Here is a 57,421-nt window from a genome sequence, read left to right as displayed (position 1 = left end):
AGCCAAACCCCTACTGGAACTTGCAAACTGTCTATCAGTTAATACTGTCCCTGAAAATATCCCAGGCATTTATTATCGCACAACGCTGTCTACGGTCACAGGTACCCCTCCCGACTGGTCTGCCCATGAACTCTTATCCCACGATGCTATTCCGTACCATCTCATTCCAGACTACTCTCCGTATGGACAACTTGACAACAAGCAAAGAATATTTTCTATATATAGCTCCATCGGTTGCCCTTATCATTGTGCTTTTTGTAGTTCTCCAGCTCTTTACAACAGAATTTCGGGTCGCAAATGGCTTCCCATTCCTGCCGGTGAAGTTGTCGACCATATTGAATATTTAATTCAAAAGTACCAAGCAGAGTATATCTACTTCATTGATGATGACTCATTCGTAGACTTAAAGCACGTTGACAAAATCATTGATCTCATTAACCAAAGGAATATACGCATTCGACTCGGATTCCGCGGTGCTCGCATCAACGAAATCAAAAAAATGTCTCACGATTTCCTCGACAAACTTGCTGCCGCTGGAACTGACATCTTACATATCGGAGCCGAAACTGGCAGCGACCGCCTTTTGAAACTGATTCGGAAAGATTGCACAGTAAACGATATCATTCAATGCAACATCAAGCTCTCAAAACACAAGCAAATATTCTCCTTTTACAATTTTATTTTAGGCATTCCAACTGAATCAATATCTGACTTGAACGCTACATCCAAGTTGATGCTTCGCCTTGTTGACGACAATCCTCAGTGCATTATAAGTACCCCCAATGTATTCCGCCCCCTTCCTGGAACTGAACTTTACAAAATCGCACGAGAAACCTATAACTACTCTACTCCTAACAGCCTAGATGAGCTTGCCAAACTTGAAGTTGAAACAAACTTCAATCTTCCATGGATATCGCGCACCCACCAAAACTACATGCGCATGATGCTACTTTCGAGCTATTTTGTCGACAACAAGATTGAAAAAATGAACACTGGCAGTACCGCCCTTATTTCAATACTGAAAACCCTAAACACTATATACAAGCCCCTGGCAAGACTTCGCCTAAAGTACGGACTCCACCAATTTCTCCTTGAAGACATGTTTTATCGCTTGGCTCAAAAAATATTAACCAAACCATCTTTGTAGTTCACCTCTTTCTTTGAGGCCCAAGATGCATATTTTATTCATTGAACACAGTCTAAGCTTGGAAGGTGAGCCCCTTGGCATTATGCAGCTATCTGCATTAGCTAAAAACCATGGGCACAACACATCCCTCACATTTTTAACCGAAAACTACCTCAATGTTATAAAACAAACTTCACCTGACGTTATCGCCATAAGCATAATGTCTTGCCATTACTCTGCCTTCAAGTCTGCCATACACACCATCAAACGTTCTTTTCCTTCGACACCAATCATAGCTGGCGGCCCTCATCCAACATTTTCTCCAAACTGCATATATGATATAGAAGTTGACGCCATCTGTATTGGCGAGGGCGATTTTTCATTCATTGAATTCCTCAACTCTATTGAGCACCATGACACCTTTGAAAATATATCAAACATCCGCACCCGCACTTCTTCTACTTCATTGCGTCCCCTAATCGCAAATCTTGACGACCTCCCCTTCATTGATCGTGAAATCACGTACGATGCGTACCCTGCAGCTAACGCATTCAGTCTTCGCTCTTTCTACACTACCCGGGGATGCCCTTTTTCATGCACTTACTGCTTCAACCATGCTTACAATAAACTTTACTCCGGACTCGGTAAAATAGTTCGCCGCAGATCTGTAAATAACGTCATTCAAGAAATGAAACTCGTCACCCATAAATACAAAACTTCTTTCATTAAAATTAGCGACGACTCTTTTGTTTTATCTGCTGACAACTGGCTAAGAGATTTTTCTGAAAGATACTCCTCTGAGATATCCATCCCCTTCTACTGTCTTCTACGAGCCGACATTGTCACTGAAGAAATTGTGTACCTTCTAAAAAAGGCCGGATGCGCATCATTATGCATGTCAATCGAAACCAGCAACGACCAACTTCGCAAAAACACTTTAAAACGCAACACTACGTCTGACACCATCCTCAAAGCTTTCGACCTTGTAAATTCTTACGGTATCAAAATCTACACAAACAGCATGCTTGGATTGCCTGGCGCCACTTTCGCTGATGACCTCAACACCCTTGACTTCACTATCAAATGCAAACCGGCATACGGACACTTCACTATTCTCACACCTTACCTTGGAACTGACATATACGAACAATGCAAAAAACTAGACATCTTGGACCCAGCTTCTTCACTTTCTGATTCCGCACCATCTACAAATGACCTTTCTGTTTTGACTTCGTTCACTGATGCCGAAAAAAATATGCAGCGCAATATCCACTTCTTAGGACCTACCATTGTCATGTTCCCCTTTCTTAAACCTTTTTTCATACGGCACCTAATAAATTTACCTTCAAACTTCATATACTTTCTCATTTATTTTGCTACGAAATCGTATTCATTTAATAAGCACATCATCAAACTCAAACACACACCTCGTAATTTTTTAATTCTTTTTACAGCTTTCTTTAAAGCTCTTCTGCGAAGCACCAAGCTTTAGCAAAATGCTACTTTCTATTATTCCCGCTCTACTCCTTCTCATCGAGCACTAAACACCCAACCGTCATCTTCTTACATAAGTAAGGATATTATGGACATAATCCCTGTCGCCAACGTGGTCACCACCGAGGAAGACGCCCGCGCCGTCTACGAGGTTGTCAAATCCGGCTGGATCAGCAAGGGCAAGAAAGTGGACGCCTTCGAGGCCGACTTCGCCCGCGTGGTGGGCGCGCGCCACGCCATCGCCGTGTCCAACGGCACCGCCGCCCTGCACGTTATCCTGGCCGCCCTGGGCATCGGGCCCGGCGACGAGGTGGTGCTGCCCTCGCTCACCTTCATCTCCACCGCCAACGCCGTGCTCTACCTGGGCGCAACCCCTGTGCTCGTGGAGTGCGCCCCCGACACCTACAACGTCACCCCGGAGATTCTCGAAGCTGCCGTGACGCCGCGCACCAAGGCCCTGGTCCCCGTGGACATGAATGGCATGCCCGTGGACTACAACGCCGTGCTCGCCCTGGGCGAGCGCCTGGGCATCCCCGTGGTCTCGGACTCGGCTGAGAGCCTGGGGGCCTCCTACAAGGGACGGCGCATCGGCGGCGTGTCGCCCATCGGGTTCTTCAGCTTCTTCCCCAACAAGACCGTCACCACCGGAGAGGGCGGCATGATCACCTGCTCCGACGACGCCTTCGCCGAGCGTTGCCGGGTGCTGCTCAACCAGGGCCAGGAGGGCCGCTACAACCACGTGGCCCTGGGCTTCAACTACCGCATGACCGACATCGCCGCCGCCCTGGGCATCGTGCAGCTCTCGCGCCTGGACTCCATCGTGGCTGAGAAGAACAACATCGTGGCCGCCTACCGCGAATTCCTGGCCGACGCCCCCGGCGTGAGCCTTCCCGTGGAGCCCGCCTACGTCACCCAGCACTCCTGGTACATGTTCGCCGTGCAGGTGGACGAGGCCATCCGCGATGCCGTGGTGGCCCACCTTAAGGACAAGGGCGTGGACACCCGCCTTTCCTTCCCGCCCATCCACAACCAGCCCTACTACCGCGAGCGCTTTGGCTCCAAGGCCGAGGACCTGCCCGTCACTTGGCGCACCTGGCGCAGGCTCATCAACCTGCCCATCTGGCCGGGCCTGACGCGCGAGCAGATCGCCTACGTGGCCGCAACGCTCAAGGAGGCCGTGGCCGCCTGCTCCTGAGCGGCCAGATAACCATGCACGCCCCCTTCCTCTACGACTTCTACGCTCTCAAGGGCGCGGACATCCCGGCGTGGCACGCCTCCTTCTCTTGGCCCGTGGCCCGGGAGACCACCACGAAGCTCATGATCGACTTCGTGGCCGCCTACACCGCCCTCGTGGACGAACTGAGCCACACCCCCGAGGGCGACGTGGCCCTGGCGGGCATTCTGGTGCCAGGGCTCTTCGTGCAGGCCGTGAACCACTACCTGGCCGTGGAGACCCTGCGCCGCCAGGGCCGGACCATCGTGCACAGCGACCGCCTCGTCCTGGTGCCCCAGTTCCTGCGGCCCCACGAGCCCATGCGTTTCGCCCCCGCCCGCCTGCCCGAGGCCCCCGCCGGGGGCATGGCCAAGCGCCGCCTGAAACACTGGGTCTATTCGCTGCACTACAACCGTCAGCGGCTCGCCAAGGCCCTGGACCACTTCGACCTCTCGCGCTCCGTCGTGGCCTTCGATTCCGGCGCGGTGCTGGAACGCCCCTTCACGCGCAGCCTGCCCGGCTGGGCCAGGGTGTTTTCGCCCTCGGAATGGCACGGCGCACGCGGTCAGGCCGCTCCGGGCACGCTCGCGGCCCTGCGCGGAGTGGCTGCCGACTACACCCGTTTCGCAGCCGCATATTCCCGCGACGAACTGGGCGTGGAGCTGCCGCCCACGCTCACCCTGGCGTTGGAAACCTACGCGCGCGAAACCCTGGAAGATCTGGCCTCGGGCTATCAAGGGCTCCTGGATATCTTCGCCAGGATCAAGCCCGCCCACCTGCTCACCCCCACAGCGGGCAACCCCTTCACCCGCACGGCCAGCCTCGCCGCGCGTCGACGCGGGGCGCGCGTCACGGGCTTTCCGCACGGCTACTACATCAGCCACTATTCGAGCCCGCGCCCGGCTTTCCACGAACTGGCCACCGTGGACGAGTTCGTGGCCTACACGCCGGGCAGCGTCCCCCTCCTGGAGCGCAACCTGGCCCTGAATCCCACGCCCCGGGGCAACCCGGTCCGCTTCGTCAACGAGAACTACCCCCATCTGCGCGAAACCTTCGACACCTGGCGCGACAGGCCAATTCCGGAGCGCATCCGCACCGTGATGGTCTTCGAACTGAGCCTGCTCCCCGAATGGGCCGGCTACCACTGCGCCGACGTGATGACCAACTACCATTTCTACTATTCGCTCTGCAGCCAGCTCACCCGGGCGGGCTACCGGGTGGTCTTCAAGAAGCGCCCCAAGGGCCCCATGTGGGACGGCGTGAACATTTTCAAGGACATCCCCGGCCTGAAAGTGGAGACAAGGCCCCTGGAGACTCCGGGAGTGATCGACCAGGTGGACGCCGTGGTCATCCAGTACGCCATGTCCTCCACGTTGCACTGGTCCATGTGCACCAACAAAACCGTGGTTTACGTGGATTCCGGCTGGGAGCCCTGGTTCCCCGACGTGCGCGCGGACATGGAACGCCGCTGCCGCGTGCTGCCCTGCGCCTACGACGCCGCCAACAGGCCCTGCTACCACGAGCAGGACGCACTGGACGTGCTCCAGCGGGCTCCCGAGCAGCCCGACCCCCTCTACGTGGAAAAGTACCTCTCCCCCGCATGAACCCGGCGCTCTCTTGACGCGCCACGGCGAGCGCGTATTGTCGCCCGGACCAACAGCCCCGGAAAGACCATGCCACGCACCGACCTTGCGCTGATCGTCCCCTACCAGGAGATTTCCGCCTTCGGCCCTCGGGTCATCGACGCTGCCCTGCGCGCCAAGGGTTTCGACTCGCGCCTGATCTTCTTCAAGTCGCGCAGCCAGGAGGAATGCTGGCCCAGCGACGCAGAGATCGCGCTGCTCACGGACCTTGTGCGCGAGCTCGAACCGCGCCTGGTGGGCTTCTCGCTCATGTCCCCCTTCTTCGCCCTGGGCAAGGCCCTGGCCCAGGCTGTACGCCAGGCCTGGGACGCCCCCGTGGCCTTCGGCGGCGTGCACCCCACCATCAGCCCCGAGGAATGCATCGAGGCGGCCGACATCTGCTGCGTGGGCGAAGGGGAGATACCCCTGGAGCGCATCCTCGCCTCCCTGCGGGAGACCGGGCGCGTCCCCGGCGACGTGCCCAACTGCTGGGTGCGCCTGGAGGACGGCGTCGTCGTCAAAAACCCCGTCACCTGCCTGCGCGAGAACTTGGACGAGCTGCCCTTCGACCCCCTCACCGACGAGGGCCGCTATTTCATCGAAAACGGCCGCCTGGAACGCAAAGACCCCTACCTGGACTATATCCGCTCCCGGGGGAAGTATTCCTTCAAGGCCTTCAGGGGCTGCCCCTTCTTCTGCACCTACTGCGGCAACAAGGCCCTCATGGACGCCCAGTCCGGGGCAGGCAGGTTCCACCGCCACCGCGGCGTGGAGAACGTCGTCGCCGAACTGGAGGACGTGCTGCGCCGCTTCCCCATGGTGCGCACCATCCACAGCTACGACGAGGTGTTCATCCACCGGCCGGAATACGTCCGCGACTTCGCCAGGGAATACAAGCGCCGCATCGGCCTTCCCTTCACCTGCGACGCGCACCTGAACCTGCTCTCCGACGAGACCGTGGGCCTCATGGCCCAGGCCGGGCTCGTGCAGGCCACCGTGGGCATCGAGGCCTTCTCCGACGACGTGCGCCAGAACCTCTACAAACGCAAAGGCATGGGCACGGAACACATCGTGGAAAAGGCCCGCATCCTCCACCGGCACGGCGTGCTGGCCCACTACGACTTCATTTGGGACAACCCCCTGGAATCGGCCGAGGACATCCGCCGCTGCTTCTTCGAGCTGGTGCTCCGGCTGCCGCGTCCCCTGGCCTTCAACAACTACTCCCTCACCTTCCTGCCCGGTAGCGAGCTCACGGAACACTTCCTGGCCCGGGGGCTCATCCGCCCCGAACACGTGGCCGGGCGATCGGACAAGGGCCTGGTGCAGTGGAAGCTCACCATGTCCTACCCCAGGCCCCCGGAAGTCACCTTCTGGTTCGTGATGTTCTCGCTCTACGCCTTCAGCTTCCGCGCCCTGGGCCGCGAAATGGTGCTGCCGAAGCTCCTGGTGTCCCTGACGGCTCGAACGGGGAGCCTTTTCCTGGCCAGGAACGTCCTGCGCGCGGCCACGCTGGTCAAGCTGGCCTGCGAGGGCGGCCTCGTCGCCGAACTGCGGCGCAAGCTCCTGCCCCGGAGGGCCGCGGCGTGACGCCGCGCCCCGTCCGCGCGGCCCCGGGCCGCTCCGGAGCCTGACCATGTGCGGCATCCTGGGCCTTGTGCGCCGGGGCGTCCACGCCCCCTCCCTCTCCCTCATGCCGCCCATGGCCGGGCTCATGCGCCACCGCGGCCCCGACGGCGACGGCTACGCGGCCTTCGATCCCGACTCCGGCGAGGTTCAGGTGCTGGCCGGGCCGGACACACCCCGGTCGGTGCTCGAAAGCTCCCTGCCTTACGCCCCCAAGCAGCAGGCGGGCGCGCTGCCCGAGCGCTTCCGTGTGGGCCTGGGACACCGCCGCCTGGCCATCATCGACCTCTCCGCCGCCGGCCATCAGCCCCTGTGCGACCCCACCGGCCGCTACTGGATCGCCTTCAACGGCGAAATCTACAACTTCCGCGACGTGCGCCGCGAGATCGAGGCCCAGGGACACCGCTTCCAGGGCGCGTCCGACACCGAGGTGGCCCTGGCCGCCTACGCCCTCTGGGGCGACGCCTGCCAGGAACGCTTCAACGGCATGTGGACCATGCTCGTCTGGGACCGGCGCGAACGCACCCTCTGGATTTCCCGCGACCGCTTCGGCGTGAAGCCGCTCTTCTACGTGGACCGGCCCGACTGCTTCGCCGTGGCCTCCGAGATCAAGTGCCTCCTGCCCCTGGGACCCCTGGAGCCCGATCGCCGCGAGGCCCTGGCCTACCTGGCCGACGGCCCCAGCGAAGCCCACACCGAGACCATGTTCCAGGGCGTGCGCCGCTTCCCCCCAGGCGCCTGCGCCCTGCTGCGCCCAGACGATCCACCCGGGTCCCTGACCCCCAGGCGCTGGTTCCATATGCCGCCGCCCTGCCTTGAGCACTCCTTCTCCGCCTCCCGCCTGGACTCCCTTGCCGAGGAATACCGGGAGCTGCTCAAGGACGCCGTGCGCCTGCGCCTCTTCGCCGACGTGAAGGTCTCCTGCGCCCTCTCGGGCGGCCTGGACAGCTCCTCCATCGCGCTCCTGGCCTCCGAGGTGCGCCGCGAGCAGGGCGACTCTCACCTTTTGGCCACGGTCTCCAACGTCTACACCGATCCCCGCGACGCCGCCGTGGACGAGTCGCGCTGGGTGGACTTCATGGCCCGCCTGCTCCCCGTGGAGAGCCTGCGCGTGGAGCCCGGCCCCGAAGACCTGCTCGCCAACAACGACCTGGGCCTCTGGCACTACGAGAACGTCCACGAGGACATGCCCCAGGCCTTCCTGGCCACCTTCGGCCTGTGCCGCGCCTCGGGCATCACCGTGAATCTCGACGGACAGGGCGCGGACGAAAACCTCGCGGGCTACCTGCGCTACGTCCGGGACTTCCTGGCCCGCCCCGCCGCGCGCGGCATCGATTACTGGCGCACCTTCCTGAAGGCCCCCCTGCCTTTCCGGGAGAAGCTCTTCGCCGTCCTGCGCCTCAAGACCCGCCCAGGCGGATCGCCCCTGGAACATCTCGCCGCCGCCCGGCTCGATCCGGACTACCGCGCCGCGCGCCGCGTCTCCACCGCCTTCGCCGACCAGCCCCTCAACGTCACCCTGCACGGCAACCTGGGCGGGTCGCTCCCGAAACTGTTGCGCAACGTGGACTGCCACTCCATGTTCCACGGCATCGAGTCGCGCCAGCCCTTCATGGACTACCGGCTCATCCTCTTCCTCAACGCCCTGCCCGCCGCCTACAAGATCCACGGCGGCTGGACCAAATTCCTGGCCCGCAAGGCCTTCCAGGGGCGGCTGCCCGACGAGGTAGTCTGGCGCAGGGACAAGATGGGCTGGCCCCAGCCCCTCAAACGCTGGATGGCTCCCCTCCAGGCCGGGCCCATGCGCCTCCCCGTGCTGCAAAGCCCCTACCTGAAGGACCTCCTGGGCGACGCCCTGGACAACGCCCTGCTGGACGCCCTCATGCCCAGCTACCGGCTCTCCGCCAGGCTCTACAACCTGGCCCGGCACCACGCCCTCTTCCACGAGCTGGCCCCAGCGGCCCTGGCCCAAGGCCGGGACCCCAGGGCCGCCATCGCCTCCGGAGACGCACCATGACCGCCCCCCAGACCGTCCGCGTGGACCTGCCCTCCTTTCTCGTCGAAACCGGCATGCCCGGTCCGGCCCCCTGCGAACCCTGGGCGTTTCTGGCCGGGAACCCCGTGTTCCTGCGCCACGCCCGCTTCCGGCCCGCGCCCTTCCTGGCCGAACGGGACGGCGTGAAGCTCTGCATCCTGGGCTCCCCCGCGCTGGGCGACGTCATCGACGTGCAAGGCGTGGCCCAGCGCCTGCCCCAGGGCCTGGACGACCCGGCCTTCCTGCGCTCCCTGGACGGCGAATTCCTCCTCCTGGCCGTGGACGAGAAGCGCGGCACGCTCACCGCCGTTTCCAACCGCTTCTGCTCGCCGCCGCTCTTCTACCACCAGGAAGGCAGCCGCTTCGCCGCCTCCTTCGCCTTCGACGACCTTTGGCGACGCCTGGGCTCGCTTGGGCTGGCCCGCGTGCGCCAGGACACCCTGCACCACCTGCTGGCCTACAAGCGCGTGTTCGGGGAGGGGACCCACGAGGCCTCGACACGCATCATCCCCCCGGCCGCCGTGCTGCGCTTCGACGGCCGACGCGTCAGCGTGGAGCGCTACTACCGCCCGGACTACACCCGCAAGACCCAGGCCCCCCTGCACCACTGCGCAGGCCAGCTGGCGGAGCTCATCAAGGCCGCCATCCGTCGCAAGACCAGCGACGGCGCGCGCCCCGCCCTCTTCCTCTCCGGCGGCATGGACACCCGCACTATCCTGGCCGCCTTCGCGGACATGGGCCGCCCGCCCGCCTGCTTCACCATCAACCAGTTCCCCAACCGCGAGGTCCAGGTGGCCCGCAAGCTCGCCGAAACCGTCGGCGCGCCCCACACCTTCCTGCCCTTCTTCCCGGACCACTACCGCTCGGTGTTCGACAAGGCCCTGCGCCTCACGGGGGCGCTCCAGCACCCCATGTGCATGTTCCTGGGCTTCGCGGACCAGGTTTCGTCCCACGCCGACGTGGCCTTCCACGGCCACGGCTTCGACTACTTCTTCCAGGGCATGTACCTGCCCGCCGTCTTCCCCCTGAAGCCCCGGGGCCACACCCTCTACTACCGCTACCTGCGCCGCCTCCAGGGCGACGTGACCGATTTCTTCATCCGCAACATCTCCTACCGCATCGGCGAGCTCGACAGCTCGGGCATCGTGCGCGCGCGCCACGCCCCGGAGCTTGCCGACGCCCTGCGCGCCGAAGTCTCCCGCACCGCAGCCGAGGCGGCCGAAATCTGCTCCTCGCCCTACGACGTACTGGAATACCTCACCTTCTACAATCTGGCCCGGCACTACACCTTCGCCGACCACTGGGGCCTGAACACCCTGCTGCCCCAGCGCGCCGTCTCCTTCGACAACGCGCTCTTCGACTTCCAGCAGACCATGCCCCCCAAACACCGCTTCGACGGACGCCTCATGCGCGCCTGCCTCACCGGCATCAACCCCAAATTGGCGCGCATCATCAGCGCCAACCACACCTTCCCGGCCAACGCCTGCTGCCTGCGCCTCACCGGCTACCAGCTGCGCGACTACGTGCTGCGCAAACTCAGGCTCAAAAAGACCTGGGAAGACGAAGAGGCGCAACGCATGGGCCTGCCACAGAGCCGCGCCCTGGCCCAGGACCTGCGTCCCTGGGTGGAGGACGTGGCCCGCTCGGAACGCCTCGCCTCCGTGGAATTTTTGGACATGGACCGCGTGCGCTCCTACGTGCGCAACTTCCTGGCCGACCCCAAGGGCCCCGGGCAGCTCATGATGTCGCTGATCTCCATCGACAGGCTGCTGGCAAGGCTGGATGAGCCCCAGGAGCAGGACGCCTAGCGGCCGCTCCGAGAGCTCGCCGTGCAGGCGCGGCCCCTTGCATTCGCGTTTCGCTTCGATACGGCGCTGGATGCGCCCGGGGGGACGAGCAAGCGTGGGGAAGGGATGAAGCTCCGGCCGCCAGAGGGCTGCACCTCTCTGGAATCTCCAGCCGCTTCAATGGGTTGCGCTGGCCACAGCGGGTGCGCCGGGGTTTGCCTCACGCGGCCGCGAAGTCGGCAACGCGCACGCGGTTGCGTCCGGCGGCCTTGGCCGCGTAGAGGGCCTCGTCGCAGCGCCGGAAGAAGTCGTCGCTGGTCAGTTCCTCTCCGGCGCGCCATTGGGCGGCGCCGACGCTCACGGTCAATTCCACGGTTTGCCCCTGGTACACGACCGGGGAACAGGCCACGGCGGCGCGGACCCTTTCCGCGATGAGCGCGGCCTTGTCCCGATCGGTGTGAGGGAGCAGGACGCTGAACTCCTCGCCGCCCATCCGGCCCATCAGGTCGGTGGCGCGCAGACAGTTTCCGGCGACGCAGACGATGTGGCGCAGGGCGTTGTCGCCGCACAGATGGCCGTGCCGGTCGTTGACGCGCTTGAAGTGGTCGATGTCCATGCTCAGCATGCTCAGGGCCGTCCCGTACCTGCCGCTGCGCCGCTTCTCGGCCTCGAAGGCCTCCAGGAAGGTCCGGCGGTTGGCGCAGCCGGTCAGCGCGTCGGTGCGCGCCTGGTACGCAAGAATTTCGTTGAGCGCCGTCAGCTCCCCGCGGTGGCGCATGATGGCGCGCACGTACCCAAAGCCGCCGACCACCAGGGCCAGGGCCAGCATCCCCGTGATCGACGCCAGAACGCCCAGGCGGACCCTATCCTCCCGGATGCCCTCGATGTCCGACAGCCGCTTGAGCACATGCACGGTGACGAGTCCGTCCGGGCTGGTGCGCGAAGCCCAGTAGAAGGGGCAGGCGTCGTCTCCCAGGGTCACCAGGCCCATGCCTTCGCTCCCCGGCGCGGGCTGGATGGGCAGGGTCTCGAACGCGGTGCGCTGGTACATGTTCTGGCGGGCATCCTCCGGCAGCCCGTTGACGTCCGCTCCGGGCAGGGCCTTCAGCCGCAGGCCGGGCTGCAGGGCCTTGATGACCACGCCGTGCGTGTCGGTCACGAACGTGTCGGGGTCCAGGTCTAGGTTGGAGAGCTGCTGGATGTCGGTTCTGGCCACCACGGCCCCCAGGAAGCGTCCGTCGGCGGAGTTCACCGGAGAGGAGAAGAAGAGCGAGGGCTGGTCCTGCATGCGGCTGAGCGCGAACTGGCTGCCGTTGTGCCCCTTGGCGGCGGCCTGGAAGTACTGCCTGCTGGCGTAATTCATGCCGATGAACGTCGGATGGCCCGGCGCGATGCCCGCCGCCACGCAATCGCCGGAGGCGTTGAGCACGAAGAGCGTCTCCAGGTTGGTTTCCCGGCGGATGGCCTCCAGGCGACGCGAGAGCCCCGCGAGGTCCGCGCGGGCGCTCCAGAGCGCCCCCTTTTCCGCGGCCGACGCGCCGGGGGGACAGGCCCCCGGTCCGCAGGTCTCCAGCAACGCGCCCATGGAGGGCTCGCCCGCCATCACGAAGGGCACGCTCCGGACCTGCGCCAGGCGCTGCACGATGTTGGCGCAGACGACCTCGGCCTCGGTGTCGATCCGCAACCGCTCGCGAGCGACCAGTTGCTCAAGGCGCTCCCCGGCGAGGGTCCCCACCACTGTCCACGCCGCGAGGCACCACAGGGCGCAAAGCCCCGCGCAAACGAGGACCGTGCGGTTCGTCATGGTCCCGGACAGCAGGCTGCTCCACTTTGCTTTCACTCATCCCCCGGTCTGCCGGACGCCGCCTCGTCGCGCGGCGCGTGAACGTCCCGGCGGTCGTCGCGGCTTGCGCCCCCGCTCACAGCCCCTGGGCTTCGCACATCTGGGCGAAGCGTCCGCCGGGGATGTCGCGCAGTTGCTCGAAGCTCCCTTCCTCCACCACGCGTCCGGCGTCCAGCACGTAGATGCGGTCGCAGGAGCGCACGCTGGAGAGGCGGTGGGCGATGATCACCGTGGTCATGGTCCCGGCCATCTCGCGGATGCTGGCCTGTACCACGGCTTCGGCCTCGGAATCCAGGGCGGAGGTGGCCTCGTCGAAGATCATGATGGAGGGGTTCTTGAAGATCTCCCGGGCGATGGAGAGGCGCTGGCGCTGGCCGCCGGAGAGGCGGATGCCCCGGTCGCCCAGAAAGGTGTCGAAGCCGTGCTCGGCCTGTTCGATGAAGTCGAGGCAGTGGGCCTTGCGAGCGGCCTCGCGCACGCGCTCCATGCAGGAGGAGTCGCCCGGCTCGCAGGCCCAGAAGGCGATGTTGTCGGCGATGGTGTCGTTGAAGGCCACGGGGTCCTGGGTGACGTAGCCGAAGAGTCGGCGCAGACTCACGGGGTCGATGTCGCGGTAGTCCGCGCCGTCGAGAGTGACGCTCCCCTTGTCGGGTGCGAGCAGGCCGGTGAGCAGGTCGAAGAGGGTGGTTTTGCCCGCGCCGGAGGGGCCCACGATGCCGATGCTGGCGTTGCGCGGGATGGAGAGGGTCACGTCCTGGAGCACGGGCTTGTCGCCGTAGGCGAAGCTGACGCCGCGAAGGGCGATCTCGCGCTCCAGGGCGTGGGCCTGGGCCGCTCCGCCGACTTCGCGGTTGGCGTCCAGGGCCCGGGCCGACTCGTCGACCACCGTGATGCCGCCGATGTAGGCGCTGAAGCGCTGCCAGACGTTCTGCGACTCGAAGATGCGCATGAAGGCCCGGTGGAAGAACACCAGCACCACGAGCACTTCGCCCATGGCCTTGCCCTGGTAGCCCACGTAGTACCAGAGAAGCCCGGCCAGGCAGAGCACGGCCAGCGGCTCCACGGCCGAGGCAGTGAACTCCGGCAGCACGGCGCTGCGCAGGCTGTGGCGGCGGTTCTCCTCGATGCGCGCGTGCAGGTGGCGCAGCAGGGCGGGGAAGCTTCCGGTGGCCTTGAGGTATTTGAACTGGCTGATGAACTGGATGAGCAGGCTCTGCACCTCGGAGTTGGTGCGCGACACGTCGCGCGAGACCTTCTCCAGCAACCGGGTGACCCGCTTGAGGAACAGGGCCGCCACCAGGCAGGCGGCCACCACGCCCAGGGTGAGGGGCGCGTTGATGGTCATGGAAAGACCCACGTAGATGCTGATGTAGACCAGGTTGATGATCAGGTTGACGTAGTTGTTGAGCCCTGAAAGGGCCCTGCCGATCTCCGTGGTGATGATGTTGTTCAGGTGGCCCTGGTTGGTGGAGGCGTAGAAGCGGTAGCTCATGAACGCGTAGCGGTCGAGAAAACGGAGGCGCAGGTCTCGTTCCAGGTTGGTCTGGAGTCGCGCCTTGAACACGGCCTGGGCCAGCACGAAGCCGCCTTTGAGCAGGAACGTGCCCACCAGCAGGATCAGGAGCGGGGCCAGGCTCAGCTCGATGCCGAGGCAGGCGAAGGCCGCGCGCACGAAGCGCGTGGGCGTGTTGTCGGCGGCCGCGCCGCCTTCCACGCCCAGCAGCGGGATGAAGAGCGTGAAGCCCAGGCCTTCGGTGAGCCCGCCCGCCAGGATGAGGGCGAACAGGACGATCAGGCGGTTGCCCACATGGCGGCGGAACACGCCGTAGTAGTGCGTCAGCGTGGAGAGTATGGGGATGTTTTTCATGGCTGGATGGCCGCGCGCGGCGGCCCGTCACTGATAGCGCAATCGCTCCATCCTGGCAAAGCCCGCGCCGGGGGGGAGCGCAACGGTCGGCGCGGGGACCAAGGGCGGCCCGGGGAGGACGGCGGGCGGCCGGGTCGAGGCGGCCGGGTCGTCAAAGGCCGGTCTTCGGCGCACGGACGGCGGGCGCGGGCCCGGCGGCCGCTTCACGGAGACGGCGGCGTTCAGGCCTCCTGCGGGTCGCAGGCGTCCACGCGGTTCTTGCCCTGCCCCTTGGCCGTGTAGAGGGCGCGGTCGGCGCGGGCCAACAGTCCTGCGAAGGGTTCGCCGTCCAGTTCGGCCACGCCGAAGCTCGCGGTGACGCGCAGGCCGGGCAGTTCCGGCAGTCTCAGTTCGCCCAGGGCCTGCTGGAGCCTGCAGGCGGCTTCGCGGGCCTCGGCGAGCCCCGTCTGGGGCATGAGCAGGGCGAACTCCTCGCCGCCCCAGCGGCAGAGCGTGTCCACGTCGCGCACGCTCTCCCGGCAGATGCGGGCCACGGCGGCCAGCACGGCGTCGCCAGCCTGATGGCCGTGGGTGTCGTTGACGGCCTTGAAGTCGTCCAGGTCGAAGAGCACCAGGGAGAGGCGCTGCCCGTAGCGTCGGGTGAGGCGTTCGTCGTGGCGGGCGATGTCGTCGAAGGCGCGGCGGTTGTTCAGGCCCGTGAGGGGGTCGGTTTCGGCCTGGCGTCGCAGGCTGGCCTGGGCCTCGAGCAGTTCCTCCTCCACGCGGCTCTGGGTGAGGGTGACGAAGCCGTAGACCGAAAAGACCATGGACACCAGACCCACGGACAGCACCAGGGTGAGCCAGGCGTCCTGGCTAAGCATGTCGCTGATGCCCGGGGCCCCCGCCGTGGCCACGGCCCGGCCCAGCAGGCAGAGCACCACCAGGAAATAGCAGGCGCTCATGGACGCCTGGATGGAATAGCGCCGCCCGACAGGGTGGAGCAGTGGCGCTGCCGCCGTGTCCAGGAGCAGGAGCGCCAGGCCCAGCGAAAGATTGACGATGCGCGCCTGGAGGCTGTTGTTGGCGAAGAGAAACCACATGGCCACGCCCAGGATCACGGCGGAGAGGGCCAGATGGACCTTCAGGCGCACGCCGCGCCTGTCGTAGCCGTAGAAGAGCGTATGGCCCAGCGAGAGCAGGACCATCACCGCCAGATAGGCCGCGTTGCCCACGATCACCGAGGCGACCTCGCCGATCGCGCCCCGCAGGAAGACGGCCGCGCTCCCGACAACCCACATGGCCTGGCTGACGATCCACGGGAGGAAGCCGGGGTAGGTCTTGCGTGTCAGGTAGGTCTGCATCAGCACCAAGGCCAGGGCCACGTGCAGGATGATGCCGATGACGGCGACCGTTTTAGCGTCCAGATGCAGCACCGAAGGCTCCTGAAGTTCAGCTGGGGCTGACTATGGCCGACACCGCGCCGGAAGGCAACCGCCGTGCGGCGCGCCCGGTCGCGGGCCTCGACCTGGCCCGGTATTTCTGGCAAAGTCCGCCCCCTCATCCGACGGTTCAGGATTTCCCATGTCCGATTCGCAACGCCGCATGTACATTTTTCTCCTCGTGGCCACCATCGCCTCCCAGGTGGGGATGCAGGGCTGGGCCACCATCCTCAACAACTTCTGCGTGGACGCCGCCTCGCTGGACGCCTTCCAGGTGGGCCTCGTGCAATCGGTGCGCGAGGTGCCGGGCTTCCTCTCGCTCCTGGTGATCTACATCCTGCTGGTGCTCTCGGAGCACCGGGCGGCGGCGCTCTCGGTGCTGCTCCTGGGACTGGGCGTGTCCATGACGGGCCTTTTCCCCAGCTTCTGGGGGGTGGTGTTCACCACGCTGCTCATGAGCACGGGGTTCCACTATTACGAGACGCTCAACCAGTCGCTCTCGTTGCAGTATTTCAGCCTGGAGATGGCCCCGGTGGTGCTGGGGCGGCTGCGCTCGGTGGCGGCAGTGGCCAACATCGGCGTGGGCGGGCTGATCTTCTTCCTCTCGGGGCATCTCTCCTACGCCCAGCTTTTCGCGCTCATCGGCGGCAGCGTGGCCCTCATGGGCCTGTGGGCCGTGTTCCAGGACCCCTCGGACAAGTCCCTGCCCGCCCAGCACAAGAAGATGATCCTGCGCGCGCGCTACTGGCTCTACTACGCGCTCACGTTCCTTTCGGGCTCGCGCAGGCAGATCTTCATGGTCTTCGCCACGTTCCTGCTGGTGAAGAAGTTCGAATACTCCCTGGCGGCCATGAGCGCCCTCTTCGTGGTGAACAACATCGTGGCCTGGGTGGCCAACCCCATCATCGGGCGCATGATCAACCGCCACGGCGAGCGCGCCCTCATGAGCATCGAATACGTGAGCGCCGTGCTCGTGTTCCTGACCTACGCCTACACCGACTCCCACATCCTGGCCGGGATCATGTTCATCCTGGACTACCTTTGCTTCAACTTCGCCGTGTGCATCCGCACCTATCTGCAGAAGATCGCCGACAAGCCCGACATCGCGCCCAGCTCGGCCGTGGGCTTCACCATCAACCACATCGCGGCGGTGTTCATCCCGGCCCTGGGCGGCTGGCTCTGGCTGGTGGACTACCGCATCCCCTTCCTGATCGGCGCGGCCCTGGCCGTGGTCTCCCTGGTGCTGGCCCAGTTCGTGCGCACGCCCGCCAGGGCTTGACCATGCCGCCCGCTGTGTCTATACACGTGGTATAGACACGGAGGACGCCATGCAGACGGCCAAGATCTTCAAGAACGGCGGCAGCCAGGCCGTGCGCCTGCCCCGGGAGTTCGCCTTCGAGGGCGACGAGGTGTTCATCGAGAAGGTGGGCGACAAGGTGGTGCTCTCGCCCAAAGAGCGCTCCTGGGACGGCTTCTGGGCCGCCTGCGGCAAATTCAAGGGCGCGATCGCCGTGGACCGCGACTATCCCCCCATGGAAGAGCGCGAACCACTGTGACGCCCCGCTTCATGCTGGACACCAACATCTGCGTCTACGTGCTCAACCGCCAGCCCCCCGAGGTGCGAAGACGCTTCGCCGCCCATCCCTTCGGGCAGGCCTGCATCTCGGCCATCACGCTCGCGGAGCTGGAATCCGGCGTGGCCGCCAGCCGCTACCGGCAGGAAAACACCCTGGCCCTTCAGGCGCTCCTGGACGAACTGGTCATGCTGCCCTTCGACGCGACGGCCGCCCGCCACTTCGGTGACATCCGCACGGAGTTGAAACGTTCCGGGACGCCCATCGGCCCCATGGACATGCTCATCGCGGCCCATGCGCGCAGCCTCGGATTGACCCTCGTCACCAACAACGTGCGCGAGTTCGCACGCGTGCCCGGCCTGGCCGTCGAAAACTGGCTGGACGGCCTCCCGCACGCCTGATACCCGTTGCCCCCACAAGATTCCACGCAGGGCCGCCGCAGGCCCCGGAGGCATATCCCATGACGCACCGCGACGGCGCGATCCTCGTTACCGGCGGGGCCGGATTCGTCGGCTCCAACCTGGCCATGGCCTTCAAGAACCGCTATCCTGGCCGCGAGGTCCTCGTGCTGGACAACCTCAAGCGCCGGGGCTCCGAATACAACCTGCCCCGCCTGGCCGACGCGGGCATCCGCTTCGTGCACGGCGACATCCGCAACCCCGAGGACCTGCGCTTCGAGACCCCCATCGGCCTGCTGCTGGAGTGCTCGGCCGAGCCCTCCGTGCTGGCCGGGTTCGGCGGCAGCCCCGAATACCTGGTGAACACCAACCTCACGGGCACCATCAACTGCCTGGAGATGTGCCGCCTGCACAAGGCCGACGTGGTGTTCCTCTCCACCAGCCGCGTCTACGCCTACGACCCGCTCAACGCCGTGCCCGTCAACGAGGGGGCCACCCGGCTGGTCTGGGCCGCCCAAACCGGCCCCGAGGGCTGGAGCCCGGCGGGCGTCTCCGAGCGCTTCCCCATCTACGGGGCCAAGACCATGTACGGGGCCACCAAGCTCTGCTCCGAGTTCGTGCTGGAGGAATACCGCTCCATGTACGGCCTGCGCGGCGTGGTGAACCGCTGCGGCGTCATCGCCGGGCCGTGGCAGTTCGGCAAGGTGGACCAGGGCGTGTTCTCCCTGTGGATGCAGGCCCATTACTTCAAACGCCCGCTCAAATACATCGGCTTCGGCGGCCAGGGCAAACAGGTGCGCGACCTCTTCCACCCCGCCGACCTCTTCGACCTCATCGAACTGCAACTGGCCGACTGGAACAAGGCCGACGGCGGCGTCTTCAACGTGGGCGGCGGCCTGGACGTGAGCCTCTCCCTCCTGGAGACCACGCTCCTCTGCCAGGAGATCACCGGCAACAAGGTGGACATCGCCGCCGACCCGGTGAACCGCCCGGCCGACATGGCCATCTACGTCACCGACACCGCCAAGGTGCGCGAGACCTTCGGCTGGGGGCCCAAAAAGAGCGCCCGCGACGTGCTGGAAGACCTCCACGCCTGGGTGAAGGACAACGAGAAGGCCCTGGAAGTGCTGGCGAAATTCTAGAATGATCCGTCCGTCCGGGGGAGCGCGCTCCCCCGGACGCCACCCGTCACGAACGCGTCAGCGCCGCCACGCCCGGCAGCTTCCGCAAGGCCCACGCCGCCAGGAAGCTCGCGGGCACGCCCAGGGCGCTCACCAGCAGGAACTTGGGCAGCGCCGCCCAGTGCACCCCGCGCACGGCCAGCGACACCAGCACCAGCACCGGCGTGTGGAACATGTACACCGCGAAGGCGTTGGCCGAGCCCCACGCGGCCAGCGCGCCCTTGCGCGGGAAACGCTCCCGGAACACAGCCCACAGCCCCAGGGACATGCACACCCCCGTGGCCGACTCCCATAAGGCGTAGAACCCGCTCTGCCACGTGAAACCGCCCCGGAAGGCCTCCACACCCGCCTGGGAGCCCCGCGCCAGGACGAAAAAGACCGCGAGCACCGGCGCGAGCGCCAGGGCCGTCCAGACAAGGCCCCTGCCGAAACCCGGCGTGAGCCGGTCCAGCCAGCCGCGCCGGAAGGCCATGACGCCGACCACATACAGGATCACGTACTGAGAGAAAAAACAGAACTGCATGTTGAGCACGCTGGTCCCGATGGGCCACGTCAGGCGCAACGCGAACGCCCCCGCCGAGGCCAGCAGCACCAGCCCCGCCACGCCGGCGACGCCGACCCGCCCTCCCCCGTCGCGCGCCTGCGCGCCCCCAGGCCGCGCCAGCGCCGCGTGGACCAGGCTGAACGCCAGAAGCGCCAGGGCGAACCACATGGGCCCCGTGCCGCCCACGAAGCGCAGGCTCCCCATGTACCAGCCCAGGTACTCCCACCAGCCCGTCCGCGCCTGGAGCCCCCCGATGTCCGCCAGCCAGTAGACCGTCACCGGATGCACCACCAGCGCATACGCCAGCGTGGGCAACCCCAGCCGCGCCAGCCTGCCCCGCGCGAACTCGCCCGCGCCCTTGCGCTCCAGCGACATGGCGGCGAAATACCCCGCCGCCATGAAGAGCAGGCCCATGAAAAAGGCCTGCAGAAAACTCTGGAACGTGGCGAAAAACAGCACCTCCCACGGTGACAGGGGCTGCGGCTGCTTGTAATACCAGGCGCCGAACCCCGAATACGTCACCGCCGCATGCATCACCACCACCAGCACGATCATGGCGAGACGCAGATTGTCGACGAAATCCAGACGGCCTGACTGCATGACGGACCCCCTCGCGGGAAGGATATGGCACACTCCCTAGCGCTTCGGGTCGCGCAGGGCCACAGCAATTTCAGTCAGGCCCAAGGCCGGTTGCGCACGCGACGGCCGGAGGCGCTGCCGGGAGGGGACGGCGGAGACGCTGCCGGAGTGGCGCGGCGCGACGGAGACGCCGACGGCGAAGAGGCCACCCCTGGATGGCCTGTCCGACGCGCTGTCCGCCCTGTGGGGCGGTGGTGGCGCTGCCGGGGGGTACGGCGGAGGGGGCGGCGGGGAAAAGTCCTCGGGCGGCCAGTGCTCCGCCCTGCTCCGGGCCTCCCTCCCGGCCGGTTCCGTCAGCGGACGGTGGGGATGACGCGTTCCAGGCCCGGCGCCCACTGCCTGGCGGCGTGGTCCCAGGTTTTCACGGTCACCTTGTCCGGGCAGAGGGTGAACACGTTGGTCCAGGGCGCGCCGCCCTTGTAGGGCGGGGTGTGCACGTTCGCCACGCGGCCCTCGTAGCGGTTCACGTCGGAGAGGAAGCTGGGGTTGTCGGGTTTGGTGTGGGTGTGGCCCGAAACCCAGGCGATCACCTGGGCGTTCTTTCGGAGTATGGCGTCGAGCGCGTCGGCGGGCTGGGCCACGCGGTCCTTGTTGTTGATCTTGGGGGCGTAGTTCTCCAGTGTCCCCTTGAGGGGCGCGTGGAAGAAGATCAAGGTGGGTGTCGCGGGGTGATCGCGCAGTGTGCGGGCCAGCCAGTCCAGTGATTGGGGCGAGAGCTCCGTGAGCGTCGTCCCGTCCACTGCGTCTGCGGAGAGGAACAACAGGAGGTAGCCTCCCAGCTCCCGGGCCTGGCGCAGTTGGGGCGCGCCCAGTTCGCGCCGGAAGCGTTCCAGCTTTTCGCGGCGCAGTTCGGGCGATCCCCAGGGGGTTTTGCCGTCCTGTTCGGCGTCGGCGTACATGTACTCATGGTTCCCGGCCACCAATACCCGGGGGCCTTTGATGCGCTCCACAAACTCGCGGGCCTGGGCGTATTCCTCGGGCGTGCCGCGCCTGGCCACGATGTCGCCCAGCACCACGGTGAGGTCCAGGCCGGGCCAGTCGTTGAGGTCGTCCACGGCGCGCAGCTTCTTTGCGTCGCCCGCCTTGAAGTGGATGTCCGCCAGCACGGCCACGCGGGGGCATTCGGCGGCGGACGCCGCGAGCCCGGGCCAGAGCGCGGCCAGCAGGAGCAGGAGCGCGACGCGCGGCAGGTGTGCCGGTTTCACTGGCGGCCTGACCTAGCTCTCGGGGAGCACCTTGGAGACCACATAGGCGTGCAGCCGGTCCACGCATTCCTCCAGGGAGGCGTTGCCGGTGTGGATGGTCAGGGCTGGGGCTGCCGGGGCCTCGTAGGGGGCCGAGACGCCTGTGTAGTTCTTGATCTTTCCTTCGCGCGCGAGCTTGTAGAGTCCCTTGGGGTCGCGCAGTTCGCAGACTTCCAGGGGGCATTCGATGTAGATTTCGTGGAAGCGCTCCGGCCCGATGATGTTGCGCACGCGTTCGCGGTCGGCCTGGAGGGGCGAGATCATGGCGCTCATGCAGACCAGGCCCGCGTCCATGAAGAGTTTGGCCATCTCGGCGATGCGGCGCATGTTTTCGGTGCGTTCCTCGGGGAGAAAGCCCAGGTCGGAGCAGAGGCCGTGGCGCACGTTGTCGCCGTCGAAGACGTAGCAGAGCTTGCCCATGGCGTGGAGACGCTCCTCCACGGCGTGGGCGATGGTGGACTTGCCGGAGCTGGAGAGGCCCGTGAGCCAGAAAATCTGGCCGCGCTGGCCCAGCAGCGCCTCGCGCATGGCTGGGGTGACGCTGCCGCGGTGCTTCACGACATGACGGTTCGATTGATCCATGAAGAGTTGTCCGTTGCTGGAGATGACAAGGCCGGGCCGCTGCCGGTGGGCGCGAGGACCCGGAATGGGGGCCGCTTTGGTCGTTGCAGGCAAACGGTTCAAGCCGGCGACGGTCGGAGGGGACGTGGGGCGCGTGTGCGATGGCCACCTGCCTGCACCTGGAACATACCCCCGGCCTGGGCAAGAGTAAAGCGCCCGGGGGCGGACGCGGGGCGGGTCAGCCTGCGTGGTCCAGCAGGCTCGCGCGCGGCTCCGGGGCGCGGGGTGCGTCGGGCTCCAGGCCGCCGTGGCCCCGGATGTGGAGAACGCGCACGCCCCGCGCCGCGAGCGCGGGGGCGATGAGCAGGCTGCGGTGGCAGCGCGAGGGGTCCTCCTCGGCGCAGGCCAGGGCCACGGTGTAGCGCCGCGCGCCCTGGACGATGCGCGCGATGCCCTCCGCGAAGCCCGGCGAGGCAGCGATTCGCTCGTAATCCGGCAGTCCGTCCTGCCCCAGGAGCGCCGGATCGTCGGGCTTGCCGCCCACCAGATGGCCCAGGAACACGTAGGCCACCCCTGCCCCGCGCAACAGGCGCTCCAGGGGCTCCTTGCGAAAGTGTTTGGCGTACCGGGCGTAGGGGCGCGAGCGCACGTCGGCCACGGCGTCGATGCCGTGCAGGCGCAGCAGTTCGAGGAAGCGCTCCGGGGAGTGGTTGGAGAGGCCGATGGTTTGGACGGTGGCCCCGTCCGGGCCGTGCGTTGGCGCAGCGGTTTGCGGCAAGGGGCCTCCGCGCGCTCAGCGGTCGAAGTGGACCGAGTAGACGAGCCAGGCCACGGCCAGCAGTTCCAGGAACACGTAGGACAGGAGGTTGGCCCGCAGCATGGCCGCACTCAGGCGCGCGGGGTCCGCGTCCTTGAGCAGCCTGCGCGCCACCCGTGTTTCCAGCCACCAGGAGGTGAAGAAGCTGGGCACGAGAAGCCACATGGCCGCCGTGGGCACCATCCACCGCAGGTTTCCGTCCATCTCGTAGGGGATGAGCCAGGGGGCCTGCCAGGTGACGGCCAGGAACTTCTGGAGCGGCGTTTCGATGCCGTAGGCCTGGCCGCCGCCGGTGAACATTTCCAGGAGGTAGAGGAGAAACCACGTGACGGGCACGCCCACGAAGGTGGTGGCCGCGTTGGCCCAGGCGGACACCCGGAACGCCGTCCTGGCGGGCAGCGTCAGCCGCCCGGCCAAAACCCACACCTCCAGGAGCACCACGGGGATGAGCGTAAGGACCATGCCCGGCAGCGTGAGCAGGATCATGGGCACGCCAATGTTGGCCAGGGCCGCGCCGGGCCACAGGAGCGCCCCGGCGAGGACGCACGAAAGGACGAGCGGAAGCCGACGGGGGATGGTCACGGGGACACCTGGGGCGTACGGGGCCGGGGCATGGGTGGGTGATGCCATCGATCGGCGGAGGTGACAACAGGCGAGAGGACCATGTGACGCCGGAAGCGCCTCGTGGAGAGGTTGGAGCGGCCCTGGGCGCGGACGGTCCCGGCTTCCGATCCCCGGCCGCCTAGGCGAAGAGGACCGCCAGCCGGGCCAGCACCTCCTCGACGATCGCCCCCGGCACGCTTTCCAGTTTTTGCCCATGGCGCGCGTCCAGATTGAGGGCGCGCGGTTGATCGCAGCGCACCACGCCCGTGGTCCTGGTTCCGGCCCTGGTGAGGGAGACGGCAAACCCGGCCGTGCGCGCGAAGTTCCCGCCCGTTGTGATGGGCAGCACGATGGGCGTGCGCGTGAGCTGGTTGAAGGCGGTGGGCGAGACCACCAGGACGGGCCGCGTCCCTTGCTGTTCATGCCCCGAGGTGGGGTCCAGGGAGACCAGATAGATGTCGCCGCGTTCCATCAGAGCAACTCGTTGCCGACGGGTTTGCTGTCGAGCCACTCCTGGTCCTCGTCGCTCGGGGCCGCCGACGCGTCGCACTGGGCGAGCAGTTCGTCCAGGGTGTAGCGCGGACGCGGCGCGGGCTCGACCACAAGGCGGCCGTTGTCCACGGCAAGGCCCACGGTGGCCCCGGCTTGCAGGTGCAGCAGGTCCAGAATGGCGGGCGGAACGGCCAGCATGACGGAACCGCCGACTTTGCGCAGGGTTGTTGTGTGCATGGGACGCCCTCCGAAAGTTATACTTTGATATAACCTGCGGGAGGCAGGTTGGCAAGGGGGACGGGTACGAGTGATTGCGGGAGGGTACTTTCTACAAGGATGCCGCCACGGGCACCGTGTGCTGGCCCGGCGGCGAGGACGTGGCCCCGGACGGGTTGTATGGGGAGATCAAGGGGGAGCGGGAAAGGGCGGCGCGGAACATAGCTACAAAATCTCATTCTCAATATGCTCAGCCAACACATCGATAACTGAACACTTCTCTAAAACCACAATATCGCCTGGATTATCCTTCACAATCTTTGCCACATCACACTTAATCCTCGCCTCAGTTGGGCCATCAAACAATTTCCCGCTGCGCTCAAACGCTTCTTTAACCCTATCGCTCCACTTCTTCATGTTGCCGTTAAAGAATTTTGACATGACCTTCAAATCGACACCGTATCCTTGCTTGATATATTCGCAATAGACATCCTTTCGAAAGGCATCTTCAAGCTCGCTATTAACCATCCCATTGCATGTCAATTTAAACAAGTCCTTTCCTGGAACGATATTTCTGTCGGCAACGTCTTTGATGGCTCGCCTACCCTCATCATCGTCATCGACAACACAAATAATCTTACATAGAAAGTTTCTATAAAATGAAGCAACTGTCGGAATTTTTGAAGCTCCATGCGCAGAAATAAAAGATATCGCTCCTCGCTCAAGAAGTTTTTGTATTTTTGTGCTTTTCCAAGACAAAATCGCCTGAAGCGCAATCACGTCATCCTCACCCTCTACTATGATGATATTATCGGATGCCACAAGAGAATCAGAAATAGTTATCCCCAGGAGATGACGAATTTCATCAATGCTACTCGCGTTCTTAGGCCTTCCCGCCTCAACAATCACACACGAGTCTATCTGCTCCCTATTAACAAAGCATGGATTATGTGTCGATATTACAACCTGGTTTTCTCTCGAAATTTCCATTAGTACTTCTCGAATATTATGTATTGCCCCTTGGTGCAAGTGGGCCTCGGGCTCCTCAATTGCAACCAATGAGACACCCGGAAATTTATCCTGGTGGCGAAGAAGGCTCAGAGATACCAGGCTTTGTATCCCATCCCCCTTTTGTTCAAGTGGCGTCTTCTTTCCATCATCGATTTCAATTTTACATCCAAAATTTCTAACCCTGCTAGCAAATGGCGACAAGATATCCACACCAACAATTGTCGGCACAAAAGTTTGCAGAACTTCACAAACATCCTCTGACAACTTATTCAAAACTGGCTGTTGCAGCTCTTTCAAAGTCGTAATTGCCGCCCTATACTCCGGCTTGCGCATCAATGGATAAAGAACATTGTCAACCATGTCCTTAACTATGCTAACAGACTGCTCTGAGGTTCGAATCGCGCCAATATACTGCGTCTGAATCTTATTAGACAAAAACTTTACTATATCTCCTGACTTTTGAGCCAATGTAGCAGCCCCAGGCCCTTTTTTAATAAATTGAATATTCGGAACCTCATCAATTCCTATTGTTATTCGTATAGAAAGTTCTGAATTGATTTGACTCCGAACAGCTTTCTTGAAGTCCTTCCTGTCAACTTCATCTAGAGAAAATTTGAGAACAAATTGTGTAACTCTTTCTTTTCCCGCATGCCCTCCTACTGGAAAATCTGATCTAAACTTATATTGAGTCGAACCATTTTGTCGTTCTCGCTCCCGCCTCACATCTGTTGCCAGCAATAAATTCATTGCACAATCAAGTGCTCGTAACAAATTTGATTTCCCTTCATTGTTTTTGCCAATAATCACACTGTACTGCATTACCTTGATTTTGGCCGCAGAAGTAATGTTCCTATAATTTTTTAGCTCAAATTCGACCAAATTCATGGGGTCCTCCAATTGCAAGGGAATCCCAAGAGGATGCCCGCCCAAAACCTTCAATCACACCGAAAAGTTATGGAGCAAAACTATTGGCTAGAAAAAGGGCGGCTTTCGCCGCCCGCTCCATTCAACCTTTATAGCCCTACAACTGCCCCGGCTCGCACCCGCACATACCCATGTCCATGCCGTAGGTGACGCGGTCGCCGTATTCGGCCTTTTTGCCTTTGTTCCAGCGCGAGACGGGCCTGTAGTAGCCCACGATGCGCGTGAACACTTCCGCGTCGCAACCGCAGGTGGGGCACTCGAAGTGCTCGCCGGACATGTAGCCGTGCTCCTTGCACACGCTGAACGTGGGCGTGATGGAGAGATACGGGATCTTCGTCATGCGGAAGGCCTTGATGATGAAGCTCTTCAGGGCCTCCGGGTCCGCCACGGCCTCGCCCAGGAACGTGTGGAACACCGTGCCGCCCGTGTAGAGCGGCTGCAGCTTGTTCTGGTGCTCCAGGGCCGCGATCACGTCCTCGCACAGCCCCACGGGCAGGTTGGTGGAGTTGGTATAGTACGGCGTGCCGTTGCCCGAGGCCTTGATGTCGGCGTAGAGGTTCTTGTCGATCTTGGCCAGGCGGTAGCTGGTGCCCTCGGCGGGCGTGGCCTCCAGGTTGTAGAGGTGGCCCGTCTCCTCCTGGAAGCGGCTGGTGATCTCGCGCAGGTGGTTCAGCACGCGCGTCATCAGGCGCACGCCCGCGTCGGTCTCGATGCCCTTGCCCAGGATGTTCAGGCAGGCCTCGTGCCCGCCCACCAGCCCGATGGTGGAGAAGTGGCCCTTGTAGCCGTTCTTCAGGTAGCGCCCCGAATAGGGGAACATGCCCCGGTCCAGCTGCTCCTGGATGAGCTTGCGCTTGAACTCCAGGGCGTCCTTGGCCAGGGCGGCGTACTCGGCCACCAGGTCCAGGAAGTCCTCCTCGCCCTGGGCCAGATAGGCCAGCTTGGGCAGGTTGAGCGTCACCACGCCGATGGAGCCGGTCAGGTCGCCCGCGCCGAAGAGCCCGCCCACCTTGTTGCGCAGCTCGCGCAGGTCCATCTGCAGGCGGCAGCACATGGAGCGCACGTCCTCGGGCGAGAGGTCGGAGTTGATGAAGTTCTGGAAGTAGGGCGCGCCGTAACGGGCGGTAAGGTCCAGAAGCAGGGCCCCGATCTCGGAATCCCAGGGGAAGTCTTCCGTGACGTTGTAGGTGGGGATGGGGAAGGAGAAGATCTGGCCGTAGTAGTCGCCCTCGCTCATCACTTCCAGGAAGGCCTTGTTGAACATGTCCATCTCGGCCTGGAAGTCGCCGTAGGCGGCGTCCTGGAAGGCCCCGCCCACGATGGCCGCCTCCTTGGCGATGTGCTTGGGGGGCGTGAGGTCGAAGCTCAGGTTGGTGAAGGGGGTCTGGCCGCCCCAGCGCGAGGTGGTGTTCAGGTTGAAGACGAACTTCTGCACGGCCTGGCGCACCTGCTGGTAGTTGAGCCCGTCGTGGCGGATAAAGGGGGCCAGGTAGGTGTCCACGTTGTTGAAGGCCTGCGCCCCGGCCCACTCGTTCTGGAGCGTGCCCAGGAAGTTGACCATCTGGCCCAGGGCCGAGTCGAAGTGCTTGGCCGGACCGGCGGACGAGCGCCCTTCCAGGTTGAAGCCCTCCAGGAGCAGGTCGCGCAGGCTCCAGCCCGCGCAGTAGCCGGCCAGGCCGAAGGAGAGATCGTGGATGTGGAAATAGCCGTGGTCGTGGGCGGCGCGCACTTCCTCGGGGTATTTCTCCAGGGCGTAGCGGGCCTGCACGGTGCCCGAGAGGTGGAGCATCAGGCCCTGGAAGCTGTGGGACATGTTGGCGTTCTCGGAGACGCGCCAGTCGGCCTTGGAGAGGTAGGTGTCGATGGTGTCGGCGATGTCCAGGAAGGCCGCCTTCTGCTCGCGCAGGGTGCGGCGCTTCTCGCGGTAGATGATGAAGCGTTTGGCCACGTCGAACAGGCGCGACTCCATGAGCACGCGTTCAACGGTGTCCTGGACGTGCTCCTGGCGGGGCACGTCCACGTCGGCGAGCTTTTCCTCAACCTTGCGCGCCAGGCGCTTGGAGAGCAGCGGGTCCTGCACGCCGCTGGCCTTGAGGGCTTTCAGGATGGCCTGGGCGATGCGCTCCAGGGACCAGGTTTCCAGGCAGCCGTCGCGCTTCTGGATCTGCAAGGGCATGTGCGGTCTCCTTCCCGGCCGGCGGGGGCAGGTAGGTTTGTTCGTTCAGGGTGAAGCACGGGGGCAGTTGCCGTCTGGCTGCGCTCACGTCATCCGGCGTGAGCTCCGGCACGAGGGTGATGCGGAAACGGAAGCGGGCGGGATCCCGCGCGGCCAGGGCGAAAACCGCCTCCAGCCGCTCGCGGGCCGCCTCCGGGGAGGCCGCCCCGCCCGTGAGGACGGGGTATTTCTCCCAGGGGCCTTTCACGTCCACGGCGAAACACGTGCGCGGGCACGCCTCGAAGAGCCGCTCCACCACGTCCGGGGCCATGCCGTTGGTGTCCACCTTCACGGGCGGCCCAAGGGCGTCGAGGGCCTGCACCAGCGGGAAGAGCCCGGGATCGAGGGTGGGCTCGCCCCCGCAGACCACCACGCCGTCGAGCCAGCGCGCCCGTGCGGCCAGGCCCTTGAGGACTGCGGAAGCGTCCAGGGCGGGATGGCGGCTGGGCGTGAAGGCCAGCGAGGCGTTGTGGCAGGTGGGGCAGCGCAGGTTGCACCCGCCCAGGTAGAGGACGGCGGCGCTGCGGCCCGGCCAGTCGCACAGCGACAGGGGCGTGACGGCCCGGATGCGGGGCAGGGGCGTGGCGGTGGCGTGGCGTGCGTGGTGTTCCATTCTCGTCTCAAAAATTCAAAGGTGCTCGTAGCAGAATCGGCAAGCCCCATGAAGTAAAAAAAGGTGCATCATTCTCAAGTGTTGCCGATATGCAATCGCAACACCTCGAAAGGCCGCGCCTTTTCAAAAACAGGCAAAACGCAACGTCGGGAAGCCGAAGGGTGGTGGGCGGACGCCTTCACGGCGGCCGAAGTCCGGCAGCCCGCCGCCCGTGCGCGGGGCGAGGCCATCGCATCCCTGGAACGTCTTCTGGCTTCCGGCCGGGTGGTGCGCGGGGCCTTCCCGGGAGCGTCTCCCAGTGGCTTACCGCCCGGTATCGTGCCGGTCACAGCAGCGCGCCTGCGACGGATTCGCACCGTCTTCCGTTTTCCAGGGCGTCGGTGGGGAAAATATTCCCGGGCTGGTGGAGTGTCAAACCGAAAGAGGAGCGCCTGCGCGCAACCCCCTCATCTGGCGTGGAAAATAGTTCCGTCGTGCACCCAGAGCTGGGCCAGGGGCCCTTGAAGGACGATCTCCACGCGCAGGGTTCCGTCGCGGGTCAGGGATGGATCGAGACGCAGGGGATAGCGCGCCGAAACAGGCGTGATGCCCTCTCCCGGGCGCTCCAGGCGCAGGCGCTCCAGGCGCGATCCGTCGGGGGCCACCTGGTAGATGGCCACCAGGGACCTTTCCCCCACGCGCGGATAGGCCGTGACATGCCCCGTGCCGGCCGGAAGCTCCGCCGTGAGCGTCGCGCAGGCCTGGCCGGGGCCGGGCGCGAGCACCGTCCAGCCGGGATACTCCGGCTCGGTGCGCCGCACCAGGCCCTCAGGCAGCGGCCCCAGGCGCTGGCCCGGAAGGCCGCGCTCCAGGAAGCGCTCGCCCAGGTGAACCGCCAGGGCACGCTCGCGGAGCAGCGCGCGCAGCCGCACGTGGGCATGCTCCTCCTCCCCCGCGGGGACGAAGGCGGCGCTCACGCCCTCCAGGCGCAGGGTCTCCAGGTTCTGGCCGGGAAAGAGCGGCGTGCGCGGCTCGCTGACCATGCGCACCCGCACCCGCAGGAGCTCGTAGGGGACGTCCCGCTCGAGCAGCGTCGCGTAGCCGCCGCCGGGGTCCGGCCCCATGGACACGGGGTGGAGCGTGGGCGGCTCGCCGTCGAAAGCCGTCTCCAGGATCATGTGGTTGCCCGCCCCCGTGTTGCGGTAGGCCACGAACAGCGCCGCGCCGCCGGAACCTGCCCCCGGGGGCGCGCGGAACTCCCACTGCGCCGCGCCCTCCACGTTGTTGCGCGTGGGCATGGCGAAGCCGCCCAGGGAGTCGTGGGCGTAGGCGGCGTTCTTCAGGGCGGCCACGCGCTCGTGGAAGCCCAGGAGGTCCATGGGCGCGGCGGCGAACGCCCCGGCGGGCTCCAGCTCCAGCCAGGGTTTGCGCGGGAGGACCTTCTCGTAGAGGTGCACGTTCTCGGCCAGGGGCGTCACCCGCGCCGGGGCCAGCAGGCGCCCCAGGTCCGCCCTGTCCCGGGCCAGGCCGCCCAGGTGCATGTTGGCCAGCACGCGCAGGACCATGACGTCGCGCCCGGGCTCCACGTCCTGGGCGTGCAGCAGGTCCGGCCCGGGCAGGCGCGCGGCGTACCAGCCCAGGGCGTTGCGCAGGTAGTCGTTGCCCACCACCAGGGCGTCGCCCGGGGCCAGGGCGGCCAGGGTGCGCCGGGCCATGGTTTTGTAGCCGTCGCAAAGCACCTTGTCGGTGTAGCTCTCCTCTTCGTAGAAGCGCCAGTGGAACGGACCCAGGCACGCCGCGAGCCCCGCCAGGGCCAATCCGGCCGCCAGGGCCGCGCCACGCGGGGGGGACGTGAGCCGGGAGGCCCCGCGACAGACGAGATAGCCCAGGCAGAGCGCCAGGGGCGTGATGGCGGGCGAGAGGTGCCTTGGCCACAGGTTCCAGACCTTGCCCGCCGCCAGAAGCGCCAGGGGCAGGCCGAAGAGCGCGGTCGAGACGAACAAAGCCTCGCGTGGCCGCTCGCGCCACATCAGGCCCAGTCCGGCCAGGGCCGCCAGCCCCAGGAACGCCTGGAGCCACGGCACGCCGTCGTGGAAAAGATTGGCCGCCAGGGCCGTCCAGAGCACACCCAGGGCCTCGGCCCCGCCGTGGTTCTTCTCCAGAAATTCCCCGGCCCAGGCGCTGGAGCTCAGGAAAAAACGCCACTCCAGGGCCGACACCGCGCACAGCAGGGCCGCGCACGAGGCGATGGAGCCCCAGCCCGTTCGTCCGCGCCAGAGCAGGCGGTCCAGGACTAGCCAGCCCAGCAGGGCGAAGCCCGAAGCCAGGGACAGGTATTGCAGGGAGGCCATGGCCGCGCAGGCCAGGGCCAGGAGCGCCGCGTGACGCGGACGCCCCTCGCGGGAGAGGCGCAGCGCCGCCAGCATGCCCAGTGCGAAGAACATGCCCGCCAAGGCGTAGGGGCGCACGAAGCGCGAGAGGAGCAGATGGTGGACGTTCAGGGCCGTGAGCGCCGCTGCCCAGAGCCCCGCGCCCTCACCGAAAAGCTCGCGCCCCAGCCGCCAGGAGAGCCACACTCCCAGCACCCCGGCCAGGGCCGAGGGCAGACGCGTGGCGAAATCGCCGTCGCCGAGGCTCAGCATGCCCTTGATCAGGACGTAGTACGTGGGCGGGTGCACCTCGATGCGCCGCGTCAGCTCCAGGATGTAGGGCCAAGGGTGGCTGGCGTTCTGCGGGACGAGCACCTCGTCCATCCACAGGGAGGGCACGCCCAGGTTGTACAGGCGCAAGACCAAGGCCGCGCCCACGATCAGCAGGAGGCAGACCCCGGCGCGGCCGGGCCCGGGCCGACTCAGCCTGCCTTTTTCCGCCACGGTTTTTCCTCGCGGGCCAGGAGCCTGCGGATGTTGTCCTTGTGCTTCCAGACGATGAGCGCGGCGATCGCCGTGGTGAAGGGCACGATGCTCCACGGGCCGAACCACGCCGCCGTGAAGGGCAGGCTGGCGGCGAAGAAGAGCGAGCCCACCGAGACGAAGCCCGAGGCCGCGATGAGCGCCGCGCAGGAGAGCCCCGAGACCACCGCCGCCCACGGGCACAGGGCCAGCACGGCCCCGATGGCCGTGGCCACGCCTTTGCCGCCCTTGTAGTGCAAAAACACCGGGAACATGTGCCCGCCCACGCAGGCCAGGGCCGTGAGCGAGGCGTACCAGCCGCCGCCCAGCTTCCAGGCCACGGCCACGGGCACGAAACCCTTGAGGGCGTCGCAGGCCAGGGTGAGCACGCCGAGCTTCGTGCCGCAGAGTCTGGCCACGTTGGTGGCCCCGATGTTGCCGCTGCCCGCCGTGCGCGGATCGATGCCGCGCGCCGCCTGGGCGATGAACAGCCCGAAGGGGAACGACCCCGCCAGGTAGGCCAGGCCAAGCCAGAGGATCTTCGCAAGCACGTCTTGCTCCTTGCGCGATGGTTTTCGCCGGTTCCGGGGGTCCTAGTCCACTTTCGGGGGCCACTCCCCGGCCTCGGGCTTCTCGTCCGCCTCGCGCAGGGAGAGCACCCGGAATTCGCCGGTGAGGGGGTCCACCTTGCCCACGCGCGCCCGGAAGCGCTGGCCGGCCTGGAAGGGGCCGCCCAGCATGTCGCGCGGGACGCGGGTGTACATCTGAAGCGTGGTCAGGCTCAAGGCCGTCAGGTGTCCGCACTCTTCCAGGGCCACGGCCTCGAACTCGCGCTCGCGGCCCACCTGCTGCAGGTGCGCGAGCTTCCAGTAGCGCGGCCTGCCCCGCTGCACCATGGCCACGGCGTCCAGGCGCGCCGCCAGCGGCCCCAGGGACTCCTGGAGCGCCTCGCGCGTGAGCCTGGGCGCGCCCGCGGACAGGAAGCTCTCCACCTGGGCCAGGTTCACGAAATCCGCCATGCGCCGCAACGGCGACGTGACCGGCGCGTAGGCCTCGGCCGCCAGACTCGCGTGGCGGCCCGGGCGCGCCTCCAGGGAGGCCCCGCAGAGCTGCTTGACCACCCGGTGCATGTCCACGGGGTCGGTCCAGACCCCGGCGTAGCCCGCAGGAAGCGTCACGTCCTGGACGCGGTGGAAGAGGGCCACCCCCCGCTCGCCTGCCCAGGCGGCCATGGAGGCGTTGGCCAGGATCATCAGTTCGCTCACGGCCAGCTGAGCCTCGGGATAGTCCTTGCCGGGGCCGATCTCCACGTGCGCGGGGCCGGGATGGCCGGAAAGTTCGATGCGCGGCTCGGGCCGGTCGATGACCACGGCCCCCCGTTCCACGCGCGCCCCGCGCAGCAGTGCCGCCAGGTCGCGCGCGGCCGCCGCCTCGGGCGGGGCGTCGCCCCGGGCCAGGGCGGCCTCCACGTCCTCGTAGGTCAGGTTGGCCGCCACGCGCACCCAGCCCAGGGAGGGGGTAAAGGAGCGCGCGCCGCCTTGGGGGTCGAGCTCCCAGTCCAGCAACAGGGCGGGGCGGTCCTCCCCGGCCTTGAGGCTGTAGAGCCCGCAGCCCAGGGCCTCGGGGAGCATGTGGCTGTCGCCCTCGGGCAGGTAGAGGCTCGAGGCGCGGCGCGCCACGGCCCGGCCCAGGGGGCTTTCGAAGTCCCAGGAGAGCGTGGGCCTGGCCAGGGCCATGCGCACGCGCCAGCCGTCCGGGAGGCGCTCCACGTGGAAGGCGTCGTCGATGTCGCGGGTGGTGGGCGAATCGATGCTCAGGAAAGGGGTGTCCAGGGGCGGTTCGCGCCGGGCCTGGAAGTCGCGCCCGAGGGCCTCGATCTCGCCGGCGAAGGCTTCGCTCCAGGCGTCGCCCTCGTCGTAGCCCGCCTGGTCCAGGAGCACGTTGTGGTTTGGCCCCACGATGCCCCACTCCTGGGCCAGGATGAGGGCCTGGGCAGGGTGCTCGGGCAGCCCCTTGCGCAGCTGCTGCCACAGGGGGCCGTGTTCCTGGCTCTCGGCGTCGGCCATGATGGCGCGCAGCAGGTCCTTGAGCCTTTGGGCGGCCGAGGGGTCCAACTGGGCCTCCAGGCGCGCCGGGTCCTTGCGCCGCCCCGAGGACCACCCGGCCCACAGCTCCTGGAAGAAGACGTGTCCCGCCGTGACCACCAGTTCGCGCTCGCGGGCAGCCTCCTGCTCGGCCAGGCGGCGCTCCACGGTTTCGGCCGGATAGACCTCGAAGTTGGGCGGCTGGAACTTGAAGTGGGTCTTCACCGAGAGCAGCGCCCGGCCCATGGCCGCCACCTGGTCCACGTCGGGCTGCTCGAAGGCCAGGCCCGCGAACCATGCGGCGGAATTCTGGGACACCTCTCCCTGGGCCAGCTCCCAGATTTCCAGGGGGTCGAGCCCGGCGCGAAGGGTCTCGCGCCGGGCGGCGTGTTCCTTGAGCTTTTCGAGGATCCCCTCGCGGTTGAAGGCCCCCTCGTGGCGCGGCCCCAGCCAGGGCAGCAGGCGCGCCCCGGCGAGCTTCACCTCGCGCCGGGTGAGGGTGTAGAGCCTGAGCTTGTCGCCCGAGGCCTCCTCCACCCACGCCAGGTGGGGCTCGTTGCCCTGGAGGTATTCCACCACCGTGCCCGGCAGGGGGAGGCTCTGGATGCTGGGATGCCTGGTCAAGCGCGTCTCCGGTGCGGGCCTAGTGCTTGAAGGAGCGCTGGCCGGTGAAGACCATGGCCACCTGGGGCGCGGCTTCGTTGCAGGCCTGGATCACCTCCCAGTCGCGGATGGAGCCGCCGGGCTGGGCGATGGCCGTGACGCCCTGGGCGATGGCCAGGTCCACGCCGTCGCGGAAGGGGAAGAAGCCGTCGGAGACCAGGGCGCTGCCGGGCAGTCCGCCCCGGTCGGCCTTGGTCTGGGCCTCGATCTCGGCCAGGGACCGGGCCAGGGCCGGGTCCGAGGCGGCCTTTTCGCGCAGGTCGTGGATGGAGAGCTTGTGGCGCTCGAAGGCCAGGAGGTCGGCGTACTTGGTGTAGGCCTTGTGGATGGTCAGCTGGACCACGCCCACGCGGTCCTGCTCGCCGGTGCCGATGCCCACGGTGGCCCCGTCCTTGACGAAGATCACGGAGTTGGAGGAGACGCCCGCCTCCACGGCCCAGGCGAAGAGCAGGTCCTGCGCCTCGGCGGGGCTGGGGGCGCGGGCGGTGAAGGCCTTGCCGTCCTTGGTCTCGGTCTTGGCGGGAAGGAAGTCGGCAACTTCGAGAATACGGTTGCGGAAGGAGAACTGGAGCACCAGTCCGCCGTCCATGAGGGTCTTCACGTCCAGGAAGGGTTCGCCCACGTAGTCGGCCAGGACGGCGAGGCCCGGGATGGCCACGATGCGCAGGTTCTTCTTGGTCTTGAGGATCTCCAGGGCGGCCGGTTCGTAGTCCGGTGCTGCCACCACCTCGAAGTAGCCCGCGTTGATGAGCTCGGCCGTGGCCTTGTCCAGGGTGCGGTTCACCACCACGGCCCCGCCGAAGGCGGCGATGCGGTCGGAGAGGTTGGCGCGCTCGAAGGCCTTGGCCAGGCCCTCGGCGGACCAGGCCGCGCCGCAGGGGTTGTTGTGCTTGAGGATCACGACGGCGGGCCTGGCCGAGAGGTACTGGAGGATGTTCAGGCCGTTGTCCACGTCGGTGAGGTTGGTCTTTCCGGGATGCTTTCCGGCCTGGATCATGTGCTCTTCCGTGAGGGCCGAGACGAGGCCGCGTCCGGGGCCGCGGAAGCGCACGCCGCCCAGTTCCAGGGCGCCGTCCTTAAGCTGGTAGAGCGCGGCGGGCTGATCGGGGTTCTCGCCGTAGCGCAGGCCCTTTTGCTCGCCGTCGATGGTCCAGGTCTTCTTGGCGAACACCAGGGTCTGACCGCCCAGGGTGACGGTGAGGTCCTGGGGAAAGGGGTCTTCCTGGATGGTGGTGTACATTTTTTTCAGGTCGCTCATGGGGGTGCTCCTGTGGTGTCGTGCGGGCGAAGCCTCTTAGCACGCCGGGGGCCGGGCGGCAAACGGGCATTGGCCGCGCCGGGAAATCGTGCTAGGCGTTGGCGTCCGAGAGGGAGACAACGTGGAAAGAGTCCTGTTGAAACTGGCCAGGCAGCTGGGCAACTACGACGAAGCGTCGCTGACCAGCCTTTGGGAGCGCTACGCCGAGCAGGTGCAGCGGTTCGAGCCCTCCAAGCGCTGGGAGGAGGCGGTGCTGATCCTGAGCATGATCCAGGCGGTGCGCTTCAAGAACCAGCTGTTCAACCTGCACTGGGCCGAGGGCCGCGAGCCGGGGGCCGTGCCGCCGCCCAGGCCGCACATGGAGGCCGTGCCCAACGCCACTGCGGACGCGACGTCCCAGCCGGGCGTGACGCCCCTGCCCGAGCCCGCCCGGACGCCCCGCAAGCCCGGCAAGGGCAAGGTGCTTTCGTTCCGCCACAAGGACGGGGACGCGCCGGAAAGCTGATCCCCGGAACGCCCGCCCTACTCCTCCACCCCCGGCATGCCGAACTCGCCCAGCTTCCTGGGCGTCTCGCCGTCTTCGGGCGCGAAGGTGGGGAACTCCTCGCCGTCCAGGAGCACCCAGGTCAGCTCGTGCTTGTTGTTGTGCAGGTGCACCAGGCGCGAGCCGGGGAAGGCCCAGAACTTGGCCGCGGTCTCGTGATCGGTGGGACCCTGGAACTTGATGGTGCACACGAAGTTGCGCGCCTTGCCGAAGGTGCGCCAGCGGTCCACCAGCCTCCAGAGGCGGTCGGGGTAGCAGACCACGTCGCAGAAGAGCCAGTCCACGGGGCCCACCTCGCGCGGGTCCAGGGCGAAGGCCGAGAGCATGCGGTACTCCACGCCGGGCAGGGCCTCGATCCTGGGGTCCAGGGGGGCCTTGTCCACGGTGAGCACCCGGCAGCCCAGCCTGGCCAGCACCCACGTCCAGCCGCCCGGGCTCCCGCCCAGGTCCAGGCAGAAGCTCTCGGGCTTGGGCGCGGCCTCCAGGAGCGTGAAGAGCTCCCAGAGCTTCAGATAGGCCCGGTTGGGCGGGTCGGTCTTGTTCTCCAGGAACTGCACCTCGCCGTGGGCGAAGGGGCTGGAGCAGGCGGGCGAGGCCACCAGGAGGTCTCGCTCCAGGAGCGTCCAGGAGCCCAGGGGCGCGCGCGGCGGCGGCGTGCCGATGGCCATGGGCTTGGGCTTCACCGAGGGCAGCTGGGCCTCGATGAGCCGGGCGCGGCGGTGGTGGCGCACGCTCCACAGGGCCCAGTTGCGCTGGAGCGCCTTGAGCTTGTTGGCGGCGTCCGTGATGGACTCCACCCGGATGCGCTGGGGATTGAGCCAGATGTTCTGGGCCCAGGCCACGGGCCGGGGCGGCCCCGGCGCGAAAACAAGGCGGTCCACCACTTCGGTGGCGTCGCCCAGTTCGTAGACGAGTTCGTCGGTGAAGCCCTTGGGGGCCAGATAGACGGTGAAATCGGAACTCACGCTGTCGCCTCCGGGCGGCGTTGAAGCTCCCGCCCGGGGTCCCTTTAGCTCTTCGCGGTCCGCCCCGGCAAGCCCGGAGGCGCTTCCAGGCCCGCTCCCGCGCGCATTTCCCCGGCCGTCGCGCCTGGCGCTCCCCGCACGAAGCCCCGCGCGTCTTTTCGTTGACAAGCGTGGAGCGGTTTCTTACGCATTGAAGCCTTTTGCGAAAGCGTCGAATCCGGGGCGGATCACCGCCCGGGCACATTCAAAAACTGCCGGGGTCCGGGGGCTCTCCCCCGGCGGGGGACGGGGCGCGCTCCGGTCCCCTCTCTGGAGGATCAATGGCTGGCATGGTGGTGCACGGCGCCCAGTGGGGCGACGAAGGCAAGGGAAAGATCGTGGACCTGCTCACCGAGCGGGCGGACCTGATCGTACGCTTCCACGGCGGCAACAACGCGGGCCACACCCTGGTGGTGGACGGCGAGAAGACCGTGCTGCACCTCATCCCCTCGGGCATCCTGCACGCGGGCAAGCGCTGCGTGATCGGCGCGGGCGTGGTGCTCGACCCGGGCGTCTTCCTGGCCGAGGCAGACAAGCTCACGGCCAAAGGCGTGGACATGTCCCCGGCCCGGCTCGCCGTGAGCTACCGCACCCACGTGATCATGCCCTACCACAACCTGCTGGACTCGGCCCGAGAGGCCGCCAAGGCGGGCTCCAAGATCGGCACCACCGGCCGCGGCATCGGCCCCTGCTACGAGGACAAGGCCTCGCGCATCGGCATCCGCGCCGGAGACTTCCTCGACGAGGCCCTGCTGGAGCGCAAGGTGGCCGCCGCCCTGCCCGAAAAGAACGCCCTGCTGGCCGGGCTCTACGGCCTTGAGCCCCTGGAGCTCTCCAAGGTGATGGAGGCCGTGCTCCCCCTGGCCCGTCGCGTGGCCCCCCACGTGCAGGACGTGCCCGCCATGATCCAGGAGTGCCTCGCCCAGGGCAAGGGCGTGCTCTTCGAGGGCGCGCAGGGCACCCACCTGGACATCGACCACGGCACCTACCCCTTCGTCACGTCGTCCTCCTGCCTGGCGGGCAACGCCGCCGCCGGGTCCGGGGCCAGCGTGCGCGACCTGGGCGAGGTGATCTCCGTGGTCAAGGCCTACACCACCCGCGTGGGCTCCGGCCCCTTCCCCACTGAGCTCTCCTGCGCGGACGGCGAACACCTCCAGAGCGTGGGCGCGGAGTTCGGGGCCACCACCGGCCGCAAGCGCCGCTGCGGCTGGCAGGACATGCCCGTGCTGCGCGAGGCCGTGCGCCTCAACGGCACTACCAGCCTCGCCGTCACCAAGCTCGACGTGCTGGGCGGCCTGAAGGAGCTGAAAATCTGCGTGGCCTACCGCTTCCAGGGCGGCGAACTGCTCTACCCGCCCCAGCAGGAAGGCGCGCTGGCCCACGTGGAGCCCGTCTACGAAACCCTGCCCGGCTGGAGCGAGGACGTGAGCGCCTGCCGCTCCATGGCCGAGCTGCCCCAGGCCGCCAGGAACTACCTGCGCCGCATGGAGGAACTCTCCGGCGCGCCCGTGGGCATCGTCTCCGTGGGCCCCGGCCGCGAGCAGACCATCTTCCCGGGCTAGGCCCCGCACGCCATGAACGGCGCGTTCTTCGGCCTGCCCCCCCGGCAGGAGCTGGCCAGACGCCGACTGGACGACCTGGGGCGCAACCCGCCCCAGGTGCTCGTGCTGGAGGGCGGCACGGCCCCGGAACGCGAGGCCGCCGCGCTCTACTACGCCGCCGCGCTCAACTGCGCCCGTCTCCTGGAGGACCCCACCCGCCAATCGCCCTGCGGGGCCTGCCCCGCCTGCGTCCAGGTGCGCGAGCGCACCTACATGGACCTGCTCTACCTGGACGGGGCCGAGCAATCCATCAAGGTGGACGACATCCGCGAGGTGCGCCAGAAGGTGGGCGAGCCCCCCCGGGGGCCGGGCCGCCGCTTGGTCGCCCTCACCGAGGCCCAGGGGCTCACGCCCCAGGCGGCCAACGCCCTGCTCAAATCCATGGAGGAGCCCAGGCCGGGCAACTGCTTCGTGCTCCTGGCCCCCCAGCGCGAGCGCCTGCTGCCCACGCTGGTCTCGCGCTCGTGGGTTCTCACCCTGGCCTGGCCGGAGCCCTCCTCGGCCCAGTGCCCCTCCGGCGAGGGCCCGGAGGCGCCCTTCATGGATGCCCTGGAGCGCTTCTGGCACACGGGCCACGGCCTCTTCGGGCTCACGGGGTCCAAGGGCAAGCTCACCCGCCCAGTGGCCCAGCAGGTGGTGCTGGCCCTCTCCAAGGAGCTGGCACAGGCCCTGGCCGGACGCCCCTGCTCCAGACTGGGCGCGTTCTTCGCGGAGCGCCTGGGGGTTGAGGGCCTGCGCGCCCTGGACCTGCTGCTGGAGGCCGCCCAGGAGGCCCTGATCAACATGGCCAACCCCGCCCTGGTCCTGGAGCGCCTGGCCGTGCGCGTCTGGCTCCTCTCCCGCTAGCCGCCCCGCGCGGTGGGAAATAGTAATCCCCCCCCTGTTCATTTTCCTCGAATCGGGCTAAACCATGATTGAAGACTCATTCATGGACACCACGCAGTGCGAACCGTCATCCACCTCCTCCTCGCCGCCTTGCTGGGCCTCAACCCCGTCGCGCACGGGGCCTCGTCGGCCGAGCCTCCCGTGCAACTGGGGGTGGCGCTCAGCCTGAGCGGGCCGTCCGCCGACGCCTCCAGGGCCTTTGCCGAGGGCGTGCGCCTGTGGATCGAGGAGGCCAACCGCCAGGGCGGCATCCTGGGGCGGCGCGTGGAACTCCTCTGGCGCGACGACCGCTCCGACCCCGAACAGACCGCCCTGGCCTACCGCGAACTGGCCCGCGAGACCCCGCTCCTGCTTGGCCCCCCCGAACGCGTGGCCGGGTTGGCCGTGTTGCCCGTGCTCGTGCGGGCCAAGGCCCCCTGCGTTTTCCCGGCCCCCGCCACCGACAGCCTCTGGGAGGGCGGCGGCGGTTTCGCCTTCGGGCTACTGACGCCCCTCTCCGAGTGGGCAGGCGGCTTCTTCGAGATCGCCGCCCGGGAGGGCCTGGAGACGGCTGCCTCCGTGAGCGTGGACCACCCCTACGACCGCAACGTCTCCGGCAACGTGGCCAAGCTGGCCGGACGCTTCGGCCTGCGCGTGACCTTCCAGGAGTCCGTGCCGCTCGACCAGGCCGCCCGCGCCCTGGAGGCCGCCCAGAAGACACATCCCGGCGCGCTGCTGCTCTGGGGCAGCCCGCGCGGCTGCGTGGCGGCCCTGCGCGCCCTCAAGGCCATGCGCTGGAAGCCCCGGGCGCTCTACGTGTCGTCGAGCCTCTTCGAGGAGCCCCTTTCGGCCCTGGCGGGCTCCGCCGCTGACGAGGCTTTCACCGCGCTGCCCTGGGCCCCCTTCGCCGCCCGGGCCTATCCCGGCGGCGCGGAGTTCGTGCGAGACTACCACGTCGCCACCGGCCGCAACCCCGGCTACCTGGCCGCCACGGCCTACGCCGGATGCCAGGTGCTGGCCGCCGCCGCCGCCAAGGCCGGAACGCTCGACCGCGACAAGCTCCGCCTGGCCCTGGCCTCCCTGGACGTGGTGACCATCGTGGGCCGCTACGGCGTGGACCCCTCGGGACGCCAGCTGCGCCAGTTCCCCCTCACCGTGCAGTTGCGCAAGGGTCGCGAGGAGATCGTCTGGCCCGAACAGATGCGCACCGCAAGGCCCCAGGTGGCGAGGTAACCCGTGCTCGACCGCCTCTCCTTCCGACTCGCCCTGCCCGTGACCCTGGCCGTGCTCCTGCTGGGTGGCTGCCTGGCGCTCTTCGTACTGGGGGCCATCTCCCGCTTCGCCCAGGAACACGCCGAGCACGACCTGCAAAGCTACGCCCGCGAGACCAGCGCCATCCTCGACGCCGCCTACGACCAGCTTGCCGCCAGCGGACGCATGGCAGACCCCGACGAGGTGCGCGCCGCCAGGGGCCGCGCCCTGGCGGCCCTGGAGAAATCCGTGCGGGCCAACGCCATCACCTGCCTGGTCCTCGGCCCCAAGGAGCAGATCCTGCTCCAGGCGGGCATCGCCGACCCCGCCCCCCTGCTGGCGGCCGCCAAGGCCCCGGGAGGCGTGGAGGACGTCCCGGTGGGGGAAGACCGCTACCACGTGCTGCGCAGCGCATTCCCCCTGTGGAACCTGAACGTTCTCCTGGCCCGCAAGGACGCCGACTTCCCGCGTCTGGCCGCGGCCGTGCGCGACCTCTACCTGGGCGCGGGCGGCCTGCTGGTGCTGGCCCTTGTGGCGTTTCTGCTGTTCTCCCACGCCGTGGTCTCGCGGCCCGTGCGCCTCATCGCGGACGACCTGCTCCACGGCAGGCGGCCCTCTTACCGGGGCATCCGGGAGTTCGAGTCCCTGACGCGCTCCATCGGCGCGGTGATGGCCTCGCTGGACGAGCGCGAGCGCCTCGTGCGCCTCTCGCGCACGTGGTACCGCCAGATGTTCGAGGCCGCGCCCGCCATGATGTTCACCACCTCGCGCCGTGGCTGGTTCTGCGACGTGAACCTGGCCTTCATCGACCACACGGGCCTGGGCCGCGAACACCTGCTCAACGCCCCGCTCTCGGAAGTCCTGGACGTGGACCCGGACCTGCTGCAACGCCTCTGGGAGGGCGAGCCCCTGCGCCGCGCCCCGGCCCAGTTGCGCCCCGCCTCGGGACCGCCGCGCCAGGCCCTCCTGGACGCCCTGGTCACCGAGGACCCCAAGGGCGAGCGCGTGGCCCTCTTCGTGGCCATCGACGTCACCGAGGAACGCCGCGCCCGCGCGGAGCTCATCGCCGCCAAGGAGGCAGCCGAGGAGGCCAGCCGCGCCAAGAGCGAATTCCTGGCCAACGTGAGCCACGAGATCCGCACGCCCCTCAACGGCGTGCTGGGCATGCTCCAGCTTCTGGAGAAATCCGGCCTGGACCAGCGCCGCGACGACTGGGTGCGCAACGCACTGGACTGCGGGCGCTCCCTGCTCACGCTCCTGGGCGACATCCTGGACCTCTCCAGCCTGGAGTCCGGCAGCCGCCAGTGCCGCCTGGAGCCCTTCAGCGCCGTGGACATCCTGCGCGAGGTGGCCCAGCTCTACGTGCGCCAGGCCCAGGCCAAGGGGATCACCCTGGCCGTGGAGGCCGACCCCGCCATCCCCCGCACCCTCCTGGGCGACGGCGGCAGGCTGCGCCAGGCCCTCTTCAACCTGGCGGGCAACGCCGTGAAGTTCACCCCTTCGGGGTCCGTGACCCTGCGCGCCGACGCCGTGGGGCGCGACCGCCAAGGCGTCTCCCGGCTGCTTTTCTCGGTGGAGGACACGGGCGTGGGCATCGAACCGGCCAAGCTGGCCCGGGTCTTCGAGCCCTTCACCCAGGCCGACGGCTCCCACACGCGGCGCTACCAGGGCGCCGGGTTGGGCCTGGCCATCGTCCGGCGTCTGGTGCGCCTGTGGGAGGGCTCGCTGGAGATCGACTCGCAGCCCGGGGAAGGCTGCACCGTGAGCTTCACCATGCCCGTCTCTCCCGCCCCCCGGGGGGCCGAGCCCCCGCTGCCCGCCCCCGCCCACCCGGCCCAGCCCAGGCCCGGCGGGCGCGTGCTCCTGGCCGAGGACGACCCCGTGAACACCGTGATGACCATGGACATGCTCGAAAGCCTCGGCTACCTGGCCACCATCGTGGAAAACGGCGAGGAGGCCCTGAAAGCCCTGGCCCAGGAAGACTTCGACTGCCTGATCATGGACATCCAGATGCCCGGCATGGACGGCCTCACGGCCACGCGGGCCATCCGGCGCGCACCGGCCCTGGGCGAGAAGGCCCGCATCCCCATCATCGCCCTCACCGCCCACGCCCTGCCCGGAGACCGCGAGCGCTTCCTGGCCGAAGGCATGGACGATTACCTCCCCAAGCCCGTGGAGTACGACGACCTGGCCGTGGCCCTGCACCGGGCCATGGGCAAGCCCTGGCGACGCCTGCTCAGTTGAACGCTCAGCGCTCCATCTTCCTCAGATAGACGTTCTTGCCGTTGATCGTCCCGCGCAGCACGCCCCTGCCCTGGTGGAACAGGCGCACCACCTCCTTGTCGCCCGTGTAGGCGTAGACCGCCCCGGCCACCGTCTCGATTTTTCCGTTGTAATTGAATGCGTCGCTGCTCACGATGATGCCCTTGCCGCTCTTGATCCGCACGACCATCCTCTCCGTGTTGTCCAGATAGTCGCCGTCCTCGATCCTCCTTTCGGACTCGCATCCGCAAGCAAGAACGCAGAACGCCAGCACAAGGAGACGTATGATCTCCGTCTTGAACATGACTTGGTTTCTCCAGGGCGCACGCAACGAGTGATCGAAAGGGCATCGAAGCGCCCACTCCTCTCATAGCTTCACTTCCGAAAGGGGACAAGCCCGCTTTCTCACTGCCCGCAAGCCGTCCGCCGCAAGCCGTCCACCACAAGTAGGACACGGCGCGCCAGGCCCGGCGCGCCCCTCCAAAAAGGCCTTGTGAGCCCGACGCCTCAACTGCTACCCATGTCATGCCCGCCCGCGGCCCCGCCCTGCCGGGCAGCATCCCAGGAACGTTCAACAACTCCGCCCGATGGAGAGAGGTCCTCACTGTGGACGACAACTTCCTGTGCATCCACGGCCACTTCTACCAGCCGCCCCGCGAAGACCCCTGGCTCGGGACCATCCTCCCCGAAGGCAGCGCCGCGCCCTGGCTCAACTGGAACCAGCGCATCACCCGCGAATCCTACGCGCCCCTGGCCCGCGCCCGACGCCTCGACGGCTCGAGCCGCATCACCGAGGTGATGAACTGCTACGAGTGGATGAGCTTCAACGCGGGCCCCACCCTGCTCCACTGGATGGCCCAGACCGACCCCGACACCCTGCGCCTCATGGTGGAGGCCGACCGCGCCAGCGCCAAGCGCCTGGGGCACGGCAACGCCATGGCCCAGGTCTACCACCACCAGATCCTCCCCCTGGCCTCCCAGTTGGACAAGGAGCTCGAAGTGGCCTGGGCCGTGGACGACTTCACCGCCCGCTTCGGCCGCGCCCCCGAGGGCATGTGGCTGGCCGAGGCCGCCGTGGACACCGCCTCCCTAGAGGTTCTGGCCCGCGCGGGAATCGCCTTCACCGTGCTGGCCCCGCGCCAGGCCCGCGCCGTGGGCCCCCTGGAGGACGGGGCGCTCACCCCCGTGGACCAGGGCTCCCTGGACATCCGCAGGCCCTATCTGGTGCGCCTGCCCTCGGGGCGGCACATCAGCGTCTTCTTCTACGACGGCCCCCTCTCCCAGGCCGTGGCCTTCGAGCGCCTCCTGGCCGACGGCGGCGACTTCTGGCGCAGGCTCGCCGGGGCATCGGGACCCGGGCTCACGGCCCTGGCCACCGACGGCGAGACCTACGGCCACCACTTCACCTTCGGGGAAATGGCCCTGGCCTACGTGCTGGATCAGGCCCGGGAAGGACGGGGCGGCCCGCGCCTGACCAACTTCGCCGCCTTCCTGGCCGACAACCCGCCCACGCGGCGCGTGGAGCTGCACGAGCCCTCCTCCTGGAGCTGCGCCCACGGCGTGGAGCGCTGGCGCTCCGACTGCGGCTGCACCGACGGCGGCCACCCCGGCTGGCGGCAGACGTGGCGCGGCCCCCTGCGCAAGGCCCTCCAGGACGCCAAGGACGCAGCCGACCAGCACTTCTTCCAGCGCGGCGCGCTCTGCTTCAAGGACCCGCGCGAGGCCCTCACCCGCTACGGCAGGGTGCTCTCCGGCCTTGCGACCCCCGAGGCCTTCGCCCGGGACCACTTCCTGGAGCGCCTTCCCGCTCCGGAGCAGGACGCGGCCTGGAAGCTCCTGGCCATGCAGCAGTGGGGCCTGGCCTCCCTGGCCAGCTGCGCCTGGTTCTTCGACGAGATCTCGCGCATCGAGCCCGTCAACGCCATGACCTACGCCCTGCGCGCCCTGGAACTCATGCGCCGCACCGGCGGCCCCGACATGGAGGCCCCCTTCGCCGAGGCCCTGCGCCAGGCCCCCTCCAACCTGCCCGAATACGGCGACGGCGCGGGCGTGCTGCGCGCCTGCGCCCTCCCCCGGCGCGAGACCCCGGCCTCGCTCACGGCCCAGGCCCTCTGGACCCTCTGGGCAGAGGACCGCCTGCCCGCGCCCGGAGCGTCCGCCCGGGTCGCCTGGCCCGGCGTCGCGGTCACCGTCACGCCGTCCGCGCCCGGAGCGGGCAAGGTCTCCATCGCCTGGAACCTGGAGCCCGCCCCCGACGAGGCCTCCTACCGCTGGACGCCCCCGCCCTCCGATCCCGACCCGGCCCGGGACCCCCTGTCGCTCCCCGTCACGGTGACGCACCCGGGCGGCGAGGAGTCTTTCGTCCCGCGCGCGTTGCCCGTGAACAAGCGCCAGGCCCTGGCCGACGCCTTCGCGCGCCGCGCCGCCCAACGGGCCTGGGATGCCGGGAAAGCCGCCATGGCCGTGGGGGCCAACCTGGTCACGGAGCTTCAGGAGGCCCAGACCACCATGACCCTGGCCCAGCTCTGGGCCGGACAGTGGACGCATCTGGCCTGGGCCTGGCTCAACGGCCTGGAGATCGAGGGCAAGCGCCTGGAGCTTCTGAAACTCTTTCTTGGACAATGCTCCGGCGACCCCCGCGAGCGCGAGGCCCTCATGGAGCGCGTGTGCGCCCACGCGCTGGCCCTGGCCGCCTCGGACGCGCCGGACTGGACGGCCCTGTCGCTCCTGGTGGAGCGCGCCCGCTCCCTGGGCCTGCCCGAGGACTGGTGGAGCGTGCAGAACCTGCTCTGGGACCTGGGTCTGCACCATGGCGCGGGCCGCGATTTCGCCCGCCAGCTGGGGTTTGCCTGATGCGCCACCCCATCCCCGCCGCCGAGCGGCTCATCGTGGCCCTGGACGTGGACAACGCCGCCGACGCCCTGGCCATCGTCCGGGACCTGGGCGACGCGGCCCGCCACTACAAGGTGGGCCTGCAGCTCTTCCTGGCCGAAGGCTTCCCCCTGGTGGAGCGCATCATGGGCATGGGCCACCGCCTGATGCTGGACCTCAAGTTCCTGGACATCCCCCAGACCACCCACCTGGCCATGCGCGAGGCGGCCAAACGCGGCGTGCACATGGCCACCATCCATTCCCACGTCTCCAGCGTGTGCCGCGCGGCCGTGGCCGGAGCGGCGGACGGCGACACCCTGGTGCTGGGCGTCACCGTGATGACCAGCTACGGCGAGACCGAACGCGCAGAACTGGGCTACCCCGGCAGCATCGAGGACCTGGTGCTGGCCCGCGCGAGCCTGGCCCTGGCCGCTGGCTGCGGCGGCGTGGTGGCCTCGGCCCGGGAGGCTGCGCTCATCCGCCACGCCTACGGCGCGGGCTTCGTGATCGTCACCCCCGGCATCCGCCCGGCCGGTCTCGGGACCAAGGACGACCAGCACCGGATCATGACCCCCGGCAGGGCCATCGCGGGCGGCTCGGACTATCTCGTGGTGGGCCGCCCCATCACCCGCGCGGACGACTCGCGCGCGGCGGCCCTGGCAATCCAGGAGGAGATCGCGGAGGCTTTGGAGGGCCTGGAAGGGCGAGACCGATAGGTTTGACCCGACGCCGTTCGCGGAGATGCCGGACACGGCCCAGACCGCACGACCGGACCGGTCGGCTGGCGACCCCGCGACCACCCCGTTGCGCCGGGAGGCCTCATGCCGTGCGACTCCCGGCCACTCCAACGCGACGCCGGTTCCCGTGATCGGCGTCAGGCCTGGAGGCGCGCGTCCGCGTTTTTCGACCGCGACTGCATCCCGGCGCAAAGGCGCGCCCCTGGGCCGCGCGCAGCGCGGGAGCGCTCAGGGCTTCTTCGCGCCCGCGCCTTTTCCAGCTCCCGGCCCCGTTCCCTTCTCCGGTCCCCCTCCCGGGGCCTGGCCCTCCAGGACCTTCTTGACGAAGGCCTCCAGGTTGCCGCCGGTCTTCAGGCGGATGTAGCGGTCCGCCACCAGGCCCACGTAGCGCTGCGTCTCGGGGAAGGGCGGCACGCCGCCGTATTTGCGCACGGCCTCCGGCCCGGCGTTGTAGGCCGCCAGGGCCAGGCGCACGTCGCCCCCGAAGGCCGCAAGCTGGGCCTTGAGGTAGCGGCTGCCCGCGTCGATGCTCTCCTGGGGGTCGAAGGGGTCGTTCATGGCCAGGTCCCGCGCCGTGCCGGGCATGATCTGCATGAGCCCCTGCGCGCCCTTGGGCGAGACGGCCTGGGGGTCGCCGCCGGACTCGATCTCCATGACCGCGCGCACCAGGGCGGGGTCCAGGCCGTGACGGGAGCTGGCCTGCCTGATCCAGATGGCGGTCTGGGCGGGGGTGGTCCCCGGGGGCAGGCGGAAGTCTCGGTCGCCGGGCTGGTGCTCGGCGGCGGACGCGGGCGCGCCGACCAGCCAGCACAGGCAGCCCAGCAGGAGCGCGACCTGGGCGCGCGCGGCCAGCCTGCGCGGTGGGGTCGCGCGGGCCGGAGACAGCCCTCCCCGGCCCGCGCGGGCCGGACGCGCGGGCACGCCTGACAAAACGCGTGCGGCGCACGCCGCGAACGGGACGCGGGCACCGGGTGCGGGGGGCGCGATGACGTCGGGGAAGGGGGTCATGCCCCGGTTGTGTCCGAGCGCGGCGCGGATGTAAAGCGCCCCGCTAGCGCGAGGCGGCCTCCATGCGGGCCACGAAGCCGTCCAGGCGGGGCGCCTGGGCGCGCTCCGGCATGAACACCAGCCCCAGGGTGACGGGGCCGCCCGCGAACTGGAACGACTTCACCTTGGCGCGCAGCGTCTCGCAGACCGGACCGCCCAGGGGCAGTGAGAGCTCCACCATGTCGCCGGTCATCACGTTCACGATGGGCTCGCCGGCCTCCAGGTTGGCCAGCACGCGGCAGCCGCCCGCGCTCACGTCCACCACGAAGCCCTGGGCGCGGAAGTGCTCGTTGGCCACGCTCGTGGGGATCTGGCACTCCACGCGGGGGTGTTTGCGGCGCATGAGGGTCTCGATCTTCTTGGGATAGGCCAGGAAGACCAGGGGACGCGGCTTGGTGACGAACTTGGTCACGAAGGTCATGAAGCCGTAGTAGGAGCCGTGCTCCTGGAAGCGCCCGCGCAGGCCCATGCCGGGCTTGGGGCAGCTTTTCAGGCCGCAGGCCACGGGCATTTCCGCGATGAGGGCCTCGGCCCCGTCCACGCCCAGGATGAGCGACTGCTCGTAGAGGTGGCTCCCCGTGAACTGGATGTCCAGGGCGCTCAGGGCCTTGAGCTCGATCTTGCGGGCGTCGTGCACGCAGGCCGTGGCGTCGGCCAGAACGGATTCGGGCATGGGCCGGGCCTGGGGGCCGCGGCCGTTGCCGTTGCCGCCGGGCGCGGTCCTGCGGCGCAGCTCCTCCACGGCCAGGAGGCGTTCCACGAATCGCTCCACCCGGGCGCGGGTGAGGTCGCCCGGGGGAAAGGCCAGGCCCATGGAGAGTTCGCCGCCCGTGAGGGTCCGCGCGCAGACCTGTCCTGCCAGGCGGTCCATGCCCGGCCCGTTCATCACCAGGCGCACTTCACAGAGGTCTCCGGGCTTGAGTTCCCCGGCGCGCGGGGCCAGGCTCAGGTCGGCGGTGACGCGGCAGCCGCCCAGGCTCACGTCGCGCACGTGGGCCGCGAAGCGCGCCCCCGCGATCTCCACCTGAGCGGGGATCAGGCACTTCACGCGCGGATGGCGTCGCAGGGCGCGGGCCTGGAAGCTGACGGGCCAGCCCAGGAAAAGCACGGGCAGCGGCTGGCGCAGGGCCGAGAGCACCGTGGCCTCGCACTGGCAGACCACGCCCTCGTTCTCCAGGCACAGGCGCACGGGCTGGCCCTCGGCCAGGCCGTTCTTGGCCAGGACCGAAGGCGGCGTCTTGACCATGAGGAACTCGCCGGGCTTCACCCCCAGCACCACCACCCTGCAGCCCGGGTCGCCCGGGCGTGTCTGGAGCACGGCCGGATGCCCCGGAGTGAGCAGCAGGGACTGCTCCTGGTCAACGGCCGGAGACTCGCCGTGCGGATCGGGCTCGTCCAGGAGTGTTCGGTTCATGCGGCTTCCCGTTCGCCCGGGGGCGGATGCAGTAACGCCGGGGGGACGCCCCGGCTCGCACGGCTCCGGGAAACGCTAAACCAAGCCGATGGCGTTGAAAAGAGAGGAAATCCCTCCTTGTTTGCGCGAGAGGGGTCTTCTCAGAGCCTGCGGGCGCTTTCGGGCTTGAGGCCGCGCCGCCCCGCCAGGGCCTCGTCCAGGAGCGCGAGCCCCGCCTCGCGGTCCCTGGGCATGCGCAGGCGCAGGGGCACGTGGTTGGAGGCGTGGTCGGCCAGGAAGAGGCCGCGCTCCATGTGGGCGTGCTCCAGCAGGGCGCGCAGCTCGCGCACCATCTCCGGCCCCTCGGGCAGGACGAAGCGCCCCTCCCGGATGCGCCGCCACAGGGGCGTTCCCGGCACGGGAATGAGCGTGAGCGCCGCCGCGTGGTGGGGCGAGAGCGCGGCCAGGGCCTCCCCGGTGAGCCGCGCGTGGCGCTCGGAGCCCTCCAGGCCGCCCAGCCCCGTGATCACCGTGACGGAGAGCCGAAGCCCCGCGTCCATGACCATGCGCCCGGCCGCGAGGATTTCCCCCGCCGTGGAGCCCTTGTTCATGGCTTCGAGCACCGCGTCGTCGCCGGATTCCAGGCCCATGTACACGGTGTCCAGGCCCAGGGAGGCCAGCCGGGCCAGGTCGTCCCGGGATTTGCCCTCCAGGCCCAGGGCGCTGGCGTAGGCCCCCACGCGCCCCACGCGCGGCAGGCGCTCGCGCACGCGGGCGAACACGCGCTCCAGGCGCTCCATGGGCAGGGTGAGGGCGTCGCCGCCGCACAGGAAGAGCCTGCGGTTGCCCCCCAGGCGCGCCGCCGCCCAGTCGATGTCCTCGAAGACGCGGCCTTCGGGGATCACGGCGAAGCGCTGGCCCACGTAGGCCCCGCAGAAGGCGCAGGCGTTGCGCGAGCAGCCCGCGCTCACCTGAAGCAGGATGCTGTCGGCCTCGCTGGGCGGGCGGATGATGGTCCCTTCGTAGTGCACGGCGCTCGGTTACCGTTTGTCGGGCGTGCAGGCGGACGTGTCGGGGTCGCACGGGGAGACCGCCACCTGGTCGCGTCCTGCGGCCTTGGCCTGGTACATGGCCGTGTCGGCGGCCACGAGCAGGCGGTCGAAAAGCACGCCCGAGGGCTGGACGAAGGTGTTCAGGGTGGCCACGCCCACGCTCACGGTGACGCCGCCCGCGTTCAGGGGGGCTATGCGCGCGTCCTTGACGGCCTCGCGCACGCGCTGGGCCAGGATGAGCGCGTCCTCGCGCGTGGTGTCGGCGCACAGCAGCAGGAACTCCTCCCCGCCCAGGCGGCCCAGGATGTCGGCCCCGCGCGCCGTGCGCCGCAGCACCGAGGCCACGCCGGCCAGCACGAGGTCGCCCGTGGCGTGGCCGTGGAGGTCGTTGACGGCCTTGAAGTTGTCCAGGTCCAGGAGCAGGCAGGCGCAGGACAGGCGGGTGCGCGCGCAGAGCTCCACGAGGCGCGGCCCTTCCTCCATGAGGTAGCGGCGGTTGGGCAGGTTCGTGAGGGCGTCGGTGAGGGCCATGGTTTCCAGGGCGCTCACGTCCAGGACGATCTTTTCGCGCATGATCTCGTAAGTCCGGGCCAGCGTGTCCAGTTCGCGGGGGACGCGTCCCGTGGGCAACGCGGGGAGGGGCAGGTCGTAGCGGCCCTGGGCCAGTTGGGAGGCATGGTCGGCCAGCGGCTCCACCACCGCGCCGATCCGACGGGCGAAGCCCAGCACCAGCGGCAGGAGCACCACGAACGATACGATACCCGCCGCGAACACCACCCCCACCACGGGGCGCACGGCGTCCCGGAGGGTCTCCTTGGGCGTGGCCGCCACCAGCCGCCAGCCGGGCACGGAAAGCGGCAGGGCCATGGCCATCATGGCCGTGCCGTCGCGGCGCAGGTAGGTGAACTCCTGCGCCTCGCCCTGGAGGCCCTCCTGGGAGGGCTGCGCGGCGCCGGGGTTGGGCACGAGCTGTTCGTCGCCGGCCACCACGGCGCCCACGCGGTCCAGCAGGAAGGTCTGGCCCTCGTAGTCCAGCCGCGCGCCGCCCACGGCCTGGACGATCACGTCCGGGGAGATGGGCGCGAAGACGATGCCCCGGAACTCGCCGCCGGGGCCCTGGACGGGGGCGGAAAAGATGATCAGCCGCGCGCCCGTGGCCCGGCCCACGATGAGGTCCGTGATGTAGGGGCGTCCCTGGCGGCCTTCCTTGAAATACACGCGGTCGCCCAGGTAGAGGCCGGGCTTGGCCACGGTGTCCAGCACGGTAAGCCCCAGGGCGTCCACATACACCAGGCCCCGGAATTCGGGCATCACGGCCACGAAGCGGCGGAAGTCTCCTTCGGCCTGGGCGGGGTCCGGGGCCTTGAGTTCGGGCTGGTCGGCCAGCCGGATCACGTCCCGCTGGCGGTCGGCCAGCCAGGTGTCCACGAAGTGCCGCTGCAGCTTGAGGGTGAGCAGCATCTCGGCGGCGTAGCGCTCGTGCAGGCGCTCGGAGAGGTAGTAGGAGAGAAAGCCCGCCATGAGCAGGCAGGGGAGCAGCGTGGAGACCAGGGCGTGGACCCTCAGATGGGAACGCAAGGGCCAGGACGGAGGAAGAAGCATGAAGGGCGCTCCGCGGGCAAGGTGACCGGCCCACGCCGGAAGCAGGGATCACACGCCTCGGGTTGTCGCTCGAAACGTTGCCCTGAATCCCGGCGCGTTGTCAATGCGGGGGGAGGCAAAGCCTCACCCCGCCGTCTGCTCCCACGCCTCCCAGGCCTCCCGGGCGCGCCTGGCATAGAGGGCCTTGCGCGAGTCCTTTTTGGCGCGCTCGGTCAGCTCCGGGGTGAGCCCGTAGTTCACGTTGGAGGGCTGGAACTTCTTCACCGGACGGCGCAGGTGGGCCAGGAGCGCCCCCAGGCACGTCTCCCCTGGGGGCAGCGTGAGCCCGCGCCCCAGGTGATGGCCCAGCCACAGGCCGCAGGCCGCGCTCTCCACGTAGCCCTCCACACCGGTGATCTGCCCGGCCAGGAACACCCCCGGGCGCGCCAGAAGCTCCAGCACGGGCGAGAGCACCTTCGGCGCGTTCACGTAGGTGTTGCGGTGGATGGAGCCCAGGCGCGCGAACTCGGCCCGCTCCAGCCCCGGGATCATGCGGAAGATGCGCTCCTGCTCGGGGTATTTAAGCTTGGTCTGGAAGCCCACCAGGTTGTAGCAGGTGGCCTCGCGGTTCTCCGGGCGCAGCTGCACCACGGCGTAGGGCCTGCGCCCGGTGCGCGGATCGGTGAGCCCCACGGGCTTCATGGGCCCGAACACCAGGGTCTTGAAGCCCCGGTCGGCCAGGGCCTCCACGGGCATGCAGCCCTCGAAGTGCAGCTCCTTCTCGAACTCGCGGGGCACCACGCGCTCGCCGTCCAGGAGGGCCTGGTGGAAGGCCGTGTATTCGTCCTTCTCCATGGGGCAGTTGAGGTAGTCGCCCTCGCCCTCCTCCCAGCGCGACTGGGAGAACACCTTCTCCCGGTCGATGGAGTGGGCGAAGACGATGGGCGCGATGGCGTCGTGGAAGTAGAGGCTCTCGCCGCCGATGGCGGCGGCCAGGCTCTCCGAGAGCGCCTGGGAGGCCAGGGGGCCGGCGGCCACCACCACATGGTCGAAACCCTGCAGGGCGGGGTCGTCCAGGCTCTCCACCTCGCGGCGCGTAACGCTCACCAGGGGCTCGGCCTCCACGGCGGCCGTGAGCCGGGCCGTGAAGAGCTCCCGGTCCACGGCCAGGGCCTTGCCCGCGGGCACGCTCACGGCGCGGGCAGCCTCCAGCACGACGCTGCCCAGGCGCTCCATCTCGCGCTTGAGAAGCCCCACCGCGCTCTCCGGGTCGTCGGAGCGCAGCGAGTTGGAACACACCAGCTCCCCGAGGCCCGCGCCGGAATGGGCCGGGGTCATGCGCCCGGGGCGCATCTCGAAGAGGGTCGAGGCCTTGCCCGCGCGGGCCAGGGCCAGGGCGCACTCGCACCCGGCCAGTCCGCCGCCGATCACCGCATACCGTGAGGCCATCCATGCTCCTTCTTGCCACCGCGTGGCGAAAATCGTACGTTTACGGGCCGGACGCCCGGCCCTCAAGGAAAAAAACATGCACCCCCTGCTCGCCCTCGACGGCCTCGGCGTGGCCTTCGACACCCCCCTCGGCCCGGCCCCTGCCGTGGACTCCGTGAGCTTCGCCCTGGAAAAGGGCGAATCCCTGGGCCTGGTGGGCGAATCGGGCTGCGGCAAGACCGTGCTCTCCCTGGCGGTGCTGGGGCTCGTGCCGCCTCCCGGGCGCGTCACGGGAGGGCGCATCCTCTTCGAGGGGCGCGACCTGCTCACCCTGGGCCCCGAGGCGCTGCGCGGCGTGCGCGGCGCGGGCATCGGCATGGTGTTCCAGGAGCCCATGACGTCGCTCAACCCCGTGATGCGCGTGGGCTTCCAGACGGCCGAGCCGCTCATGCTCCACAAGGGCCTGGACAAGGCCCGCGCACTGGAGCGCGCGGCGGAACTCTTCGCCCAGGTGGGCCTGCCCGATCCCGGGCGCGTGCTGCGGGCCTACCCCCACGAACTCTCGGGCGGCATGCGCCAGCGGGTGATGATCGCCATGGCCCTGGCCTGCGAGCCCAGGCTCCTCATCGCGGACGAGCCCACCACGGCCCTGGACGTGACCATCCAGAAACAGATCCTGGAGCTTCTGGCCTCCCTGGCCCGGGAGCGGGGGCTTTCCATGCTGCTCATCAGCCACAACCTGGGCGTGGTGGCCCGCACCTGCGCCCGCGCCGGGGTGATGTACGCGGGCAGGCTGGTGGAGCTCTCCCCCGTGGAGGCCCTCTTCGAGCGCCCGCTCCACCCCTATTCGCAGGGGCTGCTGGCCTCTCTGCCCAGACTGGGCGAGCGCCACCGGCTCACCCCCGTGGCCGGGGCCGTGCCGCCCATCCACGGCCTGCCCCCGGGCTGCCACTTCCACCCGCGCTGCCCCAGCGCCTTCGAGCCCTGCCGCCGGGAGGCCCCGCCCGCCTTCGCCCCCGAGCCGGGCCGCGCCGTGCGCTGCTGGCTCCACGCCCCGGAGGCGCGCCCGTGACGCCCTGCCTGGAATTCCGCGACGTGCGCAAGGCCTACCGCGTGCGCCGGGGCCTGCTGGGCCGCGTCGCCCTGGTGCACGCCGTGGACGGCGTGGACCTCCGCGTGGCCCCGGGCGAGACCGTGGGCCTGGTGGGCGAATCCGGGTGCGGCAAGTCCACCCTGGCGCGCCTGGCCACGGGGCTCGCGCCGCCCACGTCGGGCTCGGTGCTCCTGGAGGGGCGCGACCTGAACGCGGACCCCGCCCTCCAGTCGGAGATGCCCGAGATCGTCCAGATGGTCTTCCAGGACCCCGTCTCCTCCCTGGACCCGCGCATGCGCGTGGGCCGCTCCGTGGCCGAAGGCCTGGAGGCCCGGGGCGTGGGGGACAAGGCCTCGCGCCGGGAGCGCGTGGCCGAACTTTTCGCCATGGTGGGGCTCTCGCCCTCCCAGGCGGAGAACTACCCGCACCAGTTCTCGGGCGGGCAGCGCCAGCGGGTGGCCATCGCCCGCGCACTGGCCCTGAACCCCCGGCTGGTGGTGCTCGACGAGCCGGTCTCGGCCCTGGACGTGTCCATCCAGGCCCAGGTGATCAACATCCTGGAAGACCTGAAGCAGCGCCTGGGGCTCACCTACCTCTTCATCTCCCACGACCTGGCCGTGGTGAGCCACCTCTCCGACCGCGTGGCCGTGATGCGCCGGGGACGCCTGGTGGAGCTGGCCCCGGCGGCGGCCCTTTACGCCGCGCCGCTTCACCCGTATACACGCCTGCTCCTGGACGCCGTGCCCGACCCCCACGGCAGGGCGCGCCCGGAGACCGGAGCGGGCCAGCCCGCGGACCCCGGCGACGCCCCCACGGGCTGCCCGCACGCGCCACACTGCGCCAAGGCCCGCGAGGCCTGCGCCGAAACGCCGCCGCCCTGGCGCGAGGCCGGGCCGGGCCGCTTCGTGCGCTGCCACGCCCCATGAACCCTTAAGGAGCCAAGCCTGATGATCGACCAGCAAGAAACCCTGATCAAGGACATCATGCGCGTGTTCATCCTGGAACACTGGGCGCGCTTCTACCACGCCGCCGAGCGCGACGGGAAGACCTGGCTGGAACTGCCCGAGGCCGTGCTGGAAGACTGCCGCGCCAAGCACCCGGACCTGGCCCCCCTGCTGGAGGAGGCCAACGGCAAGGAACTGACCTACGAGGGCTCCTGCACCAGCGTCGGGGCCTTCGTCTGCACCCTCTACGACGGGACCAAGTACGGCCAGGGCGTGGTGCTCAAGGGGCTGGATTCCAGGGCCTTCAAGATCGAGCAGCACATGTTCGGCCTGTGGCTCAAGGGCCACGAGAGCTACCTGGACCAGCACGCCCTCTCCTACGACGACTGGCTGGAGATGATCACCAACTGGAACCTCATGGACCAGGTGAAGGCCTTCCGCCAGAAGCTGGAGCAGACCCCGGCCCAGGACGCCAAGGCCGCGCCCACGCACTGAGTTCGGGCTGAACCGCTACCCTTTGTCTTGAACGGCGCACAAAGGCTCCCGACCCGAGGACAGGGGCGGGAGCCTTTGTTCAGCCAACTGAACAGGGCATTCCGTCCATTACCTGATCCTTTCCACGATGGCCGCGCCAAGGTGATTTTCCGTGATCTTGATGGCGGGAGAGTTGGACAAGGTGTGCATGTAGGCATGGTGCACGGTCAGCACCAGGTCTTGCAGTTCCTGATCGTCCTCCAATTGTTCCACGGTCAGGCCGATCTTGCTGCGTGCGTCATCGACGGATAAGTGCTTACCATGGTTGATCTGATGCCCAAAGCGCACCAGTTCGTCCGTGACTTCTTTCGCCAGTGCATGCGCATTGGGCTCGCCAGCGAACATGTTGGACTCGAGCCAGTCCCTGACCAGTTCTTCCGACCATCTGCACGCGTTCTCACACTGGGCGATGAACGTAGGATGGTATTTTTCGATGATCACCCGCCATATTTCAGCCCGCGAAGGGTCTTCCTTGACCTCCCGCATCGCGCGCTCGAATTCGTCCTTCACTCCCTTGGCGGAGATGAACCCGAACTGAGGATCGATCGGTCCGATGCTGGATTGTTTCCCCATGAGGATGGACTTGCACGAGCAGGCGATCATTGTCCCGGCCGACATGGCCAGTTGAGGGATGATGGCCCGGATGTCGGTTCCGAACATCCGGCGAAGGTAGTCCACTATGGACTCCGTGGCGTTGATGCTCCCGCCCGGCGTATGCAGGATCAGGTCGAGCCCCTTGGATCGATCCAACCCGTGGACGGCGTTCATGAAGCCGTTCATGTCCAGGTCGGTGATCTCCACCCCCTGTAGGTTCGGCTTTTGCAGCCAGCCGGAATAATAGCCGATGAGGTTCCGTCCAGTCTTTTCATGCAGACGCTGGAGATACTCCCGGCGGACCGAGTCCAGCGCGGCAGCCCCCTGGTTGTAGGAGGCAATCTGCTCAAGAACCCGATTCCAACTGGGCATCCAAAACCTCGGAGCAGCAGGAGTGGGATCGGTAGACGGTGTCCACAGGTTGCAGAAGCGTGCAGGGGGTGAACGCCGTCAAGGTTTTGCCCCGGCTGTCGCGCGCGCGGTTCACGCCCAGTTCCTTGAAAGCCCTCTCGATTTCCTGGAGCCGGTCCCTGCTGAATGGAAGCTCAGCCATGGTGCACCTCCTGGGAGGAGATATGCAAAAAACAGGCGAGAGGCGTCAACCCTACTTCCAGGCCGGGGCGCGCCCTCACGCCCCCGGGGGCAGGCGCAGCACCTTGGCGTTGACGAACTCCAGCAGCCCCGAG

Annotated in this window: 48 protein-coding genes and 1 riboswitch (2 of these 49 cut by a window edge); of the genes, 21 read left to right on the top strand and 27 right to left on the bottom strand. The window is 67.6% G+C overall.

The genetic code is table 11. The features are described 5' to 3' along the window. From NNJEOMEG_RS13430 to NNJEOMEG_RS13400, 7 genes are all read left to right on the top strand, one after another. On the top strand, positions 1-1,147 hold the 3' portion of the coding sequence (locus NNJEOMEG_RS13430) for a B12-binding domain-containing radical SAM protein (RefSeq protein WP_173085283.1). 374 nt of this gene lie to the left of the window's left edge; only the last 1,147 of its 1,521 coding nucleotides appear in the window; the start codon falls outside the window, past its left edge; it ends in the stop codon at positions 1,145-1,147. A 25-nt stretch (positions 1,148-1,172) separates the two neighbouring features. Beyond that, positions 1,173-2,618 carry a B12-binding domain-containing radical SAM protein gene (locus NNJEOMEG_RS13425; RefSeq protein WP_173085281.1) on the top strand — a complete coding sequence of 482 codons (1,446 nt, stop codon included), beginning with the start codon at positions 1,173-1,175 and terminating at the stop codon, positions 2,616-2,618. 90 nt (positions 2,619-2,708) lie between these two features. Then, positions 2,709-3,815: a DegT/DnrJ/EryC1/StrS family aminotransferase gene (locus tag NNJEOMEG_RS13420; protein WP_173085279.1), complete on the top strand. Its 1,107-nt coding sequence runs from the start codon at positions 2,709-2,711 to the stop codon at positions 3,813-3,815. 14 nt (positions 3,816-3,829) lie between these two features. After that, positions 3,830-5,437 (top strand): hypothetical protein, encoded by a 1,608-nt coding sequence (locus tag NNJEOMEG_RS13415; protein WP_173085277.1) that lies wholly within the window; start codon positions 3,830-3,832, stop codon positions 5,435-5,437. Positions 5,438-5,506: 69 nt separating this feature from the next. Beyond that, complete coding sequence (locus NNJEOMEG_RS13410) at positions 5,507-7,042, top strand: B12-binding domain-containing radical SAM protein (protein WP_173085275.1); 1,536 nt, start codon at positions 5,507-5,509, stop codon at positions 7,040-7,042. A 46-nt stretch (positions 7,043-7,088) separates the two neighbouring features. Next, positions 7,089-9,095, top strand: a complete 2,007-nt coding sequence (gene asnB / locus NNJEOMEG_RS13405) for an asparagine synthase (glutamine-hydrolyzing) (protein WP_173085273.1) — start codon at positions 7,089-7,091, stop codon at positions 9,093-9,095. Then, positions 9,092-10,921, top strand: coding sequence for an asparagine synthase-related protein (locus tag NNJEOMEG_RS13400; RefSeq protein WP_173085271.1), 1,830 nt, complete (start codon positions 9,092-9,094; stop codon positions 10,919-10,921). The genes asnB and NNJEOMEG_RS13400 overlap by 4 nt, the downstream gene beginning before the upstream one ends. Before the next feature lie 199 nt (positions 10,922-11,120). On the opposite strand, the gene NNJEOMEG_RS13395 is transcribed toward NNJEOMEG_RS13400, so the two are convergent. From NNJEOMEG_RS13395 to NNJEOMEG_RS13385, 3 genes are all read right to left on the bottom strand, one after another. Continuing rightward, positions 11,121-12,740 carry a sensor domain-containing diguanylate cyclase gene (locus NNJEOMEG_RS13395; RefSeq protein ID WP_173085269.1) on the bottom strand — a complete coding sequence of 540 codons (1,620 nt, stop codon included), beginning with the start codon at positions 12,738-12,740 and terminating at the stop codon, positions 11,121-11,123. A gap of 79 nt (positions 12,741-12,819) precedes the next feature. Next, positions 12,820-14,610 carry an ABC transporter ATP-binding protein gene (locus NNJEOMEG_RS13390; protein WP_173085267.1) on the bottom strand — a complete coding sequence of 597 codons (1,791 nt, stop codon included), beginning with the start codon at positions 14,608-14,610 and terminating at the stop codon, positions 12,820-12,822. A 221-nt stretch (positions 14,611-14,831) separates the two neighbouring features. Then, on the bottom strand, positions 14,832-16,022 hold the full coding sequence (locus NNJEOMEG_RS13385; protein WP_173085265.1) for a GGDEF domain-containing protein: 1,191 nt from the start codon (positions 16,020-16,022) through the stop codon (positions 14,832-14,834). Positions 16,023-16,170: 148 nt separating this feature from the next. Between NNJEOMEG_RS13385 and NNJEOMEG_RS13380 the strand changes: the two genes are divergently transcribed. From NNJEOMEG_RS13380 to NNJEOMEG_RS13365, 4 genes are read left to right on the top strand one after another with little or no spacing between them, the layout of a single operon-like run. Continuing rightward, positions 16,171-17,307 (top strand): MFS transporter, encoded by a 1,137-nt coding sequence (locus tag NNJEOMEG_RS13380; RefSeq protein WP_173085263.1) that lies wholly within the window; start codon positions 16,171-16,173, stop codon positions 17,305-17,307. A gap of 49 nt (positions 17,308-17,356) precedes the next feature. Then, positions 17,357-17,584: an antitoxin gene (locus NNJEOMEG_RS13375; protein WP_173085261.1), complete on the top strand. Its 228-nt coding sequence runs from the start codon at positions 17,357-17,359 to the stop codon at positions 17,582-17,584. Further along, positions 17,581-18,003: a type II toxin-antitoxin system tRNA(fMet)-specific endonuclease VapC gene (gene vapC / locus NNJEOMEG_RS13370; RefSeq protein WP_235956957.1), complete on the top strand. Its 423-nt coding sequence runs from the start codon at positions 17,581-17,583 to the stop codon at positions 18,001-18,003. The genes NNJEOMEG_RS13375 and vapC overlap by 4 nt, the downstream gene beginning before the upstream one ends. A 59-nt stretch (positions 18,004-18,062) precedes the next feature. After that, a complete protein-coding gene (locus NNJEOMEG_RS13365) occupies positions 18,063-19,142 on the top strand; it encodes an NAD-dependent epimerase/dehydratase family protein (RefSeq protein WP_173085259.1) in 1,080 nt (359 codons plus the stop codon). Between the two features lie 46 nt (positions 19,143-19,188). Here the strand turns inward: NNJEOMEG_RS13365 and NNJEOMEG_RS13360 are convergent, their stop codons facing one another. From NNJEOMEG_RS13360 to NNJEOMEG_RS13295, 14 genes are all read right to left on the bottom strand, one after another. Beyond that, positions 19,189-20,325 (bottom strand): acyltransferase family protein, encoded by a 1,137-nt coding sequence (locus NNJEOMEG_RS13360; protein ID WP_173085257.1) that lies wholly within the window; start codon positions 20,323-20,325, stop codon positions 19,189-19,191. A 332-nt stretch (positions 20,326-20,657) separates the two neighbouring features. Beyond that, on the bottom strand, positions 20,658-21,569 hold the full coding sequence (locus tag NNJEOMEG_RS13355; RefSeq protein WP_173085256.1) for a metallophosphoesterase family protein: 912 nt from the start codon (positions 21,567-21,569) through the stop codon (positions 20,658-20,660). Positions 21,570-21,581: 12 nt separating this feature from the next. After that, positions 21,582-22,190 carry an adenylyl-sulfate kinase gene (cysC, locus tag NNJEOMEG_RS13350; RefSeq protein ID WP_173085254.1) on the bottom strand — a complete coding sequence of 203 codons (609 nt, stop codon included), beginning with the start codon at positions 22,188-22,190 and terminating at the stop codon, positions 21,582-21,584. 217 nt (positions 22,191-22,407) lie between these two features. After that, complete coding sequence (locus NNJEOMEG_RS13345) at positions 22,408-22,947, bottom strand: DUF488 domain-containing protein (protein WP_173085252.1); 540 nt, start codon at positions 22,945-22,947, stop codon at positions 22,408-22,410. Positions 22,948-22,962: 15 nt separating this feature from the next. Then, positions 22,963-23,568: a hypothetical protein gene (locus tag NNJEOMEG_RS13340; protein WP_173085250.1), complete on the bottom strand. Its 606-nt coding sequence runs from the start codon at positions 23,566-23,568 to the stop codon at positions 22,963-22,965. Positions 23,569-23,728: 160 nt separating this feature from the next. Further along, positions 23,729-24,061 (bottom strand): type II toxin-antitoxin system PemK/MazF family toxin, encoded by a 333-nt coding sequence (locus tag NNJEOMEG_RS13335; protein WP_173085248.1) that lies wholly within the window; start codon positions 24,059-24,061, stop codon positions 23,729-23,731. Beyond that, on the bottom strand, positions 24,061-24,318 hold the full coding sequence (locus NNJEOMEG_RS13330; RefSeq protein WP_173085246.1) for an AbrB/MazE/SpoVT family DNA-binding domain-containing protein: 258 nt from the start codon (positions 24,316-24,318) through the stop codon (positions 24,061-24,063). The genes NNJEOMEG_RS13335 and NNJEOMEG_RS13330 overlap by 1 nt, the downstream gene beginning before the upstream one ends. 204 nt (positions 24,319-24,522) lie before the next feature. Beyond that, positions 24,523-26,193 (bottom strand): ATP-dependent nuclease, encoded by a 1,671-nt coding sequence (locus tag NNJEOMEG_RS13325; protein ID WP_173085244.1) that lies wholly within the window; start codon positions 26,191-26,193, stop codon positions 24,523-24,525. Between the two features lie 136 nt (positions 26,194-26,329). After that, positions 26,330-28,351 carry a ribonucleoside triphosphate reductase gene (locus NNJEOMEG_RS13320; RefSeq protein WP_235956963.1) on the bottom strand — a complete coding sequence of 674 codons (2,022 nt, stop codon included), beginning with the start codon at positions 28,349-28,351 and terminating at the stop codon, positions 26,330-26,332. Then, positions 28,269-29,060: a radical SAM protein gene (locus NNJEOMEG_RS13315; RefSeq protein WP_235956956.1), complete on the bottom strand. Its 792-nt coding sequence runs from the start codon at positions 29,058-29,060 to the stop codon at positions 28,269-28,271. Before NNJEOMEG_RS13315 ends, NNJEOMEG_RS13320 begins: the two co-directional genes overlap by 83 nt. 222 nt (positions 29,061-29,282) lie before the next feature. Beyond that, positions 29,283-29,474: riboswitch (cobalamin riboswitch) on the bottom strand. Between the two features lie 32 nt (positions 29,475-29,506). Continuing rightward, a complete protein-coding gene (locus NNJEOMEG_RS13310; protein WP_173085241.1) occupies positions 29,507-31,912 on the bottom strand; it encodes a glycosyltransferase family 39 protein in 2,406 nt (801 codons plus the stop codon). Beyond that, a complete protein-coding gene (gene plsY / locus NNJEOMEG_RS13305) occupies positions 31,891-32,481 on the bottom strand; it encodes a glycerol-3-phosphate 1-O-acyltransferase PlsY (protein ID WP_173085239.1) in 591 nt (196 codons plus the stop codon). Before plsY ends, NNJEOMEG_RS13310 begins: the two co-directional genes overlap by 22 nt. A gap of 42 nt (positions 32,482-32,523) precedes the next feature. After that, entirely contained in the window at positions 32,524-34,638 is a 2,115-nt protein-coding gene (locus tag NNJEOMEG_RS13300; protein ID WP_235956955.1) for a ribonuclease catalytic domain-containing protein, read from the bottom strand. A gap of 19 nt (positions 34,639-34,657) precedes the next feature. After that, positions 34,658-35,935, bottom strand: coding sequence for an IMP cyclohydrolase (locus NNJEOMEG_RS13295; RefSeq protein ID WP_173085237.1), 1,278 nt, complete (start codon positions 35,933-35,935; stop codon positions 34,658-34,660). A gap of 121 nt (positions 35,936-36,056) precedes the next feature. Here NNJEOMEG_RS13295 and NNJEOMEG_RS13290 point away from each other — a divergent pair, with 121 nt between their 5' ends. Further along, positions 36,057-36,440, top strand: a complete 384-nt coding sequence (locus tag NNJEOMEG_RS13290; RefSeq protein ID WP_173085235.1) for a hypothetical protein — start codon at positions 36,057-36,059, stop codon at positions 36,438-36,440. A gap of 17 nt (positions 36,441-36,457) precedes the next feature. Here NNJEOMEG_RS13290 and NNJEOMEG_RS13285 read toward each other — a convergent pair whose 3' ends face one another. After that, entirely contained in the window at positions 36,458-37,444 is a 987-nt protein-coding gene (locus tag NNJEOMEG_RS13285) for an SAM-dependent methyltransferase (protein ID WP_173085233.1), read from the bottom strand. A gap of 320 nt (positions 37,445-37,764) precedes the next feature. On the opposite strand from NNJEOMEG_RS13285, the gene NNJEOMEG_RS13280 reads away from it, so the two are divergent. The 4 genes from NNJEOMEG_RS13280 to NNJEOMEG_RS13265 all read left to right on the top strand — a co-directional run bounded on the left by NNJEOMEG_RS13280 (position 37,765) and on the right by NNJEOMEG_RS13265 (position 43,443). After that, a complete protein-coding gene (locus NNJEOMEG_RS13280) occupies positions 37,765-39,045 on the top strand; it encodes an adenylosuccinate synthase (RefSeq protein ID WP_173085231.1) in 1,281 nt (426 codons plus the stop codon). Positions 39,046-39,057: 12 nt separating this feature from the next. Then, on the top strand, positions 39,058-39,930 hold the full coding sequence (locus tag NNJEOMEG_RS13275; RefSeq protein WP_173085229.1) for a DNA polymerase III subunit delta': 873 nt from the start codon (positions 39,058-39,060) through the stop codon (positions 39,928-39,930). A gap of 96 nt (positions 39,931-40,026) precedes the next feature. After that, a complete protein-coding gene (locus tag NNJEOMEG_RS13270; protein WP_173085227.1) occupies positions 40,027-41,181 on the top strand; it encodes an ABC transporter substrate-binding protein in 1,155 nt (384 codons plus the stop codon). Between the two features lie 3 nt (positions 41,182-41,184). Continuing rightward, positions 41,185-43,443: a hybrid sensor histidine kinase/response regulator gene (locus NNJEOMEG_RS13265; protein WP_173085225.1), complete on the top strand. Its 2,259-nt coding sequence runs from the start codon at positions 41,185-41,187 to the stop codon at positions 43,441-43,443. A gap of 4 nt (positions 43,444-43,447) precedes the next feature. On the opposite strand, the gene NNJEOMEG_RS13260 is transcribed toward NNJEOMEG_RS13265, so the two are convergent. Further along, positions 43,448-43,765 (bottom strand): hypothetical protein, encoded by a 318-nt coding sequence (locus tag NNJEOMEG_RS13260; protein ID WP_173085223.1) that lies wholly within the window; start codon positions 43,763-43,765, stop codon positions 43,448-43,450. Between the two features lie 302 nt (positions 43,766-44,067). On the opposite strand from NNJEOMEG_RS13260, the gene NNJEOMEG_RS13255 reads away from it, so the two are divergent. After that, complete coding sequence (locus tag NNJEOMEG_RS13255) at positions 44,068-46,314, top strand: DUF3536 domain-containing protein (RefSeq protein WP_235956954.1); 2,247 nt, start codon at positions 44,068-44,070, stop codon at positions 46,312-46,314. Next, on the top strand, positions 46,314-47,048 hold the full coding sequence (gene pyrF / locus NNJEOMEG_RS13250) for an orotidine-5'-phosphate decarboxylase (RefSeq protein ID WP_173085220.1): 735 nt from the start codon (positions 46,314-46,316) through the stop codon (positions 47,046-47,048). Before NNJEOMEG_RS13255 ends, pyrF begins: the two co-directional genes overlap by 1 nt. 249 nt (positions 47,049-47,297) lie before the next feature. Here pyrF and NNJEOMEG_RS13245 read toward each other — a convergent pair whose 3' ends face one another. The 5 genes from NNJEOMEG_RS13245 to trmFO form a co-directional block, all read right to left on the bottom strand. Next, the gene (locus NNJEOMEG_RS13245; protein ID WP_217270530.1) at positions 47,298-48,077 is read right to left on the bottom strand and encodes a lytic transglycosylase domain-containing protein; all 780 of its coding nucleotides are present in this window, start codon (positions 48,075-48,077) and stop codon (positions 47,298-47,300) included. Positions 48,078-48,120: 43 nt separating this feature from the next. Continuing rightward, positions 48,121-49,530: a PilZ domain-containing protein gene (locus NNJEOMEG_RS13240; protein WP_173085218.1), complete on the bottom strand. Its 1,410-nt coding sequence runs from the start codon at positions 49,528-49,530 to the stop codon at positions 48,121-48,123. Between the two features lie 140 nt (positions 49,531-49,670). Next, positions 49,671-50,540, bottom strand: coding sequence for a radical SAM protein (locus NNJEOMEG_RS13235; RefSeq protein WP_173085216.1), 870 nt, complete (start codon positions 50,538-50,540; stop codon positions 49,671-49,673). Between the two features lie 9 nt (positions 50,541-50,549). After that, on the bottom strand, positions 50,550-52,163 hold the full coding sequence (locus NNJEOMEG_RS13230; RefSeq protein ID WP_173085214.1) for a GGDEF domain-containing protein: 1,614 nt from the start codon (positions 52,161-52,163) through the stop codon (positions 50,550-50,552). A 123-nt stretch (positions 52,164-52,286) separates the two neighbouring features. Beyond that, positions 52,287-53,591 carry a methylenetetrahydrofolate--tRNA-(uracil(54)-C(5))-methyltransferase (FADH(2)-oxidizing) TrmFO gene (gene trmFO / locus NNJEOMEG_RS13225; protein WP_173085212.1) on the bottom strand — a complete coding sequence of 435 codons (1,305 nt, stop codon included), beginning with the start codon at positions 53,589-53,591 and terminating at the stop codon, positions 52,287-52,289. A 76-nt stretch (positions 53,592-53,667) separates the two neighbouring features. Between trmFO and NNJEOMEG_RS13220 the strand changes: the two genes are divergently transcribed. The 3 genes from NNJEOMEG_RS13220 to NNJEOMEG_RS13210 are packed head-to-tail and all read left to right on the top strand — an operon-like array spanning position 53,668 to position 56,102. Then, entirely contained in the window at positions 53,668-54,642 is a 975-nt protein-coding gene (locus NNJEOMEG_RS13220) for an ABC transporter ATP-binding protein (RefSeq protein ID WP_173085210.1), read from the top strand. Beyond that, positions 54,639-55,589 (top strand): ABC transporter ATP-binding protein, encoded by a 951-nt coding sequence (locus tag NNJEOMEG_RS13215; protein ID WP_173085208.1) that lies wholly within the window; start codon positions 54,639-54,641, stop codon positions 55,587-55,589. Before NNJEOMEG_RS13220 ends, NNJEOMEG_RS13215 begins: the two co-directional genes overlap by 4 nt. A gap of 21 nt (positions 55,590-55,610) precedes the next feature. Beyond that, positions 55,611-56,102, top strand: coding sequence for a hypothetical protein (locus tag NNJEOMEG_RS13210; RefSeq protein WP_173085206.1), 492 nt, complete (start codon positions 55,611-55,613; stop codon positions 56,100-56,102). Positions 56,103-56,210: 108 nt separating this feature from the next. Here the strand turns inward: NNJEOMEG_RS13210 and NNJEOMEG_RS13205 are convergent, their stop codons facing one another. The 3 genes from NNJEOMEG_RS13205 to NNJEOMEG_RS13195 all read right to left on the bottom strand — a co-directional run. Then, a complete protein-coding gene (locus NNJEOMEG_RS13205; RefSeq protein WP_173085204.1) occupies positions 56,211-57,107 on the bottom strand; it encodes an SDH family Clp fold serine proteinase in 897 nt (298 codons plus the stop codon). Next, positions 57,082-57,288 (bottom strand): hypothetical protein, encoded by a 207-nt coding sequence (locus NNJEOMEG_RS13200; protein WP_173085203.1) that lies wholly within the window; start codon positions 57,286-57,288, stop codon positions 57,082-57,084. Before NNJEOMEG_RS13200 ends, NNJEOMEG_RS13205 begins: the two co-directional genes overlap by 26 nt. Before the next feature lie 75 nt (positions 57,289-57,363). Further along, a protein-coding gene (locus NNJEOMEG_RS13195) for an aldehyde dehydrogenase family protein (protein WP_173085201.1) crosses the window boundary here: on the bottom strand, positions 57,364-57,421 show its 3' portion. Its footprint extends 1,319 nt past the window's final position; the window shows 58 of its 1,377 coding nt (coding positions 1,320-1,377); its start codon lies beyond the right edge, outside the window — the gene reads right to left on this strand; its stop codon occupies positions 57,364-57,366.

Source organism: Fundidesulfovibrio magnetotacticus, from assembly GCF_013019105.1.
Lineage (GTDB): Bacteria > Desulfobacterota > Desulfovibrionia > Desulfovibrionales > Desulfovibrionaceae > Fundidesulfovibrio > Fundidesulfovibrio magnetotacticus.
Note: the sequence above shows the minus strand (reverse complement) of the source record. Positions and strands in the feature narration are given on the sequence as shown.

What these genes read in the sequence shown, in the direction of transcription:
- NNJEOMEG_RS13425 (WP_173085281.1), top strand. Translation starts at nt 1,173, where the DNA reads ATGCATATTTTATTCATTGAACACAGTCTAAGCTTGGAAGGTGAGCCC.
- NNJEOMEG_RS13420 (WP_173085279.1), top strand. Translation starts at nt 2,709, where the DNA reads ATGGACATAATCCCTGTCGCCAACGTGGTCACCACCGAGGAAGACGCC.
- NNJEOMEG_RS13415 (WP_173085277.1), top strand. Translation starts at nt 3,830, where the DNA reads ATGCACGCCCCCTTCCTCTACGACTTCTACGCTCTCAAGGGCGCGGAC.
- NNJEOMEG_RS13410 (WP_173085275.1), top strand. Translation starts at nt 5,507, where the DNA reads ATGCCACGCACCGACCTTGCGCTGATCGTCCCCTACCAGGAGATTTCC.
- asnB (WP_173085273.1), top strand. Translation starts at nt 7,089, where the DNA reads ATGTGCGGCATCCTGGGCCTTGTGCGCCGGGGCGTCCACGCCCCCTCC.
- NNJEOMEG_RS13400 (WP_173085271.1), top strand. Translation starts at nt 9,092, where the DNA reads ATGACCGCCCCCCAGACCGTCCGCGTGGACCTGCCCTCCTTTCTCGTC.
- NNJEOMEG_RS13390 (WP_173085267.1), bottom strand. Translation starts at nt 14,610, where the DNA reads ATGAAAAACATCCCCATACTCTCCACGCTGACGCACTACTACGGCGTG.
- NNJEOMEG_RS13380 (WP_173085263.1), top strand. Translation starts at nt 16,171, where the DNA reads ATGTCCGATTCGCAACGCCGCATGTACATTTTTCTCCTCGTGGCCACC.
- NNJEOMEG_RS13375 (WP_173085261.1), top strand. Translation starts at nt 17,357, where the DNA reads ATGCAGACGGCCAAGATCTTCAAGAACGGCGGCAGCCAGGCCGTGCGC.
- NNJEOMEG_RS13365 (WP_173085259.1), top strand. Translation starts at nt 18,063, where the DNA reads ATGACGCACCGCGACGGCGCGATCCTCGTTACCGGCGGGGCCGGATTC.
- NNJEOMEG_RS13360 (WP_173085257.1), bottom strand. Translation starts at nt 20,325, where the DNA reads ATGCAGTCAGGCCGTCTGGATTTCGTCGACAATCTGCGTCTCGCCATG.
- cysC (WP_173085254.1), bottom strand. Translation starts at nt 22,190, where the DNA reads ATGGATCAATCGAACCGTCATGTCGTGAAGCACCGCGGCAGCGTCACC.
- NNJEOMEG_RS13335 (WP_173085248.1), bottom strand. Translation starts at nt 24,061, where the DNA reads ATGGAACGCGGCGACATCTATCTGGTCTCCCTGGACCCCACCTCGGGG.
- NNJEOMEG_RS13330 (WP_173085246.1), bottom strand. Translation starts at nt 24,318, where the DNA reads ATGCACACAACAACCCTGCGCAAAGTCGGCGGTTCCGTCATGCTGGCC.
- NNJEOMEG_RS13325 (WP_173085244.1), bottom strand. Translation starts at nt 26,193, where the DNA reads ATGAATTTGGTCGAATTTGAGCTAAAAAATTATAGGAACATTACTTCT.
- NNJEOMEG_RS13315 (WP_235956956.1), bottom strand. Translation starts at nt 29,060, where the DNA reads ATGGAACACCACGCACGCCACGCCACCGCCACGCCCCTGCCCCGCATC.
- NNJEOMEG_RS13295 (WP_173085237.1), bottom strand. Translation starts at nt 35,935, where the DNA reads ATGAGCGACCTGAAAAAAATGTACACCACCATCCAGGAAGACCCCTTT.
- NNJEOMEG_RS13280 (WP_173085231.1), top strand. Translation starts at nt 37,765, where the DNA reads ATGGCTGGCATGGTGGTGCACGGCGCCCAGTGGGGCGACGAAGGCAAG.
- NNJEOMEG_RS13275 (WP_173085229.1), top strand. Translation starts at nt 39,058, where the DNA reads ATGAACGGCGCGTTCTTCGGCCTGCCCCCCCGGCAGGAGCTGGCCAGA.
- NNJEOMEG_RS13260 (WP_173085223.1), bottom strand. Translation starts at nt 43,765, where the DNA reads ATGTTCAAGACGGAGATCATACGTCTCCTTGTGCTGGCGTTCTGCGTT.
- pyrF (WP_173085220.1), top strand. Translation starts at nt 46,314, where the DNA reads ATGCGCCACCCCATCCCCGCCGCCGAGCGGCTCATCGTGGCCCTGGAC.
- NNJEOMEG_RS13245 (WP_217270530.1), bottom strand. Translation starts at nt 48,077, where the DNA reads ATGACCCCCTTCCCCGACGTCATCGCGCCCCCCGCACCCGGTGCCCGC.
- NNJEOMEG_RS13240 (WP_173085218.1), bottom strand. Translation starts at nt 49,530, where the DNA reads ATGAACCGAACACTCCTGGACGAGCCCGATCCGCACGGCGAGTCTCCG.
- NNJEOMEG_RS13230 (WP_173085214.1), bottom strand. Translation starts at nt 52,163, where the DNA reads ATGCTTCTTCCTCCGTCCTGGCCCTTGCGTTCCCATCTGAGGGTCCAC.
- trmFO (WP_173085212.1), bottom strand. Translation starts at nt 53,591, where the DNA reads ATGGCCTCACGGTATGCGGTGATCGGCGGCGGACTGGCCGGGTGCGAG.
- NNJEOMEG_RS13220 (WP_173085210.1), top strand. Translation starts at nt 53,668, where the DNA reads ATGCACCCCCTGCTCGCCCTCGACGGCCTCGGCGTGGCCTTCGACACC.
- NNJEOMEG_RS13210 (WP_173085206.1), top strand. Translation starts at nt 55,611, where the DNA reads ATGATCGACCAGCAAGAAACCCTGATCAAGGACATCATGCGCGTGTTC.
- NNJEOMEG_RS13205 (WP_173085204.1), bottom strand. Translation starts at nt 57,107, where the DNA reads ATGCCCAGTTGGAATCGGGTTCTTGAGCAGATTGCCTCCTACAACCAG.
- NNJEOMEG_RS13200 (WP_173085203.1), bottom strand. Translation starts at nt 57,288, where the DNA reads ATGGCTGAGCTTCCATTCAGCAGGGACCGGCTCCAGGAAATCGAGAGG.